Origin of the sequence: Campylobacter concisus (assembly GCF_003049705.1) — a bacterium.
Taxonomy (GTDB): domain Bacteria; phylum Campylobacterota; class Campylobacteria; order Campylobacterales; family Campylobacteraceae; genus Campylobacter_A; species Campylobacter_A concisus_AR.
In genome coordinates, this window is sequence record NZ_PIRF01000002.1 from 115,344 (window position 1) to 173,014 (window position 57,671).

Here is a 57,671-nt window from a genome sequence, read left to right on the forward strand (position 1 = left end):
CTTTTTATAGATGAAATTCACACCATAGTTGGAGCTGGTGCGAGCGAGGGCGGAATGGACGCTGCAAATATCCTAAAACCAGCTCTTGCACGTGGTGAGCTTCACGCTGTTGGTGCTACGACATTAAAAGAGTATAGAAAATACTTTGAAAAAGATGCAGCGCTTCAAAGACGTTTTCAACCAATAGACGTTAAAGAGCCAAGCGTAAATGAGGCACTTCAAATTTTACGTGGTATAAAAGAGCGTCTTGAAGTTCATCACGGTATCACGATAACGGATAGTGCGCTAGTCGCCGCTGCAAGGCTAAGTGACCGATATATCGCAAACCGCTTTTTACCAGATAAGGCAATAGACCTTATAGATGAGGCAGCAGCTGAGCTTAAGATGCAAATAGAGAGCGAACCATACGAGCTTTCAAAGATAAAACGCGAGATCGTAACGCTTCAAGTAGAAAAAGAAGCTCTAAAGATGGAGGATGCTGATAAAAACAAAGAAAGACTTGGCGAGATCGCAAAAGAGATAGCTGACCTAAATGAGGAAAAGCTAGCACTTGATACTAAATTTGAAAATGAAAAGGCAGTTTTCGGCGGAATTTCAAAAGCTACAAAAGAGATAGATAGCTTAAAATCACAAGCTGAGATAGCAAAAAGAAATGGTGATCTTCAAAAAGCTGCCGAGATAGAATATGGCAAGATAGCAGATGCTAAAAAGCACAAACACGAGCTTGAAGAAAAATGGGAGAGCATGAAAAAAGAGGGCGTGCTTCTTAAAAATCAAGTCGATGAAGAGCTTGTAGCTGAAATTTTGAGCAAATGGACTGGAATTTCAGTTAAGAAGATGCTAACAAGCGAAAAAGAGAAGTATCTGCGCATTGAAGAGCATCTAAGAGAGAGCGTTGTCGGTCAAGATGACGCACTACACGCACTTGCACGTGCTGTAAAAAGAAATAAGGCAGGGCTAAATGAAGGTCAAAGGCCGATTGGTTCGTTTTTATTTCTTGGACCAACAGGCGTTGGTAAAACCCAGTCTGCTAAGGCTTTGGCTAAATTTTTATTTGACGATGAGAAGGCGCTTATCCGCTTTGATATGAGCGAATATATGGAAAAACATAGCGTGAGCAGGCTTCTTGGCGCGCCTCCAGGATATGTAGGCTACGATGAAGGCGGTCAGCTAACAGAGGCAGTTCGCAGAAGGCCATACTCAGTAATACTTTTTGACGAGGTTGAAAAGGCTCACAAAGATGTATTTAACATACTTCTTGGCATACTTGATGATGGACGTGCGACTGACAACAAAGGTGTAACGGTTGATTTTAAAAATACGATCATCATTTTAACTTCAAACATTGCTTCAAATTTCATAATGGAGTTAAAGGGCGAGGATCGTGATGTGGCTGTTAAAAACGAGCTTAAAAACTACTTTAAACCAGAATTTTTAAATAGGCTTGATGATACTATCATATTTAATCCTCTAAATGAACAAGGCCTAATCTCTATCGTTGAGATCATGTTTAAAGAGCTTGAAAAGACTCTTCACAACCGCGGTATCAAGGCAGTTTTAAGCGAAGAAGCTAAGAAATTTATCGCAAAAGCTGGCTTTGACATAGTTTATGGCGCAAGACCTCTTAGAAGAGCGCTTTATGAGCTAGTTGAAGATAAGATCGCTGATATGATCTTAAAAGATGAGCTTGAAAGTGGCGATGAGATCACCATTGATAGCGATGGCGAGAAGATTATCATTAAGAAAAAATAACTTCAAATTTACTTGGCAGGTTGGATCGACTTGCCAAGCTTTCATATAAAATTTATACAAAAAACATCAAAAGAATAGGGCGATTTTGCTATTTAAAAATATAACTAAACGCCTAGTAATTTAGCAAGAGCAAAGTAAAATATAGCCGATGAGATAGCAGCTGCAGGAAGTGTGATGAGCCAAGCAAGGATGATTGGTTTTACCATTTTCCAGTTTGCATTTTTATTTACGATACCGATACCTAAAACTGCGCCTATTAGGATATGCGTCGAGCTAACTGGTATGCCAAGCTTTGTGGCTAGAAGTATGACGATACTTGAGGCAAGCTCGGCGCTAAAGCCAGTTGTCGGTAAAATTTCAGCTAGTTTTGAGCCGATGGTGGTGATCACCTCTTTGCCTAAAAACCAAAGTCCAACGACAAGCGAGATGCCAAAGGTTACCATCGCGATGCTAGGTATCGGTGAGCTTTCGTTTATAGAGCCAGTTTTTAGCACGTCGAGTACGGCTGCAAATGGTCCAACCGCATTTGCGATGTCGTTTGCACCATGTGAAAATGCAAAAGATGAAGCGGTAAAAATTTGAAACCATGAAAAAATTCTATTGATGCTCTTTTCGCTATCGTTTTTGCTCATGACGTTTATGATAGCAAGGCTTGCAAGATACGCTAGAGCCCCAATCACAAAGATGATCCAGACGGTTTGGATGATACTAAAGGCTAAATTTATATGCTCAAGCCCTTTAAAAAGCATCATCGATGAGATGACCATTGCTGCAAATCCAGCGATGATCGGGATGTGCTTTTTCATCGCTTTAAAGGTATCTATCTCTTTTTCACTATCTTTCATAATGCGGATTTTTGAGCGATACTCGCTGTATTCAGTGGTTTCGATCTCGTCCTCATCGATAACTGCGATCTTTGAAAGAGTAGCTATCTGCTCCTCAGCCGGCTTTGTTTTTAGTGCTTTTACAAAGCTTTCTTTATATGCTTTTCTCTCAGCCTTTAGTGCTTTTAGATTCATTTTAAGTTCATGTGTTGGCTCAATAATCTTACTTTTTACATAGCCAAATATAATGTAAGACATCACGCCGCCAAGCAGTGGTGAGATAACCCAGCTAACGGCGATCCTGCCGATCTCACTCCATGAGACCATGCTAAATGGTTCTGGATCTTTTATCATAAAACCCATAGCAAGTCCTGCGCCAACGATACCGCCAACGATCGAGTGGGTGGTTGAGACTGGTAGACCTTTTTTGGATGCGTAAAATAGCCAAAGACCTGAGCTAAGAAGGGCTGAGATCATGATAATGACAAATTTCATCGGGTTTAGATCGCTTGGAAATTTCACGATCTCATTTCTAATCGTATTTGTAACCTCAGATCCTGCAAATATCGCACCACTAAGCTCAAAAATGGCTGCGATGATGAGAGCTTGCTTAAGCGTAAGAGTCTTAGCGCCAACACTTGTGCCAAAGCTGTTTGCAACGTCATTTCCACCGATATTAAAGGCCATAAAAAGACCAAACATGCCAGCGATCAAGAATAAAAAGTAGTTATTTGTCGGGATGTACTGATAGCCCCAAACGAAAAATCCAACGCTACAAATTGCAAAAATAACAAATGCCAATAAGTTATCTCGAAGCAATCAAGCCCCCTTATAAGGTTTTTGATAGGGATTATATCTTGAAAAATATTAAAGTTTTTAGAATTTTTCAACTTTAAATGATACTAAATTATCATATGTTAGAATCTACAAAAAATTTTAAGGATAAATTTTGGTTATAGCGATCGATCTTGGCTCAAACACATTTCGCGTAGCACTTGTCAAAAAAGAGCAAAATGGCTTTAGTAATGAGCAAATTTATGAAAAGATAGTAGGAGCTGCTAGAGGGCTAAATGAAAGTGGCAAGATAGCAGATGAGTCTAAAAATAGGCTCTTTGAAGCGATAGCGGAGGCTAAAAATAAATTTAACTTTGATAAATTTAAATGCGTAGCAGTCGCAACTGAGGCTTTTAGGGTAGCATCAAATAGCGAGGAAATTTTTAGCGAGATACGAGAGAAATTTGGTATAAATTTTCATCTAATAAGTGGCAAAGCAGAAGCAAAGCTTACACTTTTGGGTGTTCAAAATGCTTTTAAAAAGCTTGGAATCAGTGAAAATTTTAGTATCATTGACATCGGTGGAGCAAGCTCAGAGATCGGCGAAGATGGAAATTTTATGAGTTTTAAATTTGGCATTATTACATTTTTTGAGAAATTTAAAACGCTTGATTTAATGCAAGAAAATGCAAAAATTTACACAAAAGATGCAAGAGAATTTTTAAATAGCTTAAGAAATAGATTTATCGTGCTGACTTCTGGCGTACCAACTACTATCGCAGCGCTACGACTAGGACTTAGCTACGAGAACTATGATCCAAAAAAAGTAAACGGATTTAAGCTTAAAAATGACGATCTTGCCTGGTTTGTAAATGAGCTTTTAAAGATGGACGATAAGAGCGCTGATGTGGCGGTTGGAAGAAACAGAAAGTATCCACTCATCGCCGGAACCTTGCTTTTAGAGGAGCTTTTAAGTGGACAAGAAGCAAAATTTTTAGTTATTGACGATGGGCTTAGAGAGGGTGTTGGTGTGGCCTATCTGCAAGGAAAATTTCAAGAAATTATCACAAATTTTTAGTTAATATTTCAAAAATTTAAAGGAGAGAAAATGAGCATAAGAGAGCAAATTTTAGCTGATATAAAAGAGGCTATGAAGGCAAAAGATGAGTTTAAAAGAGATACTTTAAGAACGCTAAATGCAGCACTTAAGCAAGTTGAAGTAGATCAAAGGATCGAAATGACTGATGAAGTGGTACTTCCGCTACTTCAAAAGGAGATCAAAAAGAGGGCTGACTCGGTTGAGCTTTATATAAAAGGCACTAGGGAGGATTTGGCTAAAAAAGAGCAGGGCGAGATTGAACTCATTAAAGCATATTTGCCAGTACAACTAAGCGATGAAGAGCTTAAAGAGAAAATAAAAAAGATTATTGAAAGAGTTGGTAAAAATTTAGGCGCTGTAATGAAAATAGCAAAAGATGAGATCGGAGCAAGTGCTGAAGCAAAACGCATAAGTATGATCGCAAAAGAGCTTTTGGATTAAAATCCACAATTTTATAAAACTTCTAATTTTTGGAAACTTACTTCTAAATGTGTGTAAGTTTTCAAAAAATCAAATACGACTTTCATTTTAAAAAGATATATAAAAGCATAATACTTATATGAATATGTTAAAAGGTAAAATACAAGCTTTTTTATATATTTGTATTGAAAACTATAATTTTCAAATTGTTATTTTAATTTTCTTATTTTTTCTTTTATATGAATTTAAATATTGATTTATAGGCTTATTTTGGATTTTATCTTTTGTATGATTTTAATTTATCCATTAAATTTGACATAAAAATATTTGTAAGAAAATTAGTTAAATTTTACACTTTTCAAAAAATGTGAAATTTGTATTTATCTTATATATAACTTAAAATTTGATCTACCCTATTTTGAAAAAGTGAGCAAGAGCTATCTTTGGAGTTTGTGGTTCTTGCTTTTAAGCGCAGAGCACTAACCTTGCAAAAACTGCGATAAATGTACATAAAGCGCTCGCTCAAGCTGGCGTTTTTGGATATAAATTTAATCCAAAGCAATTTTTTTATAAAAAGCTAATAAGGCGATCTTGTGTGTTAAATTTAAGAGTAGCATAGAATAGAATAAATGCGTGATATCTGTTTTTGTGTGCCAAATAGTGATCTTGTGCGTTAAATTTTGAAGCAAAGAGTCAAATTTGATATCAGTGCAACTATAAAACCAAAATTTGCGTTAAATTTTAAAGTTGAGCGATCTTGAGTGATAAATTTAAGAGCTAGTAGTTAAATTTACTATGAAAACACGCCTGAAAACTATTTTTCAAGCTAAAGTGCGTGAGTTAAATTTTATCCTCAAAATTTGATAGTTTTTTTTCGTGGTTTGAAGGCTCATTTTTAATTTTAGACAGTGCTCGCTATTTATAAAAAGCCGTAGCTCGCCAAGGGTTGGAACGCCCATAGCAACCTCACAGCCTTCAAATTTGGCGCTAAATTTGCCATCGCTGCTACACGAATTTGCCTCGTAGTCCCAAGCTGAGCTCATAAATTTACCTATTAAATTTACCAGCCATGGCTTTGTAGATATTTAGCTCGTCTTGTAGGAGAGTATATTTTGCCTTTAGTAGCCCTATTTTAGCCTCTAGCTCGCTGTTTTTAGCCTCTAAAAACTCTTTTAGCTCAACCTTGCCGTAGGAGTATTTTAGCTCGTAAATTTTTGAAATTTCCTCATAGTTTTTTATCTGCTCTTGGTAGTTAGCAAGCAGTGCTTCGTTATTTAGGTAGCCTTTGTAAAATGCGTCTATCTCGTTTAATGCGCTATTTAGAGTGCTTATGTAGTTTAGTTTTGCAAGCTCGAAATTTGCCTCACTTACTTTTAAATTTGACTTTAGCTTAGAGTAGTTTAAAAATGGTAAATTTAAAGCGATATTGCCATTTAGAAATTTAAGATTAAACGCTTCGTCTTTTTTGTCGGTACTGCTTTTGAGGCTAGCTCCTAGCGTGATGCTTGGATAAAACTCTTTTTGGCTCGCTTTGTAGTTTAAGATGCCCTCTTCTATGCGGTAAATGGCCGCTCTTAGATCAGGTCGGTTTGCTATGGCGCTTGTTGGAACATTTAGATCAACGCCCGCTCTTTTAACGGGACTTAGCGTGAGGCCTTCAAATCTAAGCTCAAATTCTGGCCTCTCATTTAGCAAAATTCTAAGCGTTTTTTGGGCGGTCACAAGCTCTTTTTTGGCACTTTCTATCTTGTTTTGAGCGCTTAAAAGCTGTGAGTTTATCTGTTTTAAGCTTAGCGCCTCCTCTTTGCCAAGCTCAAATTTGAACCTAACTATCTTATTTAGCTTGTTATAAATTTCTAAAATTTGCTCATAAGTTTTTATGCTCTCGTTTAGATATAAAATTTGGAAATAAGCGTCTGCCACGGAGTTTATGACGCTTAGTTTGCTAGCTTCTAGGTCAAATTTAGTAGCATCTGCCTCAAACATCGCTGCATCTTTGCTATTTGCTAGCTTTTGCCAAAGGTCAAGCTCGTAGCTAAGCCCTATGCTTGAGCCAAAACTTCTACTAGAAGCGCCGCCCTCTTTTATGTTTTTGCTACTTCCAGCCTCAAAACCAGCGTTAAAGCTGGGGATGAGATTTGCCTCCAAAATTCCAGCTTGAGCGAGTGCTTTATTTACATTTATTGCTGCTTTTGTAAGGTCAGTATTGTTTTTAAGCGCAAGCTCTACAAGCTCATCAAGGTAGCTTTGATGATACTCTTTCCACCAAGAAGTATCCACACCAAGCTCTTTACTGGCGTTATCTTCAAGTAAAATTTGCTTGTAATTTTCATCTATATTTTTAACAGCGCAGCCGCTTAAAACAAGTACTAAAGCTAGGCTTAGAAATTTCATATTACTCCCTTGAAAGCGCATCTATTGGATTTAGTTTTGAGGCATTTTTGGCAGGCATGTAGCCAAAGATTATACCAATAGCCATCGACGTAACAAGTGCAAGCACGATCGAGCCGTTTGAAAAGATCATGCTAAAGCCATCTAAAAAGTTATTAAATATGTAGCCGATCGCGTAAGAAAAGGCTATGCCGATAGCTCCGCCAATTAAGCAAAGTAGCACCGCCTCTATCAAAAACTGCTGCAAGATGTTGCTCTGTCTGGCTCCGATCGCCATTTTGATGCCTATCTCTTTGGTACGCTCCGTAACTGAAACTAGCATGATATTCATCACGCCTATACCACCAACTACTAGTGAAACTACGGCGATACTTGATATTAGAAGGCGCATGGTTGAGATCGTCTCTTCGATAGTTTGCTTGATGCTATCAGAATTCCTTGTAAAGAAGTCTTTTTTGCCGTGTTTTATCGTTAAAAGATCAGTCAGGCTCTTTTCTGCGATTTGAGCATTTACGCTTTCATTTACTTTTACGGTTATTGAGCTAATAAATTTATCGCCCGTTATCTTGTTTATCACAGTCGTATATGGAGCATAAATTTTAAGTGAGCTAGCATCGCCGACTTTAAACTCATCTTTTTGCAAAACGCCTATAATGCGAAGTGGCTTTTTATTAAAAAGTATGATCTTGCCGATAGGATCTTCGTTTTTAAATATACTATTTTTGGTGTTTTGGTCTATTAGTGTGACAGAATCTGAGTTTAAAACCTCGTCGTCATCGTAAATTCTTCCCTTTTCTAGTTTTAGTCCATTTACGTCAAAGCTCCCTACTCCACCGCCCTTTAGTGTCGCTGTTAAGGAGATATTTTCATATGTTAGTACGCCTGAAGTACTTGTGTTTGGAGTGACTGAGTCCAGAAATGACTGTTTTGAGAGCATATTTGCGTCACTTATAGAGAGCGTTTTTACCCTACCTGAGAGCATATCGCCAAAGCCTTTTCCTGGCATGATATCGATCGTATTTGTGCCGATCTTTCTGATACCAGCTAAAATTTGCTCCTGTGAGCCTTTGCCAAGAGCTACGACGCTAATGACTGCAGTGATGCCAATGATAATACCAAGCATCGTTAAAAGCGATCTTAATTTATGAGCTAGCATTGCATTTACCGACATTTTAAAGCTCTCTATTAGCTGATCTTTATAATAAGTAAATTTGCTCTTTTCTGGTTGGCTTTGCTTTTTGGCCTCAAAAATTTCACTATTTTTTACATTATCGCTTACGATGTTGCCATCTTTTATCTCAATCACTCTACTCGCGTACTCGGCGATCTTTGGGTCGTGCGTGACGATGATGATGGTGTGACCTTTTTTGTAAAGATCCACTAAAATTTCCATCACTCTTAGACCACTTTTGCTATCAAGCGCGCCTGTTGGCTCATCAGCCAAGATGATCTCGCCACCATTCATCAGTGCCCTTGCTATGGAGACCCTTTGCTGTTGTCCGCCTGAGAGTTTATTTGGTAAATTTTTAGCCTTTTCGCTAAGGCCAAGAGAGTCTAAAATCTCCATTCCTCTTTTTTCTCGGTCGCTCTTATTTGCCCCTGCATAAATGCTAGGAAGTGCAACGTTTTCAAGGGCGTTCATCGTGCTAAGAAGGTTATATCTTTGAAATATAAAGCCAAATTTATCTCGTCTAAGCTTAGCAAGTGCGTCGCTATCAAATTTTGATATATCTTTGCCATCTAGCAGGTACTGCCCGCCACTTGGGCTATCAAGGCAACCAAGGATGTTCATAAGTGTTGATTTGCCAGAGCCAGACTGACCGATAATGGCTATAAATTCGCCCTTTTTTATCTCTAAATTTATACCATGCAAGATCTCTATCTCATTATCGCCAAGCTTAAAGCTTTTTGTGATATTTTTTAGACTTATCACTTAAAACTTCTTATTTTCTTTTTCGATCATCTTGGCTATTTCGCTTGCTGAGCCTTGTGATGTGATGATCTCATCATTCTCGTTCACACCGCTAATGATCTGCGTATCGAGGTTATCTTTTATGCCGGTTTTGACCGCTGTTTTTACCGCTTTGCCATCTTTTAGAACATAGACAAAAGTGCCGTTTTCATCTCTTTTGATGCCGATGCTTGGCACGATGATAGCATCCTTTACGTTTGCTATTAAAAGCTCATTTTGCGTGGTCATGCCTATTCTTAAAATTTTATCTTTATTTTCAACTATGCTTTGAGCATAATAATAAACAGCTGAGTTGCTTGAAGTGCTTGAGCTTGTGGATTTGCTACTACTGCTAGAGCCGTAGCTACCATCGCTTAATGTCGTTAAGCCAGGGTCGATTGAGCTAACCGTCGTTTGAAATTTTTTCGTTGGCTCAGAGAGGATCGAGTATTCAACTGGCGTACCAACTTTTATCTTTGTGATGTCGCCCTCGGCTATTTGCATCTTCATCTTGACATAGCTAAGATCTGCGATCTTTACGATAGTTGGTGTAGTTTGGTTGGCATTTACAGTCTGTCCCTCTTCGACCTGTACGCTTACTATTATGCCATCTCTTGGGGCGGTGATCTTTGTGTAGCCTAAATTTATCTTAGCAGTACTTAGCTCGATATTTGTCTGCTTGATCTGAGCCTCGAGCTCCTTTATCTTGGCACTATTTGCGCTATAAGTATTTTTTGCGCTTTCAAATTCTTGTTTTGAAGTGGCGTTTTTGGCAAAAAGTGCATTTTCTCTATCAAACTGCGTTTTAGAGATATTTAGAGCCACTTTTGCGCTTTCAAGCTGAGCTTTGTAGATGGCAAGTTGAGCTTCTTTATTGTCTATGCTATTTTGCTGGGTCGAGCTATCGATACTTGCGATCATATCGCCTTTTTTGACCTGATCTCCAAGCTTAACGTAGAGTTTTTTTATCTGGCCACTTACCTGCGCACCCACATCAACTAGCTCGGTAGCGAAAATTTCTCCAGTCGCATCGACCTTTTTGCTAAATGAACCTTTCTTTGCCTTTTTGGTGATAAATTCCACCTTTTCATCTTTTATCTTAAAAAAATTATCATAGATAAAATATCCACCGACGCCTAAAATAAGCAGGATTATTAAAATTTTAGATTTTTTCATTGCTTCTCTTTGTAAAAAATTAGTCAATTTTACTTAATAAGATTAAAATTCTCTTTAAACTTCCTCTTTTGCCATGCCAGCCTCTATCAAAAACCTACTTGGCTGATAATTCACCTTCTTTATCTTGTCGTATTTTGCATAGCTAAGATATAGCTCGTCTTTTGCTCTGGTCACTGCCACGTAAAAGAGCCGCCTCTCTTCTTCTAGGCTGCCGCCCATACTCATTAGCTTTAAATTTGGAAAGCGGTTTTGTGCGAGATCGACGATAAAAACTTGGTCAAACTCAAGCCCCTTGCTCGCATGCACGCTAAGCAAACTAACGCCCTGCCCTTCACTCATCTCGTTGCTTCCAAGGGCTAAGAAGTTGTAAAATTTACTGATATCTTGATATTTTTTAGCTAGCTCGCTTAGCACCACGCTCTTTGCCATTATGCGCTCTTTGACCTCTTCTTTGAGCGCAAGATCAACATTGCCGTTTTTTAGAGTTGCCCTTTTTGTGCTGAGATTTTCAACGATGAGAGAGTAAATTTTACTAGTTTTTATCTCATTTATCATCGTGGCTGGCTTTGAGATATTTCTCATGCCTCGTAAAAAGTTGTAAATTTCATATAAAAACTGCGCCCCACTCTCGCTTAGCTTTTGTAGTTTTAGCACAGGATGACCTAGAAATTTATCACTAAAGCCAAGTTTAGAAAACCTTGAAACTTCGGCAAATTCATCAAGATCGTCAAAAAGACCAAGCTGGTAGTTTCGCCTTTTGTTTGATGAGATATTTACACTCTCGTCTGGCTCAACTATCCCTTTTATCAAATTTCCATGCCCAAGTTTAAGCAGTGCGTCAAAAATCTCTTTGCTAACTGCGCTACCAACGCCCTTTGCGTATTCGCAGATGTGGATAAATGCCATTATATCTTTTGGATTGACATAAATTCCCATGATGTCGATGAGCGCCTTGATCTCACGGCTCTCAAAGAAGCTCACCCCACCCTTTCGCTTCGAGCCAATACCTCGCTCTTTTAGCGCGACCTCGATACCATCAGCTGATGAGTTATTTCTAAAAATTATGGCGATATTTTCTCTATTAAATGGCGAGAGCGAGATGATATCAGCGATGTTTTGATACTGATCAAAAAGCTCGTTATAGACAAGCAGCCTTGGAGGCTTGAAATTTCCCTCACGGCTCACGGTTAGGTGTTTTTCATAAAGTCTTGGATTGTTATTTATGACCTTATTTGCAAGGGCAAGTATGCTTGAGCTTGAGCGGTAGTTTACATTTAAAGCGTAGATATTTGCGTTTGGAAAGCGATCTTTAAATGAGCCAATGATCTCGATATTCGCGCCATTAAATGCGTAAATGCTCTGGTCAAAATCGCCCACGCAAAATAGACTCTTTGTCTTAAATGCGTCTATTAGGCTGCCTTGAAGCGTGTTTGTATCTTGATACTCGTCGATCAAAATTTCATCATAAGCTAAATTTGCCCCTTTTTTTAGCTCGTCGCGCATTTTTATGAGAAGGTCGTTAAAGTCAGCGTAGGCAAATTTAGCCTTTTCAGCCTCAAACTCCTCTAAAACATCTTCATAAATTTCAGCATAAACGCCCTGCTCTTCGCTCTTCTCACTTATCCATTTGCCAAATGTTGTGCCTTGTTCGCTGTTTTGAAAGAGCGAGTAAAGATCGTATAGATAGGCTCCGCCATAAGGTTTGACGTCGCTTAAATGGTAAAATTTTCGTCTCTCAACAAGACTTTTTAAAAGCGTCTTTAGCTCGCTTGGCTGCTTTAGCGTGACGCCTTTATCAAGGCTTTTTAAAAGCGAAAACGAGACCGAGTGAAAGGTGCCTGCGGTGATTTTGGAGGTGATTTGTTTATCAAAATATCTATTTAAACGCTCTATCATCTCGCTGGCTGCTTTGTTAGTGAATGTTAGAAGCAAAATTTTCTCTGGCACAATGCCTAAATTTAGTAGATGAGCGATGCGCGCGACTATGGTGCTAGTCTTGCCAGTGCCAGCTGAAGCGATGATGAGATTGTGTCCAAATGGCGCAGTTGCGGCGGTGTATTGTTCTTTGTTTAACCTAGATAAGGGCATTGTTTCCTCTTTTTAAAAAGGGCTAATTATAGCTACTTAAACTTTAACAGCTATAATCACGCGGATGAAAAAGTTTAAATTTCTAAAATTACTTGCCCTATTTTTGGCTTTAATGATCGCTATCTTTTTGATACTTGATCAAATTTATCCACTAAATTTAGATGCAATCAAAAAAGACGAAGCCAAAATTTTACTTGATAGAAATGGCAACATTATAAATATGAAGCTTAGCAGCGACGGAATTTGGAGATTTCACGAGCAAAGCTTCCCAAACTCGCTAAAACAATGCGTCGTGCTCTTTGAAGATAGATACTTTTACTACCATGTTGGCGTAAATTTTGCCTCCATTTTTAGAGCATTTTTTCACAACCTAAGAAGTGACAACCGCATAGGGGCTAGCACCATCACGATGCAAGTGGCCAGGATGCTTGAACCAAATGAGAGGAGCTATAAAAACAAGATAAGAGAAATTTTTAGAGCTTTTCAGCTTGAGCTTCATTTTAGCAAGGATGAAATTTTAAATTTATACCTAAATTTAGCCCCATACGGCGGCAACATCGAAGGTGCAAAGGCGGCTAGCTTTTTTTACTTTGGCAAAGAGCTAAACGAGCTTAGCTACGCTCAGGCGGCACTTTTAAGCACGATCCCTAAAAATCCAAATAGAAATAGGCTAGACCGCGTTTCAAACATAAATGCCCTAAAAAACAGGGTCATAAAGATGCTTTACAAGGCAAATTTAATCGATCTTAGCGCCTTTAAAAGAGCGCAGGCTGAGCCATTTAAAAATGTAAGAGCAAAAGCTATCGTAACAGCGGAAGATTATGCAAATGTCGCTTTTAAAAACCAAATTTCAAAGGCGAGTTTGGATCTAAATTTACAAAAAGATATGCTTAAAATTTTAAAAGATACAATGTTTTCACTAAAGGCTAAAAATGCAAACAACGCTGCAGCTGTGGTAATAGATAATAAAAAAATGAGCGTTGTTGCCTTCATCGGCTCGCACGATGAGCACGCACGGGATGGCAAAAACTCAGCTCTAAATATGAAGCGAAACACCGGTAGCACGCTAAAGCCTTTTATCTACTCACTTGCGCTTGATAGCGGGCTTATAACGCCAAATTCGCAGTTAATAGACACGCAAATTTATATAAAAGAGTATGCTCCAAAGAATTTTAGTAATGATTTTTTAGGTATCGTAAGCGCAAAAGATGCTCTAAATTTCAGCCTAAATATCCCGGTTATAAATTTAAACTTAAAACTAAAAGACAATTCGCTTTACGAACTACTTGAAAAGGTAAATTTAGTAGATGAAGATAAAGAGTATTATGGAGCTTCTATAACGCTTGGAAGTGCTGAAATGAGCCTGCTTGATCTTGCTCATCTTTATACTATTTATGCAAATGACGGCATTTATAGACCACTTGAGTTTGCAGGAAAAAACTACAAAAATGAAGAGAAAAATGTAACTCTAATCTCGCCTCAAAGTGCCTATTTAACTGCTAAAATGCTAAGTGAAGCCTCAAGATCATATCTAAAAAATGCTTGGCAGTACGCCCAAAATACGCCAAAGATCGCCTTTAAAACTGGCACAAGCGCAAACTCACGTGATCTTTACGCCATAGGCGTTGATGAAAATTATACAATTGCTATTTGGATTGGAAATTTTAATGCCAGTAAAACTGATAAATTAACAGGACTAAATGACGTATCAAAGAGTCTTTTTGATATGTTTAAGATAATCGCTCAAAAAGAGAAGTTAAGATTTATAAGTGAGCCAGATGGCATAGAAAAGCTGCCAACCTGTCTTGATGCCTTTAACTATGAAAAGTGTAAAAAAATGGCGCTTGATGATAGGATAAAGGGTGTAGATTTAAAAGATAAATGCGAAAGTTTAAGAGGCGAAGAGCTTGATTTTTTGGTTAAAAATGAGCTTTTGGACAAAGATGAGATACAAAAAAGTCCTTGCGCTGAAATTTTTAAAGATAAAAAGCCAGTTTTTGCCTATCCGTATGACAATGAAGAGATAGTGACAGATGAAAATATTACACAAGTTATGGTAAAATGCTACGCGTTTTTAGGCGATGAAATTTACCTAAAAATAGATGATTTGAACTTTTCTAAGATAGAAAATGCAAGCGAAAAAAAGTTTGATCTAACTCTTGGCGAGCACAGCATAAAATGCCTTGATCAAAACTCAAATCAAAGTGAAATAACAATAAAAATAAGGAGATAAAATGTGGCAAAAAGTAGCACTTCTAGCACTTTTGGGAATGACAAATTTATATGCTTTGAGCCTAAATGGCACTGCGCAGATAAAATCGCCCCTAAGCGTAGAGTTTGGACTAGAAGATGAAGTAGATAAAAATTTTGTTGGTATGCTAAGCGATAAAAAGCTACTTTTGTGCCAACCAGCATTAAATGGTACGGTTAGATTTAATAGTCAAAGCTTGCTATTTTTTACAAAAGATATGCACGCTGGTTTGGATTATAGCTGCAAGCTTGAAAACGGAAGCACTGCTAGTTTTGCCACGAAAGAATTTGAGCTAACAAAGATAGAAAAAATAAGCGATAGCAAATATATAGTTAAATTTAATGATGAAGTAAATATTGAAGCTATCAAAAATATTGCCGTAAAAGATGCGAAATTTAAAGCAATTGAGCTTTCTAACAATAGTTTTGAGCTTAATCTTGATAAAAATTTAAGCAATCCAGTTTTTGATTTTGGTGAAAAATTTGAGAGCAAATTTGGCGCAACGCTTTCAGGTGAAACGATAGTAAATTTTGCCGATGAAATAAGTGAAGAAAGCGCAAATATAAATGATAATTCAAAGAGTCTTGAGATACCAGAAATTTATCCAGTAAGCCTTGATAATGGCATCTTGGGCTTTAGAATTTATCTAAAAAATTGGCTTGATGACGATATTAACTTAAAAAAATTTATAAACATTAAAGGTGTAAAAAACTTTAGCATCAGTGACGTTAAATATAGTGACAACTATGAAGAAAACTCAGAACTTAGCGAATATTATTACTACATTGATATCACAAGTGACGATTTTAAGCCACAAAATAGTTATGAAATCACCATTAAACCAGGCTTTGGCGATGATAGAAATGTAGTAAGAGAAGAAAATAGCTATGAAGTAGTAGCTGGCAATTTTACTCCGTTTGCAAATTTTATAAATAATGAACCATATATCTCAAGTGTCGGTGAGATCGGTATTAGAAGTGCAAATTTGCCTGAGCTAAATGTAAGCATTGAAAAGCTAAGCGATCAAAATTTTAGATATTTTTTAAATTTTAATGACAATAACGAAGAGTTAAGCAACTTCAGCGCAAAAGTGGCAAGCAAAAGCTATAAGCTTGATGGTGCATTAAATGAAATTTCTCTAAATAAAATCAAACTTGACTTTGCTGGGGCTGGAGACGGCGTTTATAAGATAAATTTAAACTACGGCAAAGATAAGAGCGTTTCAAAAGTAGTATATCTAAGTGATATCGCCGTAAATGCAAAGCTTGGTAAGGATGAAATTTTCGTATTTGCAAATCGTCTTGGCGAAAATACAATGCTTCCAAACGCAAATGTGAAAATTTATGGCAAAAAGAACGAAGAAATTGTAGTTGGTGCGACAAATGATATAGGCGTTTTTAAATTTAACAAAAAAGATATTTACAAAGATATCTCCTCAGTGGTTGTCTCTCTTGGAAAAGAGCAAAATTTTCTTATTTTAAAAGAAGACGAAGCTGTAAATGAAGCGAAATTTATGAGCCAAAATGCCAGTGAGAGCATCGATGCATACGTTCATTTTGCTTCAAATATCATAAGACCAAATGAGAGTTTAAAGGGTGCAATCTACCTAAGGGATAGAGATTTTAATCCTTTAAAAAATATGCCTATAAAGATAAAATTTTTCGATCCACAAGGCAAAAGTAGTGCTGAAATTTCAAAAAATACAAATGACGTTGGCATGGTAAATTTTGAAAAAGAGATACTAAGTGATCTTAGCGGTAGATTTAATATGCAAGTAATTTACGCAAACAAAGTGATCTCAAATGTGCCATTTTTTGTTGAGAGTTTTATGCCAAATAGGATAAAAAATGAGATAACACTTGAGAGAGATAAATTTTTCGCAAATGAGCTTGTTAGAGCCAATCTAGCTAGTAACTATCTCTTTGGTGGCGCTGCTAGCGAGCTTGATGGCAGCATGCAGGTGAGCTTTTTTGATGATGAATATAAAAATAGCGAGTTTAAAGAGTATAAATTTAAAAATAATACGCTAAAACCAAGTGCTTATCCATCTTTTGAAAATGATCTCACTCTTTCAAAAGATGGCAAATCAAGCCAAATGATAGATCTCAGCTTTAGCACTAAAAATGCCTCTTCTATCATAACAGGCGTGATAAATTTTAATGTAAATGATGATGGCAAAAACGTAAGCGATACAAAAAGCTTTACACTCTATCCTTACAAGGATATGGTTGGTATCGCAGCAAGCACGACATTTGCTGAGCCAAACGAAGATGTAAAAATAAGAACGGTTGTAGTAGATATGTCAAGTCAAAAGGCCGTAAAATCAAATTTAAAATTTGATATAAAACGTGTCACTTGGCAATACCAAAGAGATGCAAATGGCTATATAAAGTGGTTTCAAACACTAGAAGATGTGGATAATTTTTATAAAGATAATGGCGAGTTTAGCTATAAATTTACACAAAGTGGCTCATATGTGATCATCGCTACAAATCTAGTAAGTGGAGCAAGCACAAGCCTTGATATGGACGTAAGTGGCTACAATTACTCGACTCTAGCGCCTACAAAAGAGCTTAGCAAATCTCAAATCAAACTAAATAAAAATATCTACAAAAAAGGCGATGAACTAAGTGCTGATATAAGCTCAGCTATAAAAGAAGGAATCGCCCTTGTTACACTTGAAGATGGTGGCGTGAAAGCCTACAAGGTCGTTAAGATAAAAAACAACTCAGCAAATGTGAAATTTAAACTTGATTTTGATTTTAGTGGACTTTACGTGAGTGCAAATATCTACCGCATGACAGATAGTGGATTAACTCCGTTTAGGACTTACGGTAAGGTTTATGCTAAAGCTGATAAGTCATCAAGGATACTTGATCTAAGCATTGATGCACCAAATACAGCAAAAAGTGATGAAAATATAAAAATTTCTCTAAAAACAAAGCCAAAAGCTTATGTGAATTTATTTATCACAGATGTTGGCGTGCTTGATATAACGTCACAAAAGCCAGCTGATCCACTTAAATTTTTTGACAAAATTTTACCAGATGGTGTCTTTGACTATGACATTTATAATATGCTCACAAACTATAAGGTTGAGGGCAAAACTTTAAGCTTTGGTGGTGATATGGCAGCACTTGCCATGGAGGCAAAGATGGCAAAACATGCTAGCCCAGTCGATAGCAAAAAGATAAAAACATATGCAAATTTAGTAAGTCTTCAAGCTGACGATAATGGTGAAATTTCATACGAGTTTAAAACGCCAAATGGCTTTAACTCTGCCATTAGAGTAGATGTCGTGGCAAATAATGAAAATAGCATGAATGCGGTAAATAAAGAAATTTTAGTAAAAGATGATGTGATTATTAAGCCAAGCGCGTTAGTTTATCTGCTAAAAGGCGATGAGCTAAATGCAAACTTAAGGCTTATAAACACAACAAATGAGGATAAAAATTTAACCATAAAAGTGGCTAGCAGTAAAAATTTAAGCATTAAAACAAAAGAAAATGCGAATTTAAAGCCGCTTGAAAATAAAGCCTTTACATTTAAAATTTCAGCTCTTGAAGCTGGAGCTGGCGAATACAATATAACAATAAGCGACAAAAACAGCTCAAAAACAGCTCAAAATTTACTTGATGTAGTTAATCCTTATACGATAAGCACCTATGCAAAAAGTAGCGTCTTTGACAAAGAGAGTATGATCTCGCTTCCAAAAGGCTTTCACAATGTTAGTATAGATGCGTCAAGCTCGGTCTCAAGCGTGCTATTAGCAGCTTCTAAAAATTTAGTTGAGTACCCTTATGGATGTGCGGAGCAAAGGAGCTCAAGACTGCTTGCACTTTTAAATTTAAAGCCAAAAGATGAGCTTGAAAAAAATGATCAAAAGAGATTTATTGCAAGCGGTATGAGTGAGCTAATTAAGATGCAAAAACCAGATGGTAGCTTTGGCTACTGGAGCGATCTAAGTAGTACTAATGCATTTGCTTCGATCTATGCAACTGATGTGCTGCTTGATCTTGAAGAGGCTGGATATGAGCTAAATAAAAATGTAAAGCAAAGAGCATTAAATTCGCTCTTAAAATATACAAACACAGATATTGAAGCTCTATATGCTATTTATGTAAGCTCCCGCGCAAATGTTGCTGATAAATCGGTGCTAAATAAAATTTATGACCACAAAGCTTACAATACTACCGCACTTAATAAATATCTAATGGCAGCGGCTCTAAAGCTAAACGGCTTAAATGACGAAGCAAAGGTGGCGCTAAAAGATATCAAAAAAGCTCAGGCGGCTGATTATAGCAGGGATTATTCTAGCTTTGGCTCAAAGATGAGAGACAATGCATTTATCTTGTATCTGCACGCAAAATATTTTGAGAAAAACGACTACTCAGATGATCTTGCAAATTTCTTGATCACAAATTTAAATGAGCTTAGCTCAACGCAGGAGCGCGCTTTTACACTTAGAGCGCTAAATGCCTACTTTGGCAAAGATGTTGGCGAGAAAAATAATAAATTTAAGCTTAGCTACAATGGCGAAAGCAAAGAATTTGACGGCCTTTTAAGTGTATCATTTACAGCAAAAGATGGAAATTTTACCATCACTCCACTTGGTGAAAACAAGCTATATGCCACTATCTTAAGCTACGCTTATGTGCCACTTGAGATCAAGCACAAAATAGAGCCAAAAGAGCTTGATATTTATAGAACGTTTGTCGATGAAAAAGGCAAAGAGCTAGGTCTTGACAGCCTAAGAGTAAATGATGTTGTCTATTCAAAAATAGTGATAAATTCTAAAGCTATGGTTAAAAATGGCGTAATAAACGAGATAGTAAGTAGCTGCTTTGAGCCGATAAATGAAAATTTAAGTGGTTTTAATAAGAGCCTTAAAGATAGCATTGAGCTTGAATATCAAAGTATAAAAGATGATCGCGTTTTAAGTTTTTATGCATTAGATAGTGATAAGAGAGAGGCTGTGCTTTATACGCCTTATCGTGTAAGACTTGGTGGTAAATGCTCACTTGGCGCAGTCACTACTGAAAATATGTATAACGAAAGACAAAACGACTACGACCTAGCTCAGCGAAGCTTTACTGTCAAATAAGCCATATAAATTTCGGGGCGTTTAACCGCCCCAAGCCCATATTTCCCCACTTTTGCAAAGATTTTTTTAAACAAATTTTAGATAACATTAAGCATTTTTTAAACGAAAGAGGAAACAAAAGTGGCAGAATTTTACAATGCAAAAGAGACAGAAGATAAATTTTATAAAATTTGGGAAGAACGCGGATACTTCGAGATAGACGCAAACAAAGATATCCAAAAAGATGGACGTAAATTTTGCATTATGATGCCACCTCCAAACGTGACTGGCTCGCTTCACATCGGACACGCCCTAACCTTCACACTCCAAGATATCATGACTCGTTACAAGAGAATGGACGGCTATAAGACACTTTGGCAGCCAGGACTTGACCACGCTGGCATCGCCACTCAAAATGTCGTTGAAAAGCAGCTTTTAGCTCAAGGCATCAAAAAAGAAGAGCTTGGACGCGAGAAATTTGTAGAAAAAGTGTGGGAGTGGAAAGAAAAAAGCGGTGGCATGATCGTACATCAGATGCGAAAGCTTGGCATCACTCCGGCTTGGTCACGCCAGAGATTTACTATGGATGAGGGCTTAAGAAAAGCTGTAAAAAAAGCCTTTGTAAATTTATACGACAAAGGACTGATCGTTCAGAAAAACTACATGATAAACTGGTGTACACACGACGGCGCGCTTTCTGACATCGAGGTCGAACATAAGGAGAACAAAGGCAAGCTTTATCATTTGAGGTACTATTTTACAGATAAGCCAAGCGAATTTGTTGTTGTTGCAACAACTCGCCCGGAGACCTACTTTGGCGACACCGCCGTAATGGTAAATCCAAACGACGAGCGCTATAAAAATTTAATCGGCAAAAAAGTGGTGCTACCTATCATAAATAGAGAGATCGAGATCATCGCCGACGAGCACGTTGATATGGAGTTTGGAACAGGTCTTGTTAAAGTCACACCTGCGCATGATCAAAACGACTATGAAGTTGGCAAAAGGCACGACCTTGAGTTTATCACTGTATTTGATGAAAAAGGTATTTTAAACGACAAGTGCGATAAATTTGCAGGACTTGAGAGGCTTGAGGCTAGAGATATCGTCGTGGCCGAGCTTGAAAAACTTGGCAATGTTGAAAAGATCGAGGACTATGAAAACCAAGTAGGATACTGCTACCGCTGCAAAAACGTCGTCGAGCCATATATCTCAAAGCAGTGGTTTGTCAAAAAAGAGATCGCAGACGAGGCGATACAAAAGGTCTCAGAGGGCCTTGCTAAATTTTACCCGCCGCACTGGATAAACAGCTTTAACGCGTGGATGAGAGAGTTAAGAGACTGGTGTATCTCACGCCAACTTTGGTGGGGGCATCAAATTCCAGTATTTTACTGCGATGATTGCGGTTATATGTGGGCTGACGAGGGAGAGCCATGCGAGTGCAAAAAGTGCAAAAGTAAAAATTTTCACCAAGACCCAGACGTGCTAGATACGTGGTTTAGCTCTGGTCTTTGGCCATTTAGCACGCTTGGTTGGGGTAATGAAAATGAGCTAAAAAATGAAAAATGGTTTGAAGGCGATTTGGCTGAATTTTATCCAAACAACCTACTAATCACTGGCTTTGATATATTATTTTTCTGGGTTGCTAGGATGATGTTTCAGGGTGAAAATGCCCTTGATAAGTTGCCATTTGACGACATTTATCTGCACGCACTCGTAAAAGATGAATTTGGTAGAAAGATGAGTAAAAGCCTTGGCAACGTAATTGACCCGCTTGATAGCATCAATGAGTATAGCGCCGATATATTGCGCTTTACGCTAACTCTTTTAGCTGTTCAAGGACGCGATATCAAGCTAAGTGACGCTAAGATGAAGCAGGTAAGAAATTTCACCAACAAGCTTTATAATGCGAGCAAATACCTCATACTAAATGAGAGTAAATTTCCAAATTTAGAGGATATCAAGCTTCAAACAAAGCTTGGAATTTATATGAATAGCCGCTTTAACGAGTGCGTGAGAGAGGTGCGTGAAAACATCGACGCCTACCGCTTTAATGACGCAGCAAACACACTTTATAAATTCCTTTGGGATGAGTTTTGTGACTGGGGTATCGAGCTTAGTAAGGCTGATAAAGCGAGTGTAAAAGAGCTTGGAAGTATATTTAAAGAGGCGATGAAACTACTAAATCCTTTCATGCCATTTCTTTCAGAGTATCTATTTCAAGAGCTTAGCGGCACACAGCTTGAAAACGCAAAGTCAATAATGGTGATAAGCTACCCAGAGGTAAAAGAGCGAAATTTAGAGGTTGAGAAGAAATTTGAGCTAGTTATCGAAGCGATCGTGGCTATTCGCCGTGCAAAAGCGACCATCGATCTTGGCAACTCAAAGATAGCAAAAGCCTTTGTTAAATTTAATGAAAAAATCGACCTTGACGAGGTCAAAGAGTATATCAAGCTGCTTGCAAAATGCGAAGAGATCGGCTTTGTAGATGAGAAAATCGAAAATTCAATAAGAGACGTGAGTGAAAATTTAGAGGCGTTTGTCCCACTTGAAGGACTTGATATGAGCGGTATTATCACAAGACTCAAGTCTCAAAAGACAAAGCTTGAAAAAGAGATAGCTAAGCTCTCAGGTATGTTAAATAATCAAAATTTTGTGTCAAATGCACCAAAAGAAGTTATAGAGACGAACAAAGAGGCTTTAGATAGTGCTCAGGCTAAATTTAAAAAAGTATGTGAAGAATTAGAAGCTCTTGGAGAAAAATAGTGATAAAAATAGAGAAATTAAGCAAATTTTATGGTGATACGCAAATCCTTTTTGATATAAATTTGGAGGTTAAAAAGGGTGAAATTTTTGCTATCGTGGGACACAGTGGCGCTGGTAAATCAACGCTTTTAAGGTGCATAAACGGGCTTGAGAGCTATCAAGGTGGCAGCCTAAAAGTCTTTGATAAAGAGATAAAAAATTTAGATGAGATGCAGCAGAGACATTTAAGGCGAGATGTTGGGATGATATTTCAGCATTTTGCCCTGATGGCTAGAAAAAACGTCTTTGAAAATGTCGCTACTCCGCTTAAATTTTGGGGCTATAAAAGCGATGAAACTGAAAAAAGAGTGAGAGAGCTTTTAAATTTAGTCGGTCTTGAAAATAAGGCAAAAAGCTATCCAAGCGAGCTAAGTGGCGGTCAAAAACAGCGTGTGGCGATCGCCAGAGCGCTTGCTTTAAATCCTAAAATTTTACTAAGCGACGAGGCGACTTCAGCTCTTGATCCAAATACTACAAATCAAATTTTAGAGCTGCTTGAGAAGATAAATAAAGAGCTAGACATTAGTGTCGTCATCGTCACGCACGAGATGGAGGTTGTAAAATCGATCGCAAAACGTGCGATCTTGCTAGAAGGTGGCAAGATCATAGGCTCTGGAAGTATTGAAGAGCTATTTTTGAAGCCAGATGAGAAGATGAAAGAATTTTTGGGTGAAGTGGAAATTCTGCCAAGTACTGGCACAAATATCAGGCTATTTTTCCCAAAAGAAGTGGCTCAAAATAGCGTGATCACGCATATGGCTAGAAGTCTAAACATCGACTTTAACATAGTCTGGGGTAAGCTTGAGAAGCTAAACGAAAATGTTCTTGGCTCGCTTGTCATAAACATAGATGAAAAAGATAAAGAAAACGTGCTTAACTACATCAAGCAAAGTGGCGTTTTATGGGAGGTTGCTTGATGTTTGATATTGACTTTTCTAAATTTCCAGATGTATTTTCTAGGATACTGCTGCCAGCTATCGGCGAGACACTATATATGAGCATAGTCTCTACCCTGCTCGCCTTTGCCATAGGCCTCATACCTGCGGTTTTGCTCATCCTTTCAGACAAAGATGGACTAAAGCCAAATAAGCAGCTTTATTTTGTACTTGATATCGTTATAAACGTGCTTAGAAGCTTTCCATTTATTATCCTCATTATTGTGCTCTTTCCAGTTACAAAAATGATCGTGGGAACAAGTATTGGCACTACAGCTGCGATCGTTCCGCTAACTATCGGAGCGGCTCCATTTGTGGCAAGGCTTATTGAAAATGCGCTAAAAGAGGTTGATAAAGGCATCATCGAAGCTGCTCAGAGCTTTGGTAGCTCGAAATTTCAAATTATATTTCGAGTCATGTTTGTAGAAGCACTTCCTGGCATTATCTCGGCATTTACGCTAACGCTTATTGTAAATATCGGCTTTTCAGCGATGGCTGGTGCGGTTGGCGGTGGCGGACTAGGATCTGTTGCTATAAATTACGGATATCAAAGATTTCGTCCAGATATCATGCTCTACACCGTGGTTATTCTTATCATTATGGTTCAAATTTTCCAAGTTTTAGGTAACTACTTATATAAAATTTCTAAAAAATAGGCCTTTGTTTTTATCTGATTTTAAGCTTTTTTCCTTAAAATTGCCCGAATTAATTTTTAGCTGAAAGGATAAAAGATGAAATCAGATATGTGCCACATGTGCCGCCTAGTAAGAAACGCGTTGTCGAAAGACTAATCTCTAAGCACAAAATTTCTTTTTAAGTGCTTAGAACTAGCTTAAGCGCTTAAAAAGAAATTTAATCCTCTAGCTTAAATTTATCCTTTTTTGGTGCTTGGCAAATTTTAAAAAAGGATAATAAATGAAAAAACTACTTCTTACCTCTCTAGTTGCCCTAGGCCTTAGCGTTAGCGCAAATGCTGCTGACAAGTCAAAAGCAATAATCGTCGGTGCTACACCTATCCCACATGCTGAAATTTTGGAGGTTGTAAAGCCTATTTTGGCAAAAGATGGCTATACGCTTGAGATCAAAGAATTTAACGACTACACTACGCCAAACCTTGCAACAGAAGATGGCGATTTAGATGCAAATTTCTTTCAGCACCTTCCATATCTTGAAGAATTTAACAAAAACAAAGGCACTCATCTTATAAAAACAGTTGGCGTTCATCTTGAACCAATGGGAGTTTATTCTAAAAAGATAAAAGACATCAAAGATCTAAAAGATGGTTCGACTGTATCTATCCCAAATGATCCGACAAATGAAAGCCGTGCTTTAGATATCCTTGCAAATGCTGGACTTATTAAGCTAAACAATAATCCACTAAAAACTCCGCTTGATATAGTTGATAACCCTAAAAAGCTTAAATTTGAAGAGATAGAGACTGCTCAAGTACCAAGAACACTTGATGACGTTACTATCGCGGTTATTAATACAAACTATGCTCTAAATGCTAATCTTAATCCGGTAAAAGACGCACTTGTGCTTGAAAGCAAAAATAGCCCGTATGTAAACTACGTTGTAGTAAAGTCTGGTAACGAAAATAGTCCTAAAATAAAGGCTCTTGATAAAGCAATAAACTCATCAGAAGTTAAAAAATTTATTGAGATCAAATACAACGGCGCTATTCTTCCAGCATTTTAATTAAAATTTTAAATAAGCGACGTAAAAGCTTTTACCTTTTTAGCGTCGCTTAAACCAAATAAAAAAGGAAAAACAATGAAATTTATCAAACTTTTAACCGCATCTTTAGTTGCTCTAAGCCTTCACGCAGCCGACAAGGACCACACTATAGTAGTTGGCGTCTCGCCAGTACCACACGCTGAAATTTTAGAATTTGTAAAGCCAAAGCTAAAAGATAAAGGCTACGACCTTGTTATCTCTGAAATTTCGGACTACTCTATCCCAAATGTCGCCACAGAAGATGGCAGCTTGGATGCAAATTTCTTTCAGCATTTACCATATCTTGAGGAGCAAAACAAGGCTAGAGGCTTGCATCTTGTAAGTGTTGCAAATGTCCACGTCGAGCCACTTGGCTTTTACTCTAAAAAGATAAAAAACATAAAAGAGTTAAAAGATGGTGCAAAAGTTGCGATCGCTTACGATCCATCAAATGGTAATAGAGCACTTAGAATTTTAGAAAAAGCTGGTCTTATAGAAATTGATAAAAACGTAAAAGTTGCAACTATAAATGACATAACTAAAAATTCTAAAAATTTACAGTTTGTAGAGCTTGAGGGTGCTCAGATACCAAGAACGCTTGATGATGTCGATATCGCTGCCATTAGTACAAATTTCGTCCTTGATCTTGGCATGAGCGTGGCAAAAGACGCACTTTTGCTTGAAGACGCCAACAGTCCTTATGCTAACATCATCGTCACAAAGGCTGGTAATGAAAATAACCCTAAAATCAAAGCTTTAGTTGATGCGGTACTTAGCCCTGATACTAAAAATTTCATCATTACTCGCTATAAAGGCGAAGTTATACCTGCATTTTAAAAACGGGGCGAGCTTTCGCCCTATTTTGTTTCTACTTTCATCTGGTTTTAATAAGCTATAAACTCTCTTTGTTTTTTGTCAAAAAGCTTAAGCTATGCTTTGCTAAAATGGCTCACTTTAAAATTTTTCAGGAATTTAAATGCTGTATGATGTTATTGATTTTATAGTTGCGAGCGTAAGTAGCTGGGGTTATGCTGGCATATTTGTGATGATGTTTTTAGAAAGCTCGTTTTTTCCATTTCCAAGCGAGGTCGCAATGATACCGGCTGGCTATTTGGCGCATAAAGGTGAAATGAGTTTAATTTTGGCCTTTATTGCAGGCACGCTTGGAAGCCTGCTTGGCGCTATTTTTAACTATTATCTTTGCTACTTTTTTGGTCGCGAGATCGTTTTAAAATACGGCAAATTTGTGGGAATCACTCACGAAAAAATGGATAAATTTGAGGCATTTTTCAATAAACACGGCGAAATTTCTACATTTAACTCACGTCTGATTCCTGGCATTCGTCAATACATCAGCCTACCAGCTGGACTTGCTAAGATGAATATTTTTAGATTTTGCCTATTTACCACGCTTGGTGCTGGGATTTGGTGTGCTGTTTTGCTTGGAGTTGGCTATTTTTTAGGCTCAAATCCTGATAAACAGACACTTTTAATAATCACGATCGCTCTTTTGGTGGTGGTTGTAGTAATAAGCGTGGTCTATATAATAAAGCAAAGAAAAGGCTAAATACATATAAAAGTATGCAAAATTTAATGTATTTTCTAAAATTTTGCTCAAGGTTTTAGCTAAATTTAGTCTAGTAAATCTCTCTCATCTTCTCTAATCTAGCTAAATTTCTTGAAATTTTATCTAGCTCAAATTTACTGAATACTTCATCACCAGAATAGAAAAATCTAATTTTTGGGGCTTGATCTAAAGTAGAAATTTTTAGTCCAAGCTCACTTATGAGGCGATTTATTGTCCCTTCATTGCCATCAATTATGCTTATATTTGACGGCAAAATTTCTCTTAGGCTATCTTTAAAATAGTTAAAGTGCGTGCAGCCAAGCACCAAAAAGCCAAATTTGCTTAGATCAAATTTGGCTAACTCTTCTTTTAGATATGATTTCACATTCTCGGTGTCAAATTTCCCATTTTCAGCAAAATTTACAAGGCGAGGCAGTGCAAGTAACTCAGTCTTATCTTTTGCGTGTAAATTTGCGATCAGCTCTTTTAGTTTTGCACCATTTACGGTGACTGGAGTGGCTATGACAAGCGTTTTTAAAGCATCATTATGGCTTAAGTCATGAGCCTTTTTTACGGCTGGCTCCATGCCGATGATCGGCACGCTTAAATTTGCTCTAAGCTCTTTTATCGCTACGCTTGTTGCCGTGTTACAAGCTATTACAACGGCGTTTGCGCCATTTTCTATGAGAAATTTCACCGCATCAAAGCTAAATTTTAAGATCTCATCCCTACTCTTTTGTCCATACGGGACATTTTTAACGTCTGCGTAATATAAAAATTCATGCTCACTAAGCTTGCTTAAAGCTTCATTTAAGACGCTCAGTCCACCAAGTCCTGAGTCAAATATACCTATCTTCATACCCTTCCTTAAAGCCTGCAATTATAGCAAATAATATCTTTGTAAGCCGTTTTTTATTATACTTTGGCACTTTTTAAACTTGGAGTTAAATTTTGGCAGTTGATAAGATCATTTTCTATCTTTGTTCGACTTTGATCGCTATAAGCATTATTTTTTCACTATCCTTGCCAGTTTTTACGGTTTTATTTTTTAATTACGACGAATTTCACTTTTTTATCCGCCAATTTATTGTTGGTTGTATCGGAATTTTCATTATGTGGTGGCTTTCTAGGCTCAATCCTGAAAAGACGCTTGTTTGGATAGGATTTGGCCTTCTTATATCTTGCGGTATCGCCATGGGGCTAATGCATGCATTGCCAGCTTCAATGGTGACTGACGCTGGTGGTGCTAGGCGTTGGATCAGGCTACCTGGTTTTTCACTAGCTCCAGTTGAGTTTTTTAAAATCGGTTTTGTCTACTTCTTGGCTTGGAGTTTTACTAGAAAATTTAGTGAAGGCAAAAGGACCCTGCTAGATGAGATTAAGATACTTATGCCTTATATTATTCTTTTTGGTGTTGCCATCTTTCTTATCGCTGTTATGCAAAATGACCTTGGTCAGGTGGTCGTGTTGGCACTTACATTTGTGACGATGGCACTTTTCGCAGGAGCAAGTGCGAGACTTTTTAGCATCGGTATCTTAGGAGCTGCTTTTGTTATGACAGTAGCGATAATCAGCTCTGAGCATAGAATTTTACGTATAAAGTCATGGTGGGGCACGATACAAAATATGGTGCTTTCTTTCTTGCCTGACAGCGTTGCAGATGTATTAAGAGTAGCTGATGCACCAGAGCCATATCAAATTTCTCACTCATTAAATGCTATAAAACATGGCGAATTTTTCGGCGAAGGGCTTGGCGCTGGTATCTTTAAGCTCGGCTTTTTAAGCGAGGTTCATACTGACTTTGTGCTAGCTGGTATCGCTGAAGAGGTCGGTGTATTTGGTATTTTGTGTATCGTAGCTATATTTATAACGCTACTTTATAGAATTTTTAGAATTTCAGCTAGAAGCGAAAATAAGGTATATCATCTATTTACGCTTGGTGTCGGGCTTATCTTATCGTTTTCATTTTTAATGAATAGCTATGGCATCACATCGATCACGCCTATCAAAGGTATTGCTGTGCCATTTCTTAGTTACGGCGGTAGCTCCGTGCTTGCGATTTGTATTGGTATCGGCATGGTTTTGATGGTTAGTAAAAGGGCAAAATTATGATTGTTATTTGCGGTGGAGGCACTGGTGGGCATTTAGCGATCGCAAGAAGCTTTTGTGAGGAGCTAAATAGACGAGATATTAAGCCCATTTTTATCGGCTCAACTAGTGGGCAAGATAAATTTTGGTTTGAAAATGACGAGAATTTTTTACAAAAATTTTTCTTGCCAAGTAGTGGCGTTGTAAATAAAAGAGGCTTTGCTAAACTAAAATCACTAACAAATATCGTAAATCTTGCTTTAAAATGTAGAAAAATTTTTAAGCAAAATGACGTTAAGGCAGTCATTAGCGTTGGTGGCTATTCAGCAGCTCCAGCAGCCATTGCAGCCATTATCTCAAAAGTGCCGCTTTTTATCCACGAACAAAATGCTGTAATGGGCAAACTAAATAAAATTTTAAAGCCCTACGCGAAAGGCTTTTTTAGCTCTTATGATGAAGCTTCGCCCTACCCTTACCCTGTGGCAAAGAAATTTTTCGATAGTGCAAGAATGAGAGAAGAGCTAAAGACTATTTTGTTTTTGGGCGGCTCGCAAGGCGCAAAAGCGATAAATGAACTAGCTATAAATTTAGCTCCATATCTTAAAGAAAAAGGCATAAATATAATTCATCAATGTGGTAAAAACGGCTTTGATGAACTTAAAAAAAGATATGATGAACTTGGCTTTAATGAAACGAATTTAGAAATTTTTGAATTTAGTAAAGAGATAGAAAATAAGATGAGCAAGGCTGACCTTGCCATATCAAGAGCAGGAGCTAGCTCGCTTTGGGAGCTTTGCGCAAATGCTTTGCCATCTATCTTTGTGCCATTTCCTTATGCTGCTGGTAATCATCAGCTTTATAACGCTAAATTTTTAAAAGATAAAGGCATTGCTGAAATTTGCTTGCAAAATGGAGAAATTTTAGACAAAGACGAAGTTATAAGAATGATAGAAAATTTTGATCTAAACAAAAGCAGTAAAGCTCTAAAAGATATCCTTTTGCCAAATGGAGCAAAAGAGATAATTGATAAAATTTTAAACTAGCTCCTCGCCTATCGCACAAGCTTTTAGTTCTTTTAGTTCAAAGATCAAGTAATGATAAATAAGCTCATTTGTGTTTAAAATTTTTGCACTAAAGACTGGTTTTATCATAGTTATTATCTTGTCAGTTATACCCGCGATCTCCACTAGCAAAAGCTCATCTTTGCGTTGCTTTGCAGCCTTAATACAATTATAAAAGAACGTATAAATTATCTTAAAATTTTGCAAAATAACATTTGAAACAATTCTAGAATGAATATGCAAAACATTATGTATACGCTCTTGTAGAGTATTTAGCTCCACAAGTATTGATTTTATTTGAGTAGTATCTATTGTCCTAGAAAAGAGATTTTTCGCTTTATTTTTGTTTTGTATTTGATACTCTGCTACTAAAATTTCTATTATATTTAAAATGGCGACATAGCTTTCTTGTAAATTTTCATTTGCCTTAAAGCTCACACCGTTTTTCTCAATTTTATAGTTTAAGCTTCTCTTTATCTGCTCCAAATAAGTACTAATGTTTTCATAATAGTCCTCTGTGTTGAAGACACTTTTAAAAAAATCGCTTTCACCTTTTAAATTTGTAAGCTTTTTTTTAAGTTCATCAGCATTTTTATTAAACTCAACAACTCCAACTGCCAAGCCGATCTCGTGCTCACTATTTTGTTCTAATGCTGTCAAACTTTCTTTTAGTACCGAAATTTGTTTTTGAATATTTTGAAAATCCATTTTTTCTCTTTTAATTTTTTTGCTTATTTTACTATAAAAATCATGAAGTTTGTCATTAAGAATTAAAAAGATGGTGCGCCCGAGAGAATTCGAATCTCTGACCTTTTGAACCGCAATCAAATGCTCTATCCAGCTGAGCTACGAGCGCACAAGAAAGTTAAGTCGAGATATTAGCTAAACTTTCCTTAAAGAAAAATTGTATTCATTTTAATTTTATAACTGTTTTAGTAAAATCCGATAAAAACAAAAGGAGCAAAAATGAATGATTTTTTCGATAGTTTAAAAGAGATAAAAAAAGAACTTACTAAAGAGCAAGGTGAGATCAAAAAAACTCAAAAAGAAGCCGTTTCTCATACAAAAGAAGAGGCGATCTCATATAAAGAAAATAAACTAAAAAACGAATTTGCAGAGTACATTAAAGGCCAAGATATAAGAAAAATATAAATTTGGAATGCTTATTGCTAAAACATGTAATATTTTATGTGGAGTAGGCAATGAAAGTTACGCAAACATTAGAATCTCTAAGCATTTTAACTGATAATGACGCTTTGTTTCGTGAGCTTAGAGATATGATAAGCAGAAATTTTACAAAAATTTTATCTAATAAAAATAAGGTTATTTCATTTTATGAAGAGAGCGAGATCCCGCAACGCAAGTGCTTTTTAAAATTTATAAAAAAGCTTTATGAAAAGCAAAGCGATGATAAGCTTGATATTCGTTTTGCAAACTATAAAACCATAAAGCTTGGCTTTGTTCAAAAAAATACCCTAACTCCAGTCATTAGCCTAAACGTAAATTTTGTAAAAAATGAAGTCAAATTTGAGCTAAAAGATGCACTTTGCAGAGATTTTGCTAGCTACATCAGCGAGAGTCTAGTAAAAAGTAATGTTACTTTTAGCAAAAATGATGACTTTTTAAACATCACCATCTCAAACGACAACGACATAAACACATTAAACAAACTGCTCTACAAAAGAAGCTATCCAAAATTTAGCGTAAATTTTATCTATGATGAAAAAGACTACAAAGCCTTTAAACAAGGCATAAAAATAAAAAGCTCATCTAAATTTGTAAGCAGATTTTCTGTGCTTGCAAATTTGCTTGAGGAAAATTTTGGGATTTTAGGTTGCAAAAAAGATGATGACTTTGAAACCATCAGACAAAGTTATCTTTCACTCGTAAATATCTATCACCCAGACAGGCACGCCAACAAAAATCCTCTCATACAAGAAGAATATGCAAAGAAATTTAAAAATATTCAATCTGCTTATGAGAGCCTAAAACCATACTTTAAAAATCAAGAAAATTTTGTGATGGTTGGCTAGAGCACGGCTTGCCACAAGGGGCTATTAAAGAGAGCAAAGATGAATGGTGAAATGTTTAATATATGCGCCATTATTGTTGCTGCAAAGCAGGGCATAAAGTCAAATTCTCCTATCCTATATAATGGCACTAACTACGAAAATAGTATAAATTTTCACTTTCTCTCAGGCCATAGAGCAAATGGCGTAAATGAGTGGTTTGAGCACGCATTAAAACTTGGATTAAGCGATGTAAGACTTACTGCAAATTTAACTGGCTCATCAGATGAACGTTTATTGCTTAGCTTTTCAAACTCTACCGCAAAATCGATCATCTGCATTTTTAAACAGCACATGAGCTGCTTCGTGCCCTACTGGAAATACAACAAAGATCAAAGAGGCTGGGACATAATATATAAAGAATTTGGTCTTGAAAAAGATGTAAATTTAGAAAATTTTAGCGACAACACAGAGGCTTTTATGGCCATACTTACCAAGATAGCAGCCTTTGCAGATGAGATAGAGTGTGAGAATTTTGGTGAGTGTTTTTGCAGGGCTTTAAAATCACTTGGATCTTTAAACAATGATGATCAAAAGATATTTAATGCGCCGCTTATGCCAAAGAAAAATTTAGCCCTTTTTGCTGCGGCAAGCTTAGCTGATGTCTTTGGCGGTATGGGCTCTTGGAACGACGATGCAGCGGGCATGGCACAATATAAAAAACGTGGTAAAGAGTACGAAGAGCTTAGCAACGAGCTTTTTGCGCAGATGCGCAAGGCCATACTTTTTGCTGTAAATGAGTGGTAGTTAGCCGTTTATCTGATAGACTCTTTTTCGCTGGCTTGAGCTGCCGATGTTTAGGATTTTGCGGTATTTGGTGATGGTTCGGCGAACGATTTGGATGTTAAATTTAGCTTGGATTAGCTCTTGGATTTTTAGATCAGAAAGTGGCTTTTTATGATCTTCGTTTTTAATAAGCTCTAGTAAAAATTCCTTTATCGCGGCATTTGAAGTCTCCTCGTCAAAGCCAGTTGCGAAGAAATTTTTAAGTGCGACCGTACCTCTTGAACAGCTTAGATATTTGTTTGCGATCGCTCTTGAGATGGTTGATGGGTTGTGCCCAAGTTCGTCAGCTAGGTCTTTTAGCTTCATAGGCTTTATGTCGCCGCCCAAAAAGTAGTCATACTGATACTCAACTATCATGAGCCCTATCTTATAAAGTGTCGCCTTTCTCATCTCAAGGGCGTCAATTAGCTCGCTGGCCTCTTTTATGCGTGAGCTTACAAAGGCCTCTTTCTCGTCTAGCCCCTCGGTATCGACTAAAATTTCTGGATAGTACTCGTCATTTATCTGCACGCTTATGCCACTACTCGTGCTTAGCACAAAGATATCAGGCACCGCCTCTTTTTCATCTTCAAGATACTCAATGGCTGGTGGATTTTTAAATTTCTTTATTATTTTTAGTGCGTCGTCATAGAATTTAAGCTTTCTAAGTTTTTCTATATTTTCAAAATTTAAGATGATCTTTTTTGCGCACTCTATGATCTCTTCACTTGCTTCTGCCTCGCTTAGCTGAAATAAAAAGCTCTCTTTTACATCCTTTGCGCCCACGCCACAGGGCTCAAGGTAGGCAAATCTCGCTCTAACCAGCTCTACTTCGCCCTCATTAAAGCCCGCAAAAATTTCATCATCATAAGAAAAATAGCCCTCATCGTCTAAGCACTCGATGATCTTATATGCGATATCTTGTGACTTTTGCGTGGGAAAAAGTGGTGGATTGATTTGACTAGTTAGCTTTTCATAGAGGCTTTCTTTATAGATGCTTAAAGCCTCGATGCTATCGCTAACCGAGTTTTTGCTAACTTGCTCAAAAAAATTTCGCTTTTTTTCGCTTTTTTCTAAATTTTTATGCTCAATCGTGGCAAATGGATTGTCTTTTATAAAAGGCTCAAGCGTCTCTTTTAGCTCATCAAGCCCGCTTTGAAGTATGGGAAGCCAGCTTCTTAGCGTTTGGTTTAGTTTGATCTTTGGCGCTAAAGTTTGCTTTTGCCTTAGCATCATCTACTCAAGCAGCTTAAATTCTTCGCCAAGATAGTGCGTTCTAACGAGCTTGTTGTTTGCTACCTCACTCGCACTGCCACTTGCTAGAAGTGAGCCATCTTTGATAACGTAGGCTCTGTCGCAAATGGCTAGCGTCTCACGGACGTTGTGGTCTGTTATCAAAACGCCGATACCTAGCTTTTTAAGGTCTCTAACGATACTTTGGATGTCGCTAACTGCGATCGGGTCAACACCAGCAAATGGCTCATCGAGCAGTAAAAATTTTGGCTTTATGATGAGACTTCTAGCGATCTCACAGCGTCTGCGCTCGCCGCCACTTAGGCTAACGCCCTTTCTTAGGCGGATAGGCTCAATATTTAGCATATTTAGCATCTCATTTACTTTTTTAGAGATCTCTTCTGCGTTTTGGTCTAAAATTTCAGCTCCAAGAAGTAAATTTTCTTCTACACTTAGCTCTTTAAATATGCTTGACTCTTGCGGTAAATAGCCGATGCCAAGGTGTGCCCTTTTATGAAGCGGGACGCTTGTGATCTTTTGATCATTCAAAAAGACATCTCCGCTAGTTGGCGAGATGAGCCCACAGATCATATAAAAAGTAGTCGTCTTTCCAGCACCATTTGGTCCAAGAAGCCCCACCACTTCGCCACTATTTACCTCTAAAGATATGCCTTTTATGATTTCAGTTTTTTTGATCGTCTTTTTTAGATCTTTTACTTCTAGTTTATGCACTTATAACCTCGTATTTTCTGCCATTTTTGCTAGGAGAAATTTTTATCATCGTATAGCTCTCGCCGTTTTTCTTTAGAGCTTTTTCTAAATTTTCATCGCCCCACTCTACCAAGTGAAGCCCCTCTTCAAATAAATTTTCAAAAAGACCATTTTTGGCCATCCCATCAAATCCAATCTGATAGATGTCGTAGTGGTAGATATCTTTACCATAAATTTGCATCAAAGAAAATGTCGGCGATGTCACACTCTCATCTATGCCGTGAGCCTTGATAATAGCCTTTACAAGCGTCGTTTTGCCACTTGCTAGATCGCCACTTAGCAACATCACGCCACTTTTTGGCAGCACCCGCACAAGCTCGTCAAGCTCATTTTCTAAAAGCTCAAAAACCATCAAAGCTCTTTTACATATTCGCTTTGAGCGCTTTTTGGTATGCTTTTTGTAGTTGGTATCGCTAGCACCTCGTATCTCGCCTCACGAGCTAGAAATTTGATGGTAATAACATCGCCGATCTTTACATCTTTTGCCGCTTTTGCCTGCGCGCCGTTAATGCTCACAACACCGCTTTTGCACATATCTTCGCTAACGGCACGCCTTTTGGTGATATTTACTACGTTTAAAAATTTATCTACTCTCATGAGGCGGATTTTAACAAAAATAGCCTTAAATTTTTAATCCTTCAGATATTTTAAAAGCTCTTTTAAATTTAGAGGTATGACGCTGCCGTGGGTTTCATTTTTAAAAAGCTCAAAGTGGGAATTTATGCCACTTTGCTTTAAAATTTGAGCTAGATCGCTCGCCTTTAAAGTTCCAGCTTTGTCTGTTTTGCCTTTTCTCTTTTCAAGCTCGCCAACGCTAAGAAAGACAAATTTAGCTCTTATTTTCTCTTTAAATTTACCCTCTCTCACGTTTTGTTTTAATATCTCAGACTCGCCCCACCAAAGAGATGGTGAAGCGATAAAGAAATTTTGAAAAATACCCTCATTTTTAAGCATGGCATAAAGCGTAAAAAGACCGCCAAAAGAGTGTCCATAAAGGCTTCTTGGGAGGTCTTGCACGTTAAATTTCTGATCGATAAGCGGCACTAAATTTCTTGTCAAAAAATAGTAAAACGCATCTGCGCTGCCACCTTTGTCAAATTCCTCACCCTTTGCTTTTGGTGTGAGATCTCTTGTGCGTTTTTCTACCTCGTAGCTTTTGTCTGTATCATATCCTATGCCTATTATTAGCGGGGCAAAAGAGCCATCAAATTCGTTTAAAAGCATGTTAAACTGGGCATTTGCATCCAGTAGATAGAGTACATTTTTAAACTCATTTTGCCCCTTTAGCTTGGCTGTGAAAATTTTATAAATTTCATCATTTGCGCTCATTTTAAAGGTTGAAATTTCAAATTTACTAGCAGCTTTTTGGCTAAGTGGCTCAGGCGTTTGGCTGGGTCCTGCGTGCAAAGTCTGTGCCACACCAAGCGTAAAAAGCAAAAATTTAAACGCTCTTACCATTTTGCAGCGACCTTAAACCAAAATCTCCTACCCTCTTGCGGATACCAGTAGTAGTTGCCGTCGTCTGCTAGCGCCTCATCGTATCTTACTTTATCAAAGATATTGTAGGCATTTAGGCTAAGTGTTAGGTGTTTATTTGCATCCCAGCTTACACCTGTATCAAATGTGAGTAAATTTTTGTCATTTTCACTCACTTTGTTGCCAGGGCCAAATTTCACGCTAGTAAGCTTGCTCTCATAGTTTGTGGTGAAGAATGTTTTTACGCTCTTAATTGGCTTATAAGCAAGTGTTGCATGAAATGCGTGCTCTGGCGTTGCTGTAAGGCTTTTTGCATCAAGTCTGCCAAGATTTGTCTCACTAAATTTCATAGGGCCTCTTGGCGTATTTATCGTTGGGTTGCCAGTTTTTATCTTTGACTTATTATAGGTGTAGTTTGAGCTTAGATTTAGATTTGAAAGAACGTCATAGTCTCCGCTTAACTCCACTCCCCAAACAGTTGCACCTTCTATGTTAAAGTAAGTTCCCCAGCCAGGACAATTAACGTGTGGTGCACCTGCGCAAGTGCCAAAGGCAGGAATTTTATTGACATTACTGCCATCAGTGTCTAGGATCTTATCTTTAAACTCATTTCTAAAAAGCGTTACCGAGCCTCTAAAATCAGCCTGATTGTCATAATATGCACCAACTTCGTAAGTTATACTTTTTTCTGGCTTTAGATCTTTGTTTCCAAAATCAACTATTCTCCAGCCACCCTGGATAGTGCCTACTTCTGGGGAGATTTGATTGACATTTGGCGTTTTATAGCCAGTTGCTACGCCACCTTTTAGGCTTAATGTATCTGTAGCGTTATAGACTAGATAGGCTCTTGGCGAGAGGTGGTTGCCAAAGAATTCGTTGTGCGTAAGCCTTGAGCCAAGCGTTAAAAATAGCTTCTCTTCTAAAATTTGCCACTCATCCTCGATAAATCCAGCATGCTCACTCATCGAGTAGCTTTTTGGACTTTCGAGGCCATTTTTTGAGGCGTTTGAGACGATGAAGGTCGTGCCGACATTTTGTTTGCTAAAGTCATAGCCAAAAGTTAGTGCGTGAGCACCAAGAAAGGTTGTAAATTTTGAATTAAAGTTGTAATTTTTAGCTTTTGCAGGTATGAATTTATCAAAAAGGCTCGTTCTTTGCGTCTGATCATAAATGTAGCTAAGATCGACATTTAGGTTATCAAATTCGCCAAGATAGCCCACGCCATAGCTCTTTTTCTCATAGTCATAGGCATTTAGAAGTCTATTTGTTCTAGTAGTGGCTGACTTTCCAACAGTTCTTGAGTAATCATGCCTTTCGTTTGATCCAAGGATGAAAAATTTATTGTGCTCATCTGGAGTGATCCAAAGTTTTGCACTTAAATTCCTCTTATCGCTCTTTTGATAACCGCCTTTATAGTTGTCCTCATCTCTTAGCTTTTTATATCCCCAAAGCTGAAGTGCAAAAAGGTCTTTATAAAGAGGTAAATTTAGATAAAAGTCGCCTTGCCTGCCATCTCCTATGCCTTTGTGAGTGTTTATAGTGGTTGAAATGCCGACGTTGCCACTAAATTTTGAAAAATCCTTTTTGGTAATGATATTTATCACACCTCCAACTGCGTCGCTACCATAAAGCGAACTCATAGGACCACGGATAACCTCTATACGCTCGATTGCTTCAGCTGGTGGGATGAAATTTGAGTTCATATCCCCTGCTCCGCCCTTTGGATTTGCGCTGCTTGAATTTACTCTTTTACCATCAATCAAAACTAGCGTTTGAGAGCTTTCCATACCGCGTATCGAGATACCGCTGGCTGGACCATCCTCGCCACCGACGACATTTACGCCTGGCACTTTCTGGGCGATTGAGTGAAGTGAAGTAAAGCTATCTTTTGTAAGCTCGTCACCACCTATCACGCTTATGCTCGCAGGTGCTTCTTTTATCTGCTGCGAAAAGCCACTCGCACTTACTACAACACCATCAAGCCTTGTTTCGTTATTGTCTTTATGCTCTGCTCCAAAGAGTGAATTTGCCACACAAACACTAAGGCAGATGGCAATAAATTTTGTTTTTCTCACGACTATCCTTTTAAATTTAATTTGAAAAAGTTTGAAATTTAACAAAGTATCTTTTAAAACAATATTAATTATCATAATTTTAATATAGTATTATTTTTTATAAAATTTTCTAAGAAAAAACTTACATTATTTATTAAATTAGTTTATTAAAAATTAATCAATTTAGGCTAAAATACGACCATTTTAAAAAAAGGAAGAGCTATGAAAAAAGACGTAAAAAAAGTGGTTTTAGCATACTCTGGCGGACTTGACACAAGTATCATTTTAAAATGGCTTCAAGATGAATATAACTGCGAAGTAGTCACATTTACAGCTGACATCGGCCAAGGCGAAGAGCTAGAGCCTGCACGTAAAAAAGCCCTAGCACTTGGCGTGAAACCTGAAAATATTTTTATTGAAGATTTAAGAGAAGAATTTGTACGTGATTATGTATTTCCAATGTTTAGAGCCAATGCGGTCTACGAGGGCGAGTATCTACTTGGCACATCAATCGCTCGCCCACTAATAGCAAAACGCCAAAGCGAGATCGCAAGACTTGTTGGTGCTGATGGCGTGAGCCACGGAGCAACAGGCAAAGGCAACGACCAAGTTCGCTTTGAGCTTGGATACTACGCGCTCGGCGACAACCTAACTATTATAGCTCCATGGCGCGAGTGGGATCTAAATAGCCGCGAAAAACTTTTGGCATATGCTGAGAAAAACGGCATAGATATCACCAAAAAACCAGGCAAAAGCCCATACTCAATGGACGCAAATTTACTTCACATAAGCTATGAAGGTCTAGTGCTTGAAGACCCAAGTCACGCACCAGAAGATGATATGTGGAGATGGACAGTAAGCCCAAAAGATGCTCCAGATAAAAGCGAGATCATTGAGATAGGCTATGAAAAAGGCGATCCAGTTAGTATAAATGGCAAAAAAATGAGCCCAGCTGAAATTTTAACCGAGCTAAACCGCCTTGGCGCAAAACACGGCATTGGCAGACTTGATATCGTAGAAAATCGCTCAGTTGGTATGAAGAGTCGCGGATGCTACGAAACTCCAGGTGGTACGATAATGCTAAAAGCCCATAGAGCGATCGAGAGCATCACGCTTGACCGCGGTGCAGCTCACTTAAAAGATGAGATCATGTCAAGATACGCCGAGCTAATTTATAATGGCTACTGGTGGTCACCTGAGCGAAATATGCTCCAAGCTCTCATCGATAAGAGCCAAGAGTACGTAAATGGCTCTGTAAAAGTTGAGCTTTATAAAGGCAACGTGACTATCCTTGGCAGAAGCAGCAAAGATGATAATCTATTTAGTGAGGCATACTGCACATTTGAAGAAGACAGCGTTTATGATCAAAAAGATGCAGAAGGATTTATCAAACTAAATGCACTTCGCTTTATAATCGCACGCAAAAATGGGCGAAAATTTGACTAAGAAATAAAATTTAAAAGGAAAAAAATGAAAGTATTATTAATAAAAGATGTAAAGGCGCTTGGTAAAGCTGGTGAGATAAAAGAGGTAAAAGACGGCTATGGCAATAACTTCTTAATCGGCAAAGGCTTTGCAAAAGCAGCTACTCCAGACGTTCTTCGCCAATATGAAGCAGCTCAAAAAAGAAAGGCTGAAGAGCTAAAATATGAGATTGCAAATTTAGAAAAACTTAAAGAAAAGCTTGAAAAAGTGACAGTTGTCATCAAGAAAACTCTTGGTGCAAATGGCTCGCTTTTTGGCTCAGTTTCAAAAGAAGAGATCGCAGCAGAGCTTGAAAAAACTCACCATTTAGTAGTCGAGAAAAGAGCGATCGACATGGACACTCACTTAAAAGCAGTCGGCCTTTATGACGTTCATGTAAAGCTTGGACACTCGATAAATGCGAGCTTAAAGGTTGATGTGCAAGGAGAGTAGATGTTTCATGCGACAACCATCTTAGCCTACAAAGGCAAAAACAAATCAGTCATCGGCGGAGACGGACAGGTGAGCTTTGGAAATACCGTCTTAAAAGGCAATGCCGTAAAAATTCGCAAAATTCACAACGGCAAAGTCCTAGCTGGCTTTGCTGGCAGCACTGCTGATGCGTTTAATCTTTTTGATATGTTTGAGAAAAATTTAGAGCATACGAAGGGTGATTTGCTAAAGGCGGTGATAGAATTTAGCAAAGAGTGGCGCAAAGACAAGTATCTAAGAAAGCTTGAGGCGATGATGCTTGTGCTTGATAGGGATAAAATTTTCTTACTTAGTGGCACTGGAGATGTGGTCGAGCCAGAAGATGGCAAGATAGCAGCTATCGGAAGCGGCGGCAACTACGCCCTTTCAGCAGCCCGTGCCTTAGATAAATTTGCTGATATCGACGAAGAAGAGCTAGTCAAAGAGAGCCTTAAGATCGCTGGCGAAATTTGCATCTATACAAATACAAACATCAAAACTTATGTTTTAGAATAAGAGAGAAAATGAACTTAACACCAAGAGAAATTGTTAAATTTTTAGATGACTATGTGATCGGTCAAAAGGACGCCAAGAAGATCATAGCGATCGCACTTCGCAACAGATATCGCCGTATGAAGCTTGAAAAGAGCTTGCAAGATGACATCATGCCAAAAAACATCTTGATGATCGGCTCAACTGGCGTTGGTAAAACTGAGATCGCAAGGCGTCTTTCAAAGATGATGGGTCTGCCATTTATCAAGGTTGAGGCTAGTAAATATACTGAGGTTGGCTTTGTTGGCCGTGATGTTGAGAGCATGGTAAGAGACCTTGCTACGGCATCATATAATCTCGTAAAAAACGAGCAAAGTGAGAAAAATCAAGATAAAATCAACGCCTACATCGAAGAAAAGATCGTCTCAAAACTTTTGCCACCACTGCCAAAAGGAGCAAGCGAGGAGAAGCAAGCAGAGTACGCAAAGAGCTATGAAAAGATGCTAAATAGGCTAAGAAACGGCGAGCTTAATGAGCTAAGCATCGAGATAGAGGTGCAGCAAAACCCGCTTGAGGCTGGCTCAAACGTGCCACCTGATATGGCGCAGATGCAAGAGAGCTTTATAAAGATAATTGGCATCGGCGGTAAAAACATCAAAAAAGAGATGAAGGTAAAAGACGCTAAAAAAGCTCTTCAAAGTGAAGCAAATGATAAAATTTTAGACCTTGAGAGCGTAAAAACTGAGGCTTTAAGAAGGGCTGAAAACGAAGGTATCATCTTTATAGACGAGATCGATAAGGTAGCCGTCGGCTCAGGTAGCTCAAACAGGCAGGATCCTAGCAAAGAAGGCGTGCAAAGAGACTTGTTGCCTATCGTTGAGGGCTCTAATGTAAATACCAAATTTGGAAATTTAAAGACAGATCACATTTTATTTATCGCGGCTGGTGCCTTTCATATAAGCAAGCCAAGCGATCTCATCCCTGAGCTTCAAGGGCGTTTTCCACTAAGAGTGGAGCTTGATAGCCTTGATGAAGATGCACTTTATCAAATTTTAACTCAGCCCAAAAATTCGCTTTTAAAACAATACATCGCCCTACTCTCAACCGAAAATGTTGAGCTAGAATTTGACGATGAAGCGATAAAAGAGATAGCTAGGATCGCTCATGCTGCAAATGAAAAGATGGAGGATATCGGCGCTAGACGCCTTCATACGGTGATCGAGCGCGTGATAGAAGATATCAGCTTTGAGGCGAGCGAAAAGAGCGGCGAGAAGATAAATGTGACAAAAGAGCTCGTAAAAGAGCGCCTAAAAGACGTGGTTGAGGATCAAGATCTAGCGAGGTACATACTTTGAAATCAGGCTTTGTTAGCATCATAGGACGCACAAATGCTGGCAAAAGCTCATTTTTAAATGCCTTATTAAACGAAAAGATAGCTATCGTCTCGCATAAACAAAACGCAACTCGCAGAAAGATAAATGGCATCGTGATGAATGGTGAAGATCAGATCATCTTCACCGACACACCTGGACTTCACGAGAGCAACAAGGCGATAAATCAACTACTAATTAGCCAAGCTATAAAATCGATGGGAGACTGCGATCTCATCGTATTTTTAGCACCTATCTATGATGACACAAGTGACTACGAGAAATTTCTAGCTCTAAATCCTGAAAAACCGCACATCTTAGTGCTAACAAAAGTCGATGAGAGCTCAAATGCAAAGGTACTTGAAAAGATTACTAAGTATCAAAAATTTCAAGATAAATTTGCAGCTCTGCTTACTTTTAGCACCAAGCAGCCTACCTATAAAAAGCCGCTTCTTGATGAAATTTGCAAGCTTTTGCCAGAGCATGAATATTTTTACGATCCAGAATTTCTCACGCCGACAAATGAAAAAGAAATTTTTAGAGAATTTATACTAGAAGCGATATATGAAAATTTAAGTGACGAGATCCCTTATCTTAGTGATGCGATCATAAAAAGCGTAAAAGAAAAACCTGGCATTACTGAAATTTTTGCAAGTATCATCACTGAGCGTGAAATTCATAAAAGTATGATCATCGGTAAGAATGGTGAAACGATAAAACGAATAGGAATTTTTGCAAGAAAGTTAATACAAAATTTAACCGGAACAAAGGTCTTTTTAAAACTCGATGTAATCGTTAAAAAAGGCTGGAGTAAAGAAAAAAAGAGCCTTAATAAAATAATTGGATATTGATTTTTTGTTGTAAAAATATTAAAATACAGCCCAATTAGAGCATTATGAGGTAAATTTTTATGTTAAAGCTTAGAAAAATTAACGATAATCCAATCGTTACGCTAGATCCTTATGAATATGAAGGTTTTAGATTTTCTAATAGCAATGTCGATTCGCTAAGTCTTTCAAAGAATATTCTAAAGCGAGACTTTTTTATATCTTATATCGAGTACAAAGATATAATAACAGCTACCATAAACATCTCAAGAACAATAGATGATGAGGATATTGAAAACAATATCTCAATAAAAATTTACGAAGAGCTCTCTCTTGATCCTGCGATTGACTATAAAATAGTTTATTTTGAAAGCAATGTTGAAAAAGAAGATAGGATTTTTAATGTTTTTATTGCTACAAATGAAACGATAAATAAAATTTTTAAAAATATTTCTAAAAGAGTCCCTTTTATAGATTATGTCGTTGTAGAGCCGCTTTTATATAGTGCTATATATAAAAAAGGCTTACTTCCTAGCACTCAGAGTGATTGTTTTTTGACATTTAGGGCCGATGAAGCATTTATAAGCATCTATGTAAATGGAGAATATCTTACATCAAGAGGTTTAAGATACACACTAAATTATCTAAAAGATAAATTTATAGAGCAAAGCGGCGAAAGAGTAAGCCTAGAAAGCTTTTTAGACATCCTAAAGACAAGAGGACTTTTAGATAGCAATGAAGAAGGCTTTAGCTACGATCTAAATACTGTTTTTGAGGACTACATATTTTACGTAAATGACACGATAAATGTTGTCAATAGAATTTACAGCATAAATATAAAAAATATCTATATTGACTGCGACTATAAAATAGAGCGTTTAGAGAAATTTATAAATACAAAACTTGGCACAAATGCTACGAAATTAAATACAAGCACTGTAATAAATTCTAAAAATTTAGCCATTAGCGAACGATATAACATGATGGCTTTGTATGCAAATTTCTACAAAAAAGAGGCCTTTAATGCTGATTTTAACTTCTCAAATTTGCTTAGGCCTGATCCATTCACAAAGAGAAAAAGCGGTAAATTTATACTGATATGTGCCGCTGCTTTTTGCCTAAGCATATCCTATCCTCTTTATAATTATATAACTGGCAGTATTTTAGAAGCAGATTCGCAAAGACTAAGCGATGAGCTTGATGTACTTAATACACAAGCAGCACAAATAAGAAGTACTCTTGAAAGACTAAAAAAAGAGCAAAATGATATAAAAGGATTAACTGATAAAGAGGAAGAGAAGTTAAATTTTAGAAAAGGGTTGCTTCAAGAAATTGAAAATAAAAAAGGTCATTACGTAATGAAAGGTTTAAATCTTTTTGAAATTACCGATATGATAAACAGCAATAGCGTTTTTATAACAAATATTAAAAATAACGATAAAAATTTAACTGTAACGGTTGTTAGCGATAATGAAAAAAGGATTACGCAGCTAATAAAAGATATTAGCAAGATGCCCAAATATTCAGTAAATACAAAAAAAATTAAAGAAGATAGGCAAAACAACGAGTATGAAAGCAATATAAGCATAGAGATTAGACAATGAGACAAGACGTTTTAAGTAAAATAGATAAGTATTTTGACGCAAAAAAACAAAGCGAAACAAATATAATTTTTTTGGGTTCAGCTTTAATTATTATTTATATTGTTTATATGCTTTGCTTTGATCCGTCGCAAGATTTTTATGATGAAAGACTTAATGCGCATACTAAAATTAGCAATGATCTTTCAAGAACAAGAGATTATTTAAGATCGACCAGCTCACCTAGTGGGGATAAAAATTTTAAAATAAATGAAGAGTCCAAAATACTTGAAGCGCTAAAAGGCAAATATTCTAGCGTTTTAAAATTTAATGCTCATTTTGACTCAAAGCTAAAAGAACTATCGTTTTTATTATTTAATGATCAAAATTGGGCAAATTTTTTAGACAACATCGTATCTTTAGCAAAGCAAAATAATATAAAAATTTTAGAGTTAAAAAGTGATATAAAAGAGCCAAATTTCCAAAAGATTGAGCAAATTTTAAATATTGACTTGACATTTTTGGGAGGATTTAAAGATATGCTTTCATATATAAATGGCCTTGAAGAATCAAAGCTAGTAGTTGATCTTCATAAAATGGATGTAAATTCTACCCAAAAAGAGCTTGGCGCTAAGATCTCAATATCTGTTTGGGGGATGAAATACTAATGAAAATAAAAATTTTATTGACTTTTTTATTTTTAAATATTGCTTTTGCTAATCAGCTTCAAGAGGAAATGGACTCTTATGATAAAATTTTTGAAAAAATAAAGGAAAAAAGAAGCGGTCTTAGTGATATTGAGCTTTCGAGCATAAAAAATCCTTTTAAGCAAGAACCTATCAAGACGGTAACAGATCAAAATTTATCAATTATCACTCAAGCTTCAAAAGGGCTTAGTTTAAAAGCAATTTTATTAAACAAAGCAAATATTGATTCCAAGTGGTATGCTGTCGGTGATATTGTCGATGGTTACAAAATAGCCAACATTACTAAAAATAGTGTTTTTTTAGTAAAAGGCGATGAAAAACAAGAGTTAATTTTAAAAAATGGAAGTAAAAATGTTGAGATTAAAATTAAATAAAATATTAATAATAGGTGCACTATTTTGCTTAAATATGAATTATGCTAGTGCCAATGAAAGTAGTTGTTTAAGCAAGAATTTTAATATGAAAATTTCAGATGATGTTGCACTAGTAGATGTGTTAAATCAGCTTTCAGAGATGTGTAACTTTAGTATTGTTGCAAAGGATACTTATAGCAAAACAGAGCTAAAAGATAAAGTTTTTGGCGTTAATATCAGGAATATGAGCCTTAGCGAAGTTTTTGACATACTTTTAAGTGAGAAAAATTTAAGCTACGAGTTTTCAAACAATGTATTAAAAATTTCATCTTTAAAAACTCAAATTTTTAAACTAGATTATATAACTTCTATTAGAGAAGGAACTGCTGTCACCCAAGCTTCAGTGGATGCTACTCCATCTGAAATTTCTAGTGGTTCAAGTAGTAGCGATAATTCCCAAGATGATAGTTCTCAAGGCTCAAGCAACCTTATAAAAACTACTGAGAGGTTTGACTTTTGGGAAAAACTAGATGCTGAGCTTAAAGCTATTTTAAATAATAGTAGCGAACATATCACAGCGCCTGATCCTATCATAAATCAAAACGCAGGCCTTATTACTGTTACGGCCACTCCTTCTCAACTTAAGCGTGTCGAGAAATATATAGATGAAATGCAAAAAAGACTAAAAAAACAAGTAATTATTGATGTTTCTATTATTTCAGTTGAGTTAAATAATGAATACAAACAAGGCGTTGATTGGAGTAAATTTGAACTTGGATTTAATACATACATTGGTAATTCAAGAAATAATCCGAGTTCAAGTGCTACTTGGACAAATAAAGGAAATAGCCTAAGTGATGGATTTGGACGTACATTAAATATTGCAGCTAATTTAAATTTCAGCCTTGATGGAATGATAAATTTTCTTGAGACAAATGGAAAGACAAAGGTTATATCAAGTCCAAAAGTAACAACACTTAATAATCAACAAGCTCTAATCTCAGTTGGCGATAACATAAACTACCGTGTTCAACAAAAAACTGACAATGGAAACAGCAATAGTGATAGGCTGACAACTACTTATAAACAATACTCTGTTTTTATAGGCATATTATTAAATTTACTACCAGAAGTATCTGATAATAATAAAATCATGCTTCGAATCAATCCATCACTTAGTAACTTTAAATACGCTGAAGACGACACAAGACAAAATGCGTTAAGAGAGATTGCTCCAGATACCGTACAAAAGAAACTCTCAACTGTCGTTCAAGTTGACAGCGGTGATACTATTATTCTTGGTGGATTAATAGGTCAGACAAAGGGTAAGAATAATACTTCCGTACCTCTTCTTTCTGATATCCCACTTATAGGTGGTGTCTTTAAAAGCACAAGAGACAATATAAAAACAACAGAACTTATCTTTGTCATCACTCCTCATGTAGTTGATTTTGACAAAAAAAAGCCACTTAATCAATCATTAAAAGACTTAGGTTTTTCTAAAACGATCTATGAATAACAAGAATATTTATACAGATATAAAAGATATCTTTATCAACGAAGACGAAGTAGCTGATTTTGTTAATCTAGATAACTCAATCACTTGTTACAATAAGATCGTCTCGGCTCTAAAAAAGCCATTAAAACTTATACTTTTTTATGGCAAGCCTGGCAGTGGAAAGACTTTTTTGCTAAACAAGATAGCCTCTGATCTTCAAAAGGATAAAAAATTAATTTTTTTCCCGCATCCTTTTTTTAGCGAAGCTACATTTATAGAAGCTCTTTGTGAAGATATATACGGAAATAAACTTGATAATATAAATAATTTTGAAAGTTTTGTTGCACACTACTCAAAAGAATTTAAAAATAAAGATGAAATTTTACAAAACCAAATAGTTGTCATCTTGGATGAAGCACAACTTTATCCTACTGAATTGATCGAAAAAATAAGGCTTATGGCCGATACAAGATTATTTAAATTTCTATTTACGATTCATAAAACTGAAAATGAAGATGTGTTAGCAAAAGACTATTTTCAAACTAGAATTTGGGAGAGTATAGAGCTTGGAAGTGCAAACACGAATGAAATCATAGTTTATTTACAAAGAAAAATAGGACAAAAAGGCTACGATAAATACCTAAATTTTCAGAAAAAAGACTATGACAAAGCCTATGAGCTTTGTTGCGGAAATTTACGCACACTAAATAAAATTATGTATAAATTTTATGAAATTTGTGAATATTATGAACAAAATCAGCCATCAAAATTAAGTAGCGAGGACGCAAATATTAAAATTTTAACGATGTCTGCACTTGATACAGGAATAATTCATGCTTGAATTACAAGAAATTCAAAGACTAGAAAAGCTCTATGAAGAGTACGAAAAAAAGAATAAAAATAGCTTTTTAAAATTGTTATCACATAAAAAGCTAGGTCTTTTAATAATTACGATCTTGCTAATTGCTTTTATCTTTGGTGCTTTTTTATTTTTCTCAAATGCTAAAAACAAAAAAGAGACAACCAATACTCCAGCTTTAGTTGAGAAAAATTTGACAATACAAACAGATATAAAAGAAAAAAATATAACCTTTACTGAAACTAATGTCAGCAAAAATATTTTAGAAGATGGCAAACAAAAAAGTGAGCAGGCAAAAGAGAGGTTTGAATCAGATAAGAAACAAGATGAGCTCGCTGAGAAAATAGCTAAAAAGCTAGAACAATCCATAAAGCTAAATGAAGATAATAAAGAGCAGGCATCAGACAAAAAACAAAGAAGTGGTGGCGGTTGGCTAAAGCTAAATTTACCAACTGAAAATGAAAATATGCAAAATGAACAGCCTCTACCAAATGAAGAGGTAATAGAACTAGAATCAAAGGCAAAGCCAAAAATTGATATTCAAATTTCAAGTGAAAACAATGAAATTTCTATGCTAAAAGAAAATTTTAATAAAAATAAAAATCCAGAAATCGCCCTTAAAATAGCAAGAAGATGCTATCAAGACAAAAGATATAGCGACACTATAAAATGGGCACTATCGGCAAATAATTTAGATAGTAGCATTGAGGAGTCTTGGGTCATGTTTGCTAAGGCAAAATATATGTTAAAACAAAAAGATGACGCATTGCGTGCATTAGAAGAATATAATAAAAATAAAAATAAGCCCGAGATAAATGAGCTAATAAATAAGATAAAAAGCGATACGTTGTGAAATTTTTGCTCGTTATATTTTTATCTTTAAATGCCTTTGCGCTTGGGACTGCTGACATTAAAAGTTATTTTGAAAAAGCTGAATATCCTAAAATTTGCAATCAAAAAATACAAGATCTTTTAAAAGATTCACAAAATGAAGAATTTCTTAATATCTTTGGCATATCTTGCTTAAAAACAAATGATATAGATAGGCTCGCTCTTCCAGCAAGCAAACTATCAAAAACGCAAAGTTCAAGAGAGAATGCAGCATATTTTGCAGATATATTGCTTAAAAAAAAGCTATTGCTTCATGCTATCTTGGATGGGGCTGATATAAGCTATATTAGACTTCCAAAGAGCGATTACATTCTTTCATTTATATTTGATAAATTTGTCAAAAAAGAATACGTTGAGGAGCTTGGTGTATTTATTTTTGAAGAGCCAAATTCAGATACAAGATATGAGCTTAGTGCAATCGCTGGCTCAAATTTTGCAAAAATGATTTTAAAAATTTTTAAAAATGACGATCTTACTTCGCAGATTGAGTATAGATAAAGAGAAGAGATGAATAATTTAGAAAATTTAACGCTAAAAACATTAGAGCAACTTAATAAACTAAATGATGAGCAAATTTTAAAGATTATAGAGATAAAAAAGATAAACAAAAAAAGTCTTTTGGCTATTTTGCTTGAAGAAAATATGCTAGAAGAAGAGATTTTTTTTGAAATTCTATCTGATATTTATAGAAGAGGACACACTGACATTGATGAAATTTCGACTAGTCTTCAGATAGATCAAAAGCGCTTCATTCAATATGTATGCGATAAATTTAAAATCACATTTTTTGATCTTGATGATATAGATATCGACTACCGTATCAGTGAAAAACTAAGCACCTCGCAGCTAAAATCATATAACGCCATACCCGTAAAAGAAGACGAGATAAGCGTTTATGTTGCTTTTAAAAATCCTTTTGACGTGATCATTCAAGATAAAGTTCAAAATTTATTTAACAGAAAGCTATTAAAAGTAGCTTGCGCAGATCCAGCCCAGATAGAAAAATATATAAACAAAATAGCTCTTAATGAAAGCATAAAGGACGTTATTACAGAGATCAGAAAAGAGCTTTCAAGCTCCAGTAGCCAAGGGCAAAGCACAGAAAGCTCTGGAATTTTAAAGCTAATTGAGATAATTTTAAAAACATCTATTCAAAGCAGAGCAAGCGATATTCACATCGAGCCAACCGAGACAAACTGTATCGTAAGAAGCAGGATAGATGGTATGCTAAGTGAAACATTTATATTTGATAAAGATATTTATCCTCCGATGGTAAGCCGTATGAAGCTGCTTTCAAATATGGATATCGCAGAGCGCCGCCGCCCACAAGATGGTAGATTTTCAGCTCAAATTTTAGATAAAGAGTACGATTTTCGTATCTCTACACTACCTATTTTAAACGGCGAAAGCATAGTTTTAAGAATTTTGGACAAATCAAAGGTTATCATAAACATTGAAGACCTTGGTATGCATCCAGATAACTTTGCTAAGTTTAAAAAAAGCATGAAAGCACCTTATGGCATCATCCTAGTTACTGGTCCGACAGGATCAGGAAAAACGACTACACTTTATGGTGCATTAAATGATATAAAAAGTGTAAAAACTAAGATTATTACCGTTGAAGATCCGGTCGAGTATCAGCTAAATATGATCCAGCAGGTACATGTAAATGAAAAAGCTGGACTTACTTTTATCTCAGCTCTTCGCTCTATCCTAAGGCAAGATCCAGATATTATTATGATAGGCGAGATCAGAGATCAAGAGACACTTAGGATCGCTATTCAAGCGGCACTAACTGGCCACTTGGTTTTTTCTACACTTCATACAAATGACGCTATTAGCGCTTTACCTCGTATGGTTGATATGGGCATTGAGCCATATCTAGTAAGTGGCGCACTAGTTTGCATAGAGGCTCAAAGGCTTGTAAGAAAGCTTTGCCCGTATTGCAAACAAAAAGTCACGCTATCTCAAAAAGCTCTTGATGAGATTAAGAAATTTCTTCCTGAAGATTATCAATTTTATAAAAGCGTAGGTTGCCAACACTGCTCACAAACTGGATATCTAGGGCGTGAAATGATAAGTGAGATATTGTCTATCAGTGATCACATAGCAAGTATCGTAGCAAATAACGCTTCAAAAGAAGAGCTTAAAAAGGCTGCCTATGACGAAGGCTTTATAGATATGTTCCATGATGGCGTTATACGCGCAGCAAATGGTGTAACAACAATCGAAGAAGTATATAGAGTTGCCAAGATATGAAATTTTACGAAATAGAATATATAAAAGATGGCAAACGCCAAAAGATGAGCCTAAAGGCCAATAGCAAAAATGATGTTAAAAATCGTGCAAATATTCAAGGCATGATAGTAAAGATAAAAGAAGCTCAGGTCTCAAGCATTAACAATGACTTTTTGGATTTGCAAGAAAAATTTAACAAAATTTTCTCTTCTTCGAAAGTAAAAATTCCAGCTCTAGTCGCTACCATAAGGCAACTTAGCGTTATGACTAATGCTGGTATATCAATACATGATGGCATAAAAGAGACAGCAAATGCTACTGAGGATAAAAGGCTAAAAACAATATTTCAAACATTAGACGAAGACCTAAATCAAGGTGCGAGTTTAACTCAAAGTATAGAAAATTTTCAAGAAGAGCTAGGCGATGTCACTGTTGCTATGGTAAGGCTTGGAGAGAGTACTGGTAATATGGCTGATGCATTATCAAAGCTAGCTGCTATCTTGCAAGAAGTCTGGGATAACCAGCAAAAATTTAAAAAAGCCATAAGGTATCCAATAACCGTAATATGCTCTATAATTTTGGCTTTTATTGTGCTTATGACTTCGGTTGTACCACAGTTTCGCGAAATTTTTGAACAGCTCAACGCTGAGTTTCCACTTCCTACAAAAATTTTGCTAAATATCGAATACACAATGACTAATTACGGTATATATATTATTGTTGTCCTTATTGCTTTTGCAATTTTATTAAAAAAACAATATGCAAGTGATGAAAATTTTAGAGATAAAATCGATAAATATCTTTTAAAAGTCTATCTTATAGGTAAGATAATATTTTTTGCAAATATGAGTAGATTTAATCTGATATTTACCGAACTTGTTCGTGCAGGACTTCCTATCGCCGATGCCCTAGATACTGCAGTCGTCACCGTATCAAATCAAGACATACGAAACAAACTAACTGCTGTAAAGGTACTAGTTGGCCGTGGCATAAGTTTAACAGAGGCTTTTAGACAAACAGGACTTTACGAGGGCATGCTTATACAAATGATAAGTGCTGGCGAGCAAAGTGGTAGCTTGGATGACATGACACAAAAAGTTACAGATTATTATAGAATGAAATTTAACGACATAATTGATAATATATCAAATTATATTGAGCCGATCTTACTAGTATTTATTGCCGCAATGGTGCTATTGCTAGCACTTGGTATATTTATGCCGATGTGGGATATGGCAAAAGCTGTTAAAAATTAAATTTAGATGATAAAGGAGTAAAATGTCTATAGAAAAAGAATTTAGTGTTGACGAAAATGCGTTTTTAGTTTCAAAAACTGATCCAAAAGGAAGAATCACTTATTGTAACGAGCCATTTTTAGAAATCGTAGGTGTAAAACAAGGCGATGTTTTGGGCAAGCCGCACAACATCATAAGACACCCAGATATGCCAAGAGTTATTTTTAAGCTACTTTGGGAACGTATACAAAACAAAGAAGAAATGTTTGCTTTTATAAAAAATAAAACTCTTAATGGCGGATACTACTGGGTATTTGGCAATATTACCGCCTCTTTAGATCAGCAAGATAATGTAGTTGGATATTATTCTGTTAGGCGTAAACCAAATCCAAAAGCGATAGAGGTCATAAAACCACTTTACACAAAACTACTTGAACTAGAGCGTGATGGCGGTATCGAGGCATCTAAAAAGTATCTGTTAAATTTCCTTGAGGAGAAATCGACGAGCTACGATGAATTTGTAAATAACTTGCAAAGGTTTTAAAGATGTTTAATAAAAAATCAAATGCAATAAACGAAATTTTAAATGTTGTCAAATCAGCAAGCAATGGTATACTAGAGCCTCGCATTGTAAACATTAGCGAAAAAGATGATATGTATGAAATAGCCCTTGGCATAAATGATCTATTAGACCAAATAGAAGCACTTCAACGCGAAATTTCTACTTCTATCCAAGCTGCCCAAAACTCAAAAACATACCGAAATATTTTTACCGAAGGATTTAGGGGTTCATTTAAACGAAATGCCATATCTATGAGTAAAGGTGTAACAGGCATAAAAGATGGTCAAAAAAGCAAGGTTAGAGGCATCCTTTCAAGTGAGCTAGATAAGCTTGGAAATGGTATAAGTGGCATAAATGAAGTAAGGGATGATCTAAACGAAAGCATCAAAAACCTAAGCCAAACAGCAGTAGATGCCGGCCAAACCGCACAAGTAGCCAAAGAAAATATGTCAAATATCGTAGTACTTAGTCAAAACATGGGACAACTTGACGATCTAGTGCAGAGCTGCACAAATACTGCAAGCGTGCTAAGTACTAGAGCTTCTGAGATAAGCTCAGTACTAAATTTAATAAAAGATATTGCCGATCAAACAAACCTATTAGCTCTTAACGCAGCAATAGAAGCAGCACGTGCTGGAGAGCATGGACGTGGATTTGCTGTTGTTGCTGATGAGGTTAGAAAATTAGCTGAAAATACACAAAAAGCTGCAAGCGATATCGAAGTAAACATAAAAACACTTCAGCAAGAAGTAAATGGCATAGACGAAAATTCTAAAAAGATAGATGAAATTTCTAAGCTAACTACACAAAATGTTGAAAATTTCAAAAAGGTGCTAAGTGAGTTTAATACAAATGCTCAAAATACCGCTCAAATATCAAAATATGTTGAAAATAAAACTTTTGCCATAATCGCAAAAATTTTACAAATAGCCTATAAAACTAGAGCATATTCTGATGTGATAAACGAGCAAGGCTATGGCGAAGAGGTAGAAAAACTAGCCGAAGGTCTAACAAACTGGTATGAAAACGAAAATATAAAAGACCATAAGCTTGGTAAGAATTTTACTAAGTCAAAAGAGATGACAGCACTATTAAACAATAAAATAAAAGGTCTGCTTGAGAAATCAGCCAAAGGTTATAGTGAGCAAAATTTAAAATATTTTGTTGAAGAGTTTAAAAAGGTAGAAAAACTTAGCGAGGAAATTTTCGCTTCGTATAATAACATCTTTGAAAAATAAAACTAAGCCCAAGTTTGCTTGTGTTCTTGTACACAAGCAAACTATTTTTGATGTTTTTTAGGATGGTCAAAAAATAAAGCTTTTGCGCTACCCTCTTTTAAATTTTTAAACTCACAACTAAACTCGATACAAAAAATTCCTGAAGTTGGGATATTGTCGATCGATGAGTCACTTAAATACTCGCAAATTTCAGTTATGCTGGGATTATGCGTAATGATAAAAATTTCGTCCAAATTTTTATCTAATTTTCTTACAAATTCCAAAAGATTTTCAAAACTTATATCATAAAGCTCATCTATAAGATCGATCTCTTCTTTAAATTTTAAAGTTTTAGTGATAATCTTTGCCGTTTGCTCGCACCTTTTAGCACTGCTTGAAAAGATGGCTCCTGGCATCACATCATACATTTTTAGTCTATTTGCCATAAATTTAGCGTCTTCTTTACCTTTTTGACTAAGCTCCCTTAAGGCATCTTTAGCTCCGTCCTTATTCTCATCAACCGCTTTTGAATGTCTTATAAAATAAATTTTACTCACTATCTCCCCTTTGAGAAATTCTTTATCAAGCAAAGCTCTTTTTTACTAAATCCAGCTTTTAAGCGATCTTGCTCATTGATCTCTCTAACATTTTTAAATGAATTTGGATACAAACTTAAGATAATGTCAAAGTAGCTATTTTCGTCAATACCCTCTTTTTTACAAGCAAGCTTAAACCACTTATCGCCTTTATAAACATGAGAGACTTCCTCCTTTAATATGACTTTCAGGCACTCAATGAGCTCTTCATTTCCACCCTCGCCTTCAAGCCTTTTTATAATATGAGCGTTTGCATCAAGCCCATTTGCCTCCATATATCTTGGCAGTAGCGCCATACGGCTAGTTAGACTACTTGAAGTCTTTTGAAGTGCGATAAAAAGCCCATCATGCACACTTAGCTCGCCGTATCTACCGCCTTGTTTTAAGAGCAAATTTTCTATCATGCAAAAGTGCCTGATCTCATCTTCAGCCACTTCTAGCCAGTCTTCATAAAATTCTCTTGGCAAATTTCTAAATCTATAACAAGCATCAAGCGCGATGTCAATAGCACTAAATTCAATATGAGCTACCGAATGGATAAAATTTAAATTTTTATCTTTTGGCTTTACTTTTTTGTTTAACTCTTTCATGCTAACCACTTCACAAAATTTTGCGTAGCTAGGCGTTATTAGCTCATTTGGTTTAGAGCTTTCATAAAAATTTATATTAAAATCTCGTTTAAATTTCTCATAAAATAGCTCAAATTTTAAAAATTTAAGCTCAATCTCGCCTTCATTTAAAATTTCCCAAATTTCATCAAAAAAATTCATATTTTCTCTTTATTTAAATCTGTATTTACGAGTATAAATTTATATAAATAAAGCTTAAAATTTGAGCCTAATATTTGTTTTAAAAGGTTTTTAGTAAAAATTTCTGATTTATTTTGCTTTGCCATATCCAGCAAATCTATTTGCTGCCAAGCAACTTGAATTTGAGCACCTTACAAGGTAGCTATTTATCTCTTGATTTCCTTTTAGATGCACATTTTTTTGTTTTAGATTCATATAGCTATGAATTATCTTTCCGCCAGAATTATGTATAAATTTTACCGTCTCATCGCCAAGAATAGCCGTAACTATGCCAACATGAGTGATATTTTTCTTATCTTTATTTTTTTGAACACCCTTGCCAAGAGTATTTGAGAAAAATACAAGATCGCCTATTTTTGGATTTTTATGAGTAATTAAATTTTTACTTTCATAAAAATTATAGATCGCTTTTGACTTTCTACCGCCATTATCGTAGTAGCGATTTATTGTCTTTTCATCAAAATACATATTTTGATACTTTGCATTTACGATAGAAACAAATCCTGAGCAATCACCACCTGCTCTTGTATTTAGGTATTTTTTAAAAAAAGAACCAAATTTTTTATCTTCTCTATCATTATCTTCATCTATGATTTCGCCAATCATTTGCTCGCTAAAATCAACGCTTGAAGTTACGGTCTGATTTGTTTCATTTTGCGGAGTTGTCGGTTGATTAGAAGTAAAAGAACAACCTGTAAAAAATATAATGCTAAGTATAAAAAAGATTTTTTTATTTATTGAATTTGACATATTTATATCCAAAAAATTTAGTGTTTGCAATTTTAACTTTTAAACGTAAATGAACCGGAAATAGTGCTTTGCTTTCTTTATTCTAAGTTAAAAAGCAATATAATATCGGCAAAAAACATATTTTCTTAAGGCAAAAAGCAATGATGCACTATTTAAAGATAAAAGGAAATGCAAAACTAAGTGGCGAAGTAAAAATAAGCGGTGCTAAAAATGCTGCTCTACCGATCATCGCCCTAACCTTACTTGCAAAAAAAAGTGTAAATTTAACAAATATCCCAAATGTCGCTGATATAAAAACGCTTTGCCAACTGCTAACTAATCTAGGAGCAAAGTGTGAATTTAAAGATGAAAACTCGCTAAGTATCGACACTAGCAGTGTAAATTCGACAACGGCAAACTACGACATTGTTAGAAAGATGCGCGCTTCTATCTTGACACTTGGTCCGCTTCTAGCGCGCTTTGGACACTGCGAAGTGAGCCTACCTGGAGGATGTGCGATCGGACAAAGACCTATTGATCTGCATCTAAATGCACTCGAAAAAATGGGAGCAAATATCGAAATAAAGCAAGGCTATGTCGTCGCAACAGCACCAAATGGACTAAAAGGTGCAAAGATCGTTTTTGATAAGATCACTGTAACTGGTAGCGAAAACATCATCATGGCAGCAGCCCTAGCTCACGGCACGACAGAGCTTTTTAACGTAGCACTTGAGCCTGAAGTGGTGCAAATTTGTGAAATTTTAGCAAATAGTGGCGTTAAAATAGAAGGCATCGGCACGAGCGAGCTAAAGATCACTGGCAGCGGTCAAAAGTTACTTGAAATTTGCGATATTGGGGTCATCCCTGATAGGATCGAAGCTGGCACATACCTTTGTGCTGGAGCTATAACAAATAGCAAAATTTCAGTCACAAAGGCAAATGCAACCCATATGACAGCCATTTTAAATAAATTTGAAGAGATGGGCTTTGGTATCGAAGTAGACGGCGACAAGATCACGATATTGCCAGCAAAAGAGATAAAACCAGTAGAGATAAGAACCACCGAGTATCCGGGCTTTCCGACAGATATGCAAGCTCAATTTATGGCGCTTTGCCTTGCGGCAAATGGCGTTAGCACGATAGATGAGAGACTTTTTGAAAACCGCTTTATGCACGTTAGTGAACTAGCTAGAATGGGCGCTGACATCCGCCTAAATGGACATATCGCAAGCGTTTACGCCCCTGCAAATTTAAATGCAGCAGACGTGATGGCGACTGACCTTAGAGCTAGCTCAGCCCTAATACTAGCCGCTCTCATCGCAAATGGCGAGAGCTTGGTGCATAGAATTTACCACCTTGATAGAGGCTATGAGAGGCTTGAGGAGAAATTTAAAAGCCTTGGAGCAAAAATCGTTAGGCTTGAG

At 36.5% G+C, this 57,671-nt stretch carries 50 protein-coding genes and 1 tRNA gene (2 of these 51 cut by a window edge); 33 read left to right on the forward strand and 18 right to left on the reverse strand.

Translation table 11 applies throughout. The features are described 5' to 3' along the window. Window positions 1–1,752 carry the 3' portion of an ATP-dependent Clp protease ATP-binding subunit gene (locus tag CVT05_RS02380; RefSeq protein WP_107697707.1) on the forward strand. The gene continues 822 nt to the left of window position 1, outside the view, so only the last 1,752 of its 2,574 coding nucleotides appear in the window; the start codon falls outside the window, past its left edge; its stop codon occupies window positions 1,750–1,752. A gap of 104 nt (window positions 1,753–1,856) precedes the next feature. Here the strand turns inward: CVT05_RS02380 and CVT05_RS02385 are convergent, their stop codons facing one another. Then, on the reverse strand, window positions 1,857–3,395 hold the full coding sequence (locus tag CVT05_RS02385; protein ID WP_107697708.1) for an inorganic phosphate transporter: 1,539 nt from the start codon (window positions 3,393–3,395) through the stop codon (window positions 1,857–1,859). Window positions 3,396–3,525: 130 nt separating this feature from the next. On the opposite strand from CVT05_RS02385, the gene CVT05_RS02390 reads away from it, so the two are divergent. Beyond that, complete coding sequence (locus tag CVT05_RS02390) at window positions 3,526–4,428, forward strand: disulfide bond formation protein DsbA (protein WP_107697709.1); 903 nt, start codon at window positions 3,526–3,528, stop codon at window positions 4,426–4,428. A 30-nt stretch (window positions 4,429–4,458) separates the two neighbouring features. Next, the gene (locus CVT05_RS02395) at window positions 4,459–4,890 is read left to right on the forward strand and encodes a GatB/YqeY domain-containing protein (RefSeq protein WP_107697710.1); all 432 of its coding nucleotides are present in this window, start codon (window positions 4,459–4,461) and stop codon (window positions 4,888–4,890) included. 800 nt (window positions 4,891–5,690) lie between these two features. On the opposite strand, the gene CVT05_RS02400 is transcribed toward CVT05_RS02395, so the two are convergent. The 5 genes from CVT05_RS02400 to CVT05_RS02420 are packed head-to-tail and all read right to left on the reverse strand — an operon-like array spanning window position 5,691 to window position 12,475. Beyond that, a complete protein-coding gene (locus CVT05_RS02400) occupies window positions 5,691–5,912 on the reverse strand; it encodes a hypothetical protein (RefSeq protein WP_234400531.1) in 222 nt (73 codons plus the stop codon). A gap of 4 nt (window positions 5,913–5,916) precedes the next feature. Then, complete coding sequence (locus CVT05_RS02405) at window positions 5,917–7,263, reverse strand: TolC family protein (protein WP_107697711.1); 1,347 nt, start codon at window positions 7,261–7,263, stop codon at window positions 5,917–5,919. Between the two features lies 1 nt (window position 7,264). After that, window positions 7,265–9,193: a MacB family efflux pump subunit gene (locus CVT05_RS02410; protein WP_107697712.1), complete on the reverse strand. Its 1,929-nt coding sequence runs from the start codon at window positions 9,191–9,193 to the stop codon at window positions 7,265–7,267. After that, on the reverse strand, window positions 9,194–10,387 hold the full coding sequence (locus CVT05_RS02415; RefSeq protein WP_103619250.1) for an efflux RND transporter periplasmic adaptor subunit: 1,194 nt from the start codon (window positions 10,385–10,387) through the stop codon (window positions 9,194–9,196). It lies immediately after the preceding gene. Window positions 10,388–10,441: 54 nt separating this feature from the next. Beyond that, window positions 10,442–12,475 (reverse strand): ATP-dependent helicase, encoded by a 2,034-nt coding sequence (locus tag CVT05_RS02420; RefSeq protein ID WP_107697713.1) that lies wholly within the window; start codon window positions 12,473–12,475, stop codon window positions 10,442–10,444. A 64-nt stretch (window positions 12,476–12,539) separates the two neighbouring features. Here CVT05_RS02420 and pbpC point away from each other — a divergent pair, with 64 nt between their 5' ends. From pbpC to CVT05_RS02460, 8 genes are all read left to right on the forward strand, one after another. Then, window positions 12,540–14,708, forward strand: coding sequence for a penicillin-binding protein 1C (pbpC, locus tag CVT05_RS02425; RefSeq protein ID WP_107697714.1), 2,169 nt, complete (start codon window positions 12,540–12,542; stop codon window positions 14,706–14,708). 1 nt (window position 14,709) lies between these two features. Then, on the forward strand, window positions 14,710–19,830 hold the full coding sequence (locus CVT05_RS02430; RefSeq protein ID WP_107697715.1) for an alpha-2-macroglobulin family protein: 5,121 nt from the start codon (window positions 14,710–14,712) through the stop codon (window positions 19,828–19,830). A gap of 120 nt (window positions 19,831–19,950) precedes the next feature. Continuing rightward, window positions 19,951–22,575 carry a valine--tRNA ligase gene (locus CVT05_RS02435; RefSeq protein ID WP_107697716.1) on the forward strand — a complete coding sequence of 875 codons (2,625 nt, stop codon included), beginning with the start codon at window positions 19,951–19,953 and terminating at the stop codon, window positions 22,573–22,575. After that, the gene (locus CVT05_RS02440; protein WP_107697717.1) at window positions 22,575–23,531 is read left to right on the forward strand and encodes a methionine ABC transporter ATP-binding protein; all 957 of its coding nucleotides are present in this window, start codon (window positions 22,575–22,577) and stop codon (window positions 23,529–23,531) included. The genes CVT05_RS02435 and CVT05_RS02440 overlap by 1 nt, the downstream gene beginning before the upstream one ends. Further along, window positions 23,531–24,205, forward strand: coding sequence for a methionine ABC transporter permease (locus CVT05_RS02445; RefSeq protein ID WP_009293812.1), 675 nt, complete (start codon window positions 23,531–23,533; stop codon window positions 24,203–24,205). The genes CVT05_RS02440 and CVT05_RS02445 overlap by 1 nt, the downstream gene beginning before the upstream one ends. A gap of 259 nt (window positions 24,206–24,464) precedes the next feature. After that, window positions 24,465–25,247: a MetQ/NlpA family ABC transporter substrate-binding protein gene (locus CVT05_RS02450; protein WP_107697718.1), complete on the forward strand. Its 783-nt coding sequence runs from the start codon at window positions 24,465–24,467 to the stop codon at window positions 25,245–25,247. A 75-nt stretch (window positions 25,248–25,322) separates the two neighbouring features. Then, window positions 25,323–26,102, forward strand: a complete 780-nt coding sequence (locus CVT05_RS02455; RefSeq protein ID WP_087585897.1) for a MetQ/NlpA family ABC transporter substrate-binding protein — start codon at window positions 25,323–25,325, stop codon at window positions 26,100–26,102. Between the two features lie 139 nt (window positions 26,103–26,241). Continuing rightward, a complete protein-coding gene (locus CVT05_RS02460) occupies window positions 26,242–26,832 on the forward strand; it encodes a DedA family protein (protein WP_107697719.1) in 591 nt (196 codons plus the stop codon). Between the two features lie 70 nt (window positions 26,833–26,902). On the opposite strand, the gene murI is transcribed toward CVT05_RS02460, so the two are convergent. After that, complete coding sequence (gene murI, locus CVT05_RS02465) at window positions 26,903–27,691, reverse strand: glutamate racemase (RefSeq protein WP_107697720.1); 789 nt, start codon at window positions 27,689–27,691, stop codon at window positions 26,903–26,905. Window positions 27,692–27,783: 92 nt separating this feature from the next. On the opposite strand from murI, the gene CVT05_RS02470 reads away from it, so the two are divergent. Both CVT05_RS02470 and murG read left to right on the forward strand, forming a co-directional pair. Further along, window positions 27,784–28,944 (forward strand): FtsW/RodA/SpoVE family cell cycle protein, encoded by a 1,161-nt coding sequence (locus CVT05_RS02470; RefSeq protein WP_021091312.1) that lies wholly within the window; start codon window positions 27,784–27,786, stop codon window positions 28,942–28,944. Beyond that, window positions 28,941–29,963, forward strand: a complete 1,023-nt coding sequence (gene murG, locus CVT05_RS02475) for an undecaprenyldiphospho-muramoylpentapeptide beta-N-acetylglucosaminyltransferase (RefSeq protein ID WP_107697721.1) — start codon at window positions 28,941–28,943, stop codon at window positions 29,961–29,963. The genes CVT05_RS02470 and murG overlap by 4 nt, the downstream gene beginning before the upstream one ends. Here the strand turns inward: murG and CVT05_RS02480 are convergent. Together CVT05_RS02480 and CVT05_RS02485 are read right to left on the reverse strand one after the other, a co-directional pair. Continuing rightward, on the reverse strand, window positions 29,955–30,689 hold the full coding sequence (locus CVT05_RS02480; protein WP_107697722.1) for an imidazole glycerol phosphate synthase: 735 nt from the start codon (window positions 30,687–30,689) through the stop codon (window positions 29,955–29,957). The genes murG and CVT05_RS02480 overlap by 9 nt on opposite strands. Before the next feature lie 71 nt (window positions 30,690–30,760). Next, window positions 30,761–30,837: transfer RNA gene (locus CVT05_RS02485), tRNA-Arg, on the reverse strand. Window positions 30,838–30,947: 110 nt separating this feature from the next. Between CVT05_RS02485 and CVT05_RS02490 the strand changes: the two genes are divergently transcribed. Genes CVT05_RS02490 through CVT05_RS02500 form a run of 3 tightly spaced genes read left to right on the forward strand, consistent with a single transcriptional unit; the run spans window position 30,948 to window position 32,797 of the window. Next, window positions 30,948–31,133 carry a hypothetical protein gene (locus CVT05_RS02490; RefSeq protein ID WP_054196631.1) on the forward strand — a complete coding sequence of 62 codons (186 nt, stop codon included), beginning with the start codon at window positions 30,948–30,950 and terminating at the stop codon, window positions 31,131–31,133. Window positions 31,134–31,183: 50 nt separating this feature from the next. Beyond that, window positions 31,184–32,014 (forward strand): adenylosuccinate lyase, encoded by an 831-nt coding sequence (locus tag CVT05_RS02495; protein WP_103559273.1) that lies wholly within the window; start codon window positions 31,184–31,186, stop codon window positions 32,012–32,014. Between the two features lie 39 nt (window positions 32,015–32,053). Beyond that, window positions 32,054–32,797: a hypothetical protein gene (locus CVT05_RS02500; protein WP_107697723.1), complete on the forward strand. Its 744-nt coding sequence runs from the start codon at window positions 32,054–32,056 to the stop codon at window positions 32,795–32,797. On the opposite strand, the gene CVT05_RS02505 is transcribed toward CVT05_RS02500, so the two are convergent. The 6 genes from CVT05_RS02505 to CVT05_RS02530 are packed head-to-tail and all read right to left on the reverse strand — an operon-like array spanning window position 32,798 to window position 38,370. Further along, complete coding sequence (locus CVT05_RS02505; RefSeq protein ID WP_234400537.1) at window positions 32,798–34,048, reverse strand: RNA polymerase factor sigma-54; 1,251 nt, start codon at window positions 34,046–34,048, stop codon at window positions 32,798–32,800. It abuts the gene before it with no gap. Between the two features lie 3 nt (window positions 34,049–34,051). Next, on the reverse strand, window positions 34,052–34,780 hold the full coding sequence (gene lptB, locus CVT05_RS02510; protein WP_107697725.1) for an LPS export ABC transporter ATP-binding protein: 729 nt from the start codon (window positions 34,778–34,780) through the stop codon (window positions 34,052–34,054). Next, window positions 34,773–35,171: a tRNA (adenosine(37)-N6)-threonylcarbamoyltransferase complex ATPase subunit type 1 TsaE gene (tsaE, locus tag CVT05_RS02515; RefSeq protein ID WP_107697726.1), complete on the reverse strand. Its 399-nt coding sequence runs from the start codon at window positions 35,169–35,171 to the stop codon at window positions 34,773–34,775. The genes lptB and tsaE overlap by 8 nt, the downstream gene beginning before the upstream one ends. Continuing rightward, window positions 35,171–35,416: an RNA-binding S4 domain-containing protein gene (locus CVT05_RS02520; RefSeq protein ID WP_103620389.1), complete on the reverse strand. Its 246-nt coding sequence runs from the start codon at window positions 35,414–35,416 to the stop codon at window positions 35,171–35,173. The genes tsaE and CVT05_RS02520 overlap by 1 nt, the downstream gene beginning before the upstream one ends. Window positions 35,417–35,449: 33 nt before the next feature. After that, window positions 35,450–36,277, reverse strand: a complete 828-nt coding sequence (locus tag CVT05_RS02525) for an alpha/beta hydrolase (RefSeq protein ID WP_107697727.1) — start codon at window positions 36,275–36,277, stop codon at window positions 35,450–35,452. After that, on the reverse strand, window positions 36,271–38,370 hold the full coding sequence (locus CVT05_RS02530) for a TonB-dependent receptor domain-containing protein (protein ID WP_107697728.1): 2,100 nt from the start codon (window positions 38,368–38,370) through the stop codon (window positions 36,271–36,273). Before CVT05_RS02530 ends, CVT05_RS02525 begins: the two co-directional genes overlap by 7 nt. 201 nt (window positions 38,371–38,571) lie before the next feature. Here CVT05_RS02530 and CVT05_RS02535 point away from each other — a divergent pair, with 201 nt between their 5' ends. The 16 genes from CVT05_RS02535 (at window position 38,572) to CVT05_RS09675 (ending at window position 54,134) form a co-directional block, all read left to right on the forward strand. Next, window positions 38,572–39,795, forward strand: coding sequence for an argininosuccinate synthase (locus tag CVT05_RS02535; RefSeq protein WP_107697729.1), 1,224 nt, complete (start codon window positions 38,572–38,574; stop codon window positions 39,793–39,795). 24 nt (window positions 39,796–39,819) lie between these two features. Then, complete coding sequence (gene rplI, locus CVT05_RS02540) at window positions 39,820–40,266, forward strand: 50S ribosomal protein L9 (RefSeq protein WP_107697730.1); 447 nt, start codon at window positions 39,820–39,822, stop codon at window positions 40,264–40,266. After that, window positions 40,267–40,800: an ATP-dependent protease subunit HslV gene (gene hslV / locus CVT05_RS02545; protein WP_021084582.1), complete on the forward strand. Its 534-nt coding sequence runs from the start codon at window positions 40,267–40,269 to the stop codon at window positions 40,798–40,800. It abuts the gene before it with no gap. 8 nt (window positions 40,801–40,808) lie between these two features. After that, on the forward strand, window positions 40,809–42,131 hold the full coding sequence (hslU, locus tag CVT05_RS02550) for an HslU--HslV peptidase ATPase subunit (RefSeq protein WP_107697731.1): 1,323 nt from the start codon (window positions 40,809–40,811) through the stop codon (window positions 42,129–42,131). Beyond that, the gene (gene era / locus CVT05_RS02555) at window positions 42,128–42,997 is read left to right on the forward strand and encodes a GTPase Era (RefSeq protein ID WP_107697732.1); all 870 of its coding nucleotides are present in this window, start codon (window positions 42,128–42,130) and stop codon (window positions 42,995–42,997) included. The genes hslU and era overlap by 4 nt, the downstream gene beginning before the upstream one ends. A 59-nt stretch (window positions 42,998–43,056) precedes the next feature. Then, complete coding sequence (locus tag CVT05_RS02560) at window positions 43,057–44,577, forward strand: C4-dicarboxylate ABC transporter (RefSeq protein ID WP_107697733.1); 1,521 nt, start codon at window positions 43,057–43,059, stop codon at window positions 44,575–44,577. Continuing rightward, window positions 44,574–45,221 carry a pilus assembly protein PilO gene (locus CVT05_RS02565; RefSeq protein ID WP_107697734.1) on the forward strand — a complete coding sequence of 216 codons (648 nt, stop codon included), beginning with the start codon at window positions 44,574–44,576 and terminating at the stop codon, window positions 45,219–45,221. Before CVT05_RS02560 ends, CVT05_RS02565 begins: the two co-directional genes overlap by 4 nt. Beyond that, the gene (locus tag CVT05_RS02570) at window positions 45,221–45,634 is read left to right on the forward strand and encodes a hypothetical protein (RefSeq protein ID WP_199906724.1); all 414 of its coding nucleotides are present in this window, start codon (window positions 45,221–45,223) and stop codon (window positions 45,632–45,634) included. The genes CVT05_RS02565 and CVT05_RS02570 overlap by 1 nt, the downstream gene beginning before the upstream one ends. After that, window positions 45,612–47,132, forward strand: coding sequence for a pilus (MSHA type) biogenesis protein MshL (mshL, locus tag CVT05_RS02575; protein WP_107697735.1), 1,521 nt, complete (start codon window positions 45,612–45,614; stop codon window positions 47,130–47,132). Before CVT05_RS02570 ends, mshL begins: the two co-directional genes overlap by 23 nt. Next, window positions 47,125–47,952 (forward strand): ATP-binding protein, encoded by an 828-nt coding sequence (locus CVT05_RS02580; RefSeq protein WP_054196616.1) that lies wholly within the window; start codon window positions 47,125–47,127, stop codon window positions 47,950–47,952. Before mshL ends, CVT05_RS02580 begins: the two co-directional genes overlap by 8 nt. Further along, window positions 47,945–48,823: a transformation system protein gene (locus CVT05_RS02585; RefSeq protein WP_107697736.1), complete on the forward strand. Its 879-nt coding sequence runs from the start codon at window positions 47,945–47,947 to the stop codon at window positions 48,821–48,823. The genes CVT05_RS02580 and CVT05_RS02585 overlap by 8 nt, the downstream gene beginning before the upstream one ends. Next, complete coding sequence (locus tag CVT05_RS02590; protein ID WP_087585875.1) at window positions 48,820–49,359, forward strand: hypothetical protein; 540 nt, start codon at window positions 48,820–48,822, stop codon at window positions 49,357–49,359. Before CVT05_RS02585 ends, CVT05_RS02590 begins: the two co-directional genes overlap by 4 nt. Window positions 49,360–49,368: 9 nt before the next feature. Further along, entirely contained in the window at window positions 49,369–51,120 is a 1,752-nt protein-coding gene (locus tag CVT05_RS02595; RefSeq protein WP_087580060.1) for a GspE/PulE family protein, read from the forward strand. Further along, on the forward strand, window positions 51,117–52,355 hold the full coding sequence (locus tag CVT05_RS02600) for a type II secretion system F family protein (protein ID WP_107697737.1): 1,239 nt from the start codon (window positions 51,117–51,119) through the stop codon (window positions 52,353–52,355). The genes CVT05_RS02595 and CVT05_RS02600 overlap by 4 nt, the downstream gene beginning before the upstream one ends. Before the next feature lie 22 nt (window positions 52,356–52,377). Beyond that, window positions 52,378–52,878, forward strand: a complete 501-nt coding sequence (locus CVT05_RS02605; protein WP_107697738.1) for a PAS domain-containing protein — start codon at window positions 52,378–52,380, stop codon at window positions 52,876–52,878. 494 nt (window positions 52,879–53,372) lie between these two features. After that, the gene (locus CVT05_RS09675; RefSeq protein ID WP_413784136.1) at window positions 53,373–54,134 is read left to right on the forward strand and encodes a methyl-accepting chemotaxis protein; all 762 of its coding nucleotides are present in this window, start codon (window positions 53,373–53,375) and stop codon (window positions 54,132–54,134) included. A gap of 41 nt (window positions 54,135–54,175) precedes the next feature. Here the strand turns inward: CVT05_RS09675 and CVT05_RS02615 are convergent, their stop codons facing one another. The 3 genes from CVT05_RS02615 to CVT05_RS02625 all read right to left on the reverse strand — a co-directional run bounded on the left by CVT05_RS02615 (window position 54,176) and on the right by CVT05_RS02625 (window position 56,268). Next, a complete protein-coding gene (locus CVT05_RS02615) occupies window positions 54,176–54,670 on the reverse strand; it encodes a SixA phosphatase family protein (protein WP_107697740.1) in 495 nt (164 codons plus the stop codon). Next, on the reverse strand, window positions 54,670–55,479 hold the full coding sequence (locus CVT05_RS02620) for a ferritin-like domain-containing protein (RefSeq protein ID WP_087585869.1): 810 nt from the start codon (window positions 55,477–55,479) through the stop codon (window positions 54,670–54,672). The genes CVT05_RS02615 and CVT05_RS02620 overlap by 1 nt, the downstream gene beginning before the upstream one ends. A 108-nt stretch (window positions 55,480–55,587) precedes the next feature. Beyond that, window positions 55,588–56,268, reverse strand: coding sequence for an NlpC/P60 family protein (locus CVT05_RS02625; RefSeq protein WP_087586013.1), 681 nt, complete (start codon window positions 56,266–56,268; stop codon window positions 55,588–55,590). Between the two features lie 140 nt (window positions 56,269–56,408). Between CVT05_RS02625 and murA the strand changes: the two genes are divergently transcribed. Continuing rightward, window positions 56,409–57,671: the 5' portion of a UDP-N-acetylglucosamine 1-carboxyvinyltransferase gene (gene murA / locus CVT05_RS02630; protein ID WP_107697741.1), read on the forward strand. The gene runs 6 nt beyond the window's last position; only the first 1,263 of its 1,269 coding nucleotides appear in the window; the start codon lies at window positions 56,409–56,411; the stop codon falls past the right edge of the window.

Excerpts from the sequence above, each read along its gene's own strand:
- CVT05_RS09675 (WP_413784136.1), top strand. The coding sequence starts at position 53,373 with ATGGGACAACTTGACGATCTAGTGCAGAGCTGCACAAATACTGCAAGC.
- CVT05_RS02525 (WP_107697727.1), bottom strand. The coding sequence starts at position 36,277 with ATGGTAAGAGCGTTTAAATTTTTGCTTTTTACGCTTGGTGTGGCACAG.
- CVT05_RS02570 (WP_199906724.1), top strand. The coding sequence starts at position 45,221 with ATGAAAATAAAAATTTTATTGACTTTTTTATTTTTAAATATTGCTTTT.
- CVT05_RS02430 (WP_107697715.1), top strand. The coding sequence starts at position 14,710 with ATGTGGCAAAAAGTAGCACTTCTAGCACTTTTGGGAATGACAAATTTA.
- CVT05_RS02395 (WP_107697710.1), top strand. The coding sequence starts at position 4,459 with ATGAGCATAAGAGAGCAAATTTTAGCTGATATAAAAGAGGCTATGAAG.
- tsaE (WP_107697726.1), bottom strand. The coding sequence starts at position 35,171 with ATGGTTTTTGAGCTTTTAGAAAATGAGCTTGACGAGCTTGTGCGGGTG.
- murI (WP_107697720.1), bottom strand. The coding sequence starts at position 27,691 with ATGAAGATAGGTATATTTGACTCAGGACTTGGTGGACTGAGCGTCTTA.
- CVT05_RS02500 (WP_107697723.1), top strand. The coding sequence starts at position 32,054 with ATGAATGGTGAAATGTTTAATATATGCGCCATTATTGTTGCTGCAAAG.
- CVT05_RS02480 (WP_107697722.1), bottom strand. The coding sequence starts at position 30,689 with ATGGATTTTCAAAATATTCAAAAACAAATTTCGGTACTAAAAGAAAGT.
- CVT05_RS02625 (WP_087586013.1), bottom strand. The coding sequence starts at position 56,268 with ATGTCAAATTCAATAAATAAAAAAATCTTTTTTATACTTAGCATTATA.
- CVT05_RS02560 (WP_107697733.1), top strand. The coding sequence starts at position 43,057 with ATGTTAAAGCTTAGAAAAATTAACGATAATCCAATCGTTACGCTAGAT.
- murG (WP_107697721.1), top strand. The coding sequence starts at position 28,941 with ATGATTGTTATTTGCGGTGGAGGCACTGGTGGGCATTTAGCGATCGCA.
- CVT05_RS02445 (WP_009293812.1), top strand. The coding sequence starts at position 23,531 with ATGTTTGATATTGACTTTTCTAAATTTCCAGATGTATTTTCTAGGATA.
- CVT05_RS02415 (WP_103619250.1), bottom strand. The coding sequence starts at position 10,387 with ATGAAAAAATCTAAAATTTTAATAATCCTGCTTATTTTAGGCGTCGGT.
- CVT05_RS02580 (WP_054196616.1), top strand. The coding sequence starts at position 47,125 with ATGAATAACAAGAATATTTATACAGATATAAAAGATATCTTTATCAAC.
- CVT05_RS02535 (WP_107697729.1), top strand. The coding sequence starts at position 38,572 with ATGAAAAAAGACGTAAAAAAAGTGGTTTTAGCATACTCTGGCGGACTT.
- rplI (WP_107697730.1), top strand. The coding sequence starts at position 39,820 with ATGAAAGTATTATTAATAAAAGATGTAAAGGCGCTTGGTAAAGCTGGT.
- mshL (WP_107697735.1), top strand. The coding sequence starts at position 45,612 with ATGTTGAGATTAAAATTAAATAAAATATTAATAATAGGTGCACTATTT.
- CVT05_RS02460 (WP_107697719.1), top strand. The coding sequence starts at position 26,242 with ATGCTGTATGATGTTATTGATTTTATAGTTGCGAGCGTAAGTAGCTGG.
- CVT05_RS02400 (WP_234400531.1), bottom strand. The coding sequence starts at position 5,912 with ATGAGCTCAGCTTGGGACTACGAGGCAAATTCGTGTAGCAGCGATGGC.
- hslU (WP_107697731.1), top strand. The coding sequence starts at position 40,809 with ATGAACTTAACACCAAGAGAAATTGTTAAATTTTTAGATGACTATGTG.
- CVT05_RS02450 (WP_107697718.1), top strand. The coding sequence starts at position 24,465 with ATGAAAAAACTACTTCTTACCTCTCTAGTTGCCCTAGGCCTTAGCGTT.
- CVT05_RS02490 (WP_054196631.1), top strand. The coding sequence starts at position 30,948 with ATGAATGATTTTTTCGATAGTTTAAAAGAGATAAAAAAAGAACTTACT.
- CVT05_RS02405 (WP_107697711.1), bottom strand. The coding sequence starts at position 7,263 with ATGAAATTTCTAAGCCTAGCTTTAGTACTTGTTTTAAGCGGCTGCGCT.
- hslV (WP_021084582.1), top strand. The coding sequence starts at position 40,267 with ATGTTTCATGCGACAACCATCTTAGCCTACAAAGGCAAAAACAAATCA.
- CVT05_RS02455 (WP_087585897.1), top strand. The coding sequence starts at position 25,323 with ATGAAATTTATCAAACTTTTAACCGCATCTTTAGTTGCTCTAAGCCTT.
- pbpC (WP_107697714.1), top strand. The coding sequence starts at position 12,540 with ATGAAAAAGTTTAAATTTCTAAAATTACTTGCCCTATTTTTGGCTTTA.
- CVT05_RS02605 (WP_107697738.1), top strand. The coding sequence starts at position 52,378 with ATGTCTATAGAAAAAGAATTTAGTGTTGACGAAAATGCGTTTTTAGTT.
- CVT05_RS02585 (WP_107697736.1), top strand. The coding sequence starts at position 47,945 with ATGCTTGAATTACAAGAAATTCAAAGACTAGAAAAGCTCTATGAAGAG.
- CVT05_RS02620 (WP_087585869.1), bottom strand. The coding sequence starts at position 55,479 with ATGAATTTTTTTGATGAAATTTGGGAAATTTTAAATGAAGGCGAGATT.
- CVT05_RS02495 (WP_103559273.1), top strand. The coding sequence starts at position 31,184 with ATGAAAGTTACGCAAACATTAGAATCTCTAAGCATTTTAACTGATAAT.
- CVT05_RS02595 (WP_087580060.1), top strand. The coding sequence starts at position 49,369 with ATGAATAATTTAGAAAATTTAACGCTAAAAACATTAGAGCAACTTAAT.
- CVT05_RS02520 (WP_103620389.1), bottom strand. The coding sequence starts at position 35,416 with ATGAGAGTAGATAAATTTTTAAACGTAGTAAATATCACCAAAAGGCGT.
- CVT05_RS02600 (WP_107697737.1), top strand. The coding sequence starts at position 51,117 with ATGAAATTTTACGAAATAGAATATATAAAAGATGGCAAACGCCAAAAG.
- CVT05_RS02420 (WP_107697713.1), bottom strand. The coding sequence starts at position 12,475 with ATGCCCTTATCTAGGTTAAACAAAGAACAATACACCGCCGCAACTGCG.
- CVT05_RS02565 (WP_107697734.1), top strand. The coding sequence starts at position 44,574 with ATGAGACAAGACGTTTTAAGTAAAATAGATAAGTATTTTGACGCAAAA.
- CVT05_RS02505 (WP_234400537.1), bottom strand. The coding sequence starts at position 34,048 with ATGCTAAGGCAAAAGCAAACTTTAGCGCCAAAGATCAAACTAAACCAA.